Consider the following 56,402-nt stretch of genomic DNA (forward strand, 5'->3'; position numbering starts at 1 on the left):
GGTGTTGGGGGGGGGGGGGGGGGCGTGCGGGGGGGGCTGGCGCGCGGGGGTGGTTTGTGTGTGATTTCCGAGGAGCGAGCCCCCGGCCTGGGGGGGCGTGGCCCCCCCCCCGACCCTCCCCACAAGGGGGAGGGTGAAGACCCCACCATCTGCCTCGCCTTGTCGATCGCCATGTACTCGAGCTGACCGCCGCCGATCGTGCCAAAAATCGCCGCCTGCGATACGAGCATGAAGGCGCCCTTCTCGCGCGGAGTCGAGCCTTTGGTGCCGGCCACTTCGACCAGAGCAAGCCGGCCGGCGCTGGCGAGAAAAGCTCTGAGGCTTTGCACTTTCGACTTCATATTTCGCATTCCCGTACGGGAAATATAGGGTTTTTCAGTCTGAATTGCACGTTTTGCCAGAATCCAGGTCAGAGTCAGGCGCTATTCTTGGCTTCACCCTTCAGCCGTTCGATCGCCATCAGCACCCGTTCTGGTGTTGCAGGAGCGTCGAGACGCGGACAGACCTTATGATCGGCCACACTTGCCACCGCGTCCGACAGCGCATGCAGCACAGACATGCCGAGCGGGAAGGGCGGTTCGCCGACCGCCTTGGAACGGTGCACCGTCGGCTCGTTGGCCTCCGGCCAGTCGGCCAGCGTGACGTTGAATATCTTCGGCCGGTCGGACGCGAGCGGGATCTTATAGGTCGACGGCGCATGCGTGCGCAGCCGGCCCTTGTCGTCCCACCACAGCTCCTCCGTCGTCAGCCAGCCCATGCCCTGGATGAAGCCGCCCTCGATCTGGCCGAGATCGATGGCGCGGTTCAGCGAGCGGCCGGTTTCATGCAATATGTCGGTGCGCTCGACGACATATTCGCCGGTCAGCGTGTCGACCGAGACTTCCGAGCACGAGGCGCCATAGGCGAAATAATAGAACGGACGGCCCTCGCCCTTGTCACGGTTCCAGTGGATTTTCGGCGTCTTGTAAAAACCCGCCGCCGACAGTTGGATGCGGGCCATATAGGCCTGCTTGACAAGGTCGGTGAAGGCGATCTCCTGGTTGCCGATGCGCACCCGGTTGGGCAGGAAAAGCACCTGCTCGCGCGGCACCTGGTATTTTTCGGCGGCGAAGTCGGTCAGCCGTTCCTTGATCTGGCGGGCGCCGTTCTGCGCCGCCATGCCGTTGAGGTCGGTGCCGGACGACGCCGCGGTGGCCGAAGTGTTGGGCACCTTGCCGGTGGTCGTCGCGGTGATCTTGACCTGGTCGAGGTCGATCTGGAACTCTTCCGCCACCACCTGCGCCACCTTGACGTAGAGGCCTTGCCCCATCTCGGTGCCGCCGTGATTCAGATGCACCGAACCGTCGGTGTAGACATGCACCAGCGCGCCGGCCTGGTTGTAGTGGGTGGCTGTGAAAGAGATGCCGAATTTGACCGGCGTCAGCGCCAGGCCGCGCTTGATGAAGCGGCTGTTGGCGTTGAAGGCCTGGATGATGCGGCGGCGCCCCGCATAGTCGGCGCTCGCCTCCAGCTCGGCGACGATGCGGTGGATGATGTTGTCCTCGACCGTCTGGTGATAAGGGGTGACGTTGCGGCCCCCGTCTTTATCACCACTGGTGCCATAAAAATTCTGCTTGCGGATTTCGAGCGGGTCCTTGCCGACGGCAAAGGCAACCTCGTCGATGACGCGTTCGGCGCCGACCATGCCCTGCGGGCCGCCGAAGCCGCGAAACGCCGTGTTCGACACGGTGTTGGTGTAAAGCGGCGCCGATTGCGCATGCACCGCCGGCCAGAAATAGGTGTTGTCGCAATGGAACAGCGCGCGGTCGGTGACCGGGCCGGACAGGTCCGAGGAAAAGCCGCAACGCGCCGCGAACATGAAGTCGACGCCAAGAATGTTGCCGGCGTCGTCGAAACCTACTTCGTAGTCGACGAGGAAGTCATGGCGCTTGCCGGTGGCAATCATGTCGTCGTCACGGTCGGGCCGGATCTTGACCGCGCGATGGTGTTTCTTGGCGGCGATCGCAGCCAATGCCGCAAACTGGTTGCCTTGCGTCTCCTTCCCGCCGAAGCCGCCACCCATGCGGCGGATTTCCACTGTGATGGCGTTGCTCGGCACGCCCAGCGCATGGCTGACCATATGCTGGACTTCGCTCGGATGCTGGGTCGAGGAATAGATGGTGACGTCCTGGTCCTCGCCAGGAATGGCCACTGCGATATGGCCTTCGAGATAGAAATGCTCTTGGCCGCCGATGCGCATCTTGCCCTTCAGCCGGCGGGGCGCCGCCTTGATCGCGGCAGCGGCATCGCCACGCTTCAGCGTGAGCGGCGGCGTGACCAGCTTGTCCTTGCGGGGGTCGAGATCGCCAATGTCGGTGACGAAAGGCAATGGACTGTATTCGACCTTGGCCAGCCGGGTGGCGCGGCGCGCCTGTTCGCGCGTCTTGGCAATAACGCAGAAGATCGGCTGACCATAAAACTGCACCTTGTCGTCGGCCAGCACCGGCTCGTCGTGTCGACCGGTCGGCGAAATGTCATTTTCGCCCGGAACGTCCTTGGCCGTCAGCACATCGACGACGCCCGGCGCCGCGCGCACCGCCGACAGATCCATTTTGCTGATCGTCGCATGCGTCGCCGTGGACAGGCCGAGGCAGCCATGCAGCATGCCCGCCGGTTCCGGCATATCGTCGATATAGACCGCGCTGCCGCTGACATGCTTGTGCGCGGAATCGTGGCGCTGGTCGGCGGCGACGCCACCGGAAATCTTCTGCGCCTTGAGATCTGGAGAGGCGTGCTTGTTCATCAGGCCGCCTCGTTGCGTGACACCTGGAACGGCGCCTTGCTGCCGCTGGTTTCGGCAAAAAAGCGCAGCAGCAGGTTCCTGGCCGCCAGCGCCCGGTACTCGGCCGATGCCCGCATATCGGTCAGCGGGGTGAAATCGCCGGCATATTCAGCCATGGCCGCTTCCACCGTTGTCTCCGTCCACGGCTTGCCGAGCAGCGCTTTTTCGACACCGAAAGCCCGCTTCGGGGTGGCCGCCATGCCGCCATAGGCGATGCATATATCGGCCACGGTTCCGTCCTTGGCCAAGTCGAGGAAAAAGGCGCCAAGGGCTGCGGTGATGTCCTCGTCGCGGCGCTTGGTGATCTTGTAGACGGCAAACTTCGTGCCCTTGGCCGGCACGGGAACGTGCACGGCCTCGACGAATTCGCCTGGCTGCCGGTCCTGCTTGCCATAGGCGATGAAGAAATCCTCGAGCGCGATGGTGCGCCGCTTCTTGCCGCGGCGCAGCGTCAGTTGCGCACCAAGCGCGATCAGGGGCGGCGGCGTGTCGCCGATCGGCGAGCCATTGGCGATGTTGCCGCCAATGGTGCCCATGTTTCGTACCTGTTCGCCGCCGATGCGGTCGAACAATGGCCCGAGCGCGGGGATGCGCTTGGCCAGTGTCGCGAAGGCGTCGGTGTAGGTAACGCCGGCGCCGATGGTGATGACGTCATTGTCTTCGGAGATCGCGCACAGCCCCTCGAGATTGCCGATGAAGACTACCGGTGAGATGTCGCGCATGTGCTTGGTGACCCACAGGCCGACGTCGGTCGAGCCGGCGACAACAGTGGCGCCGGGCTCCTTGTCCAGTACAGCGGCGAAATCGTCGACGTCAGCCGGCACAACCAGCCGCTGCTTGCCGGCGCCGATTTCGACGCGGGCACCGTCATGCATAGCCTCGAGCCTGGCGGTGATCGCCTTGCGCTCGGCCGCCAGCGGATCCTTCGCCGCCTTGCCGTAGCTGGAGATGGCACGCGCGGCGCGCATGATTGCCTCATAGCCGGTGCAGCGGCAAAGATTGCCTTGCAAGGCCTTTTCGATCGCGGCATTCGACGGGTCCGGCGACTTCATCCACAGGCCGTAGAGCGACATGACGAAGCCCGGCGTGCAGAAGCCGCATTGCGAACCGTGGAAATCGACCATCGCCTGCTGCACCGGATGCAATTGGCCAGGCGCGCCGCGCAGATGCTCGACGGTGACGACATGGGTGCCGTCGAGCGAGCCCAGGAAGCGGATGCAGGCATTGACGCTTTCATAAACCAGCTTGCCGGCGGACAATTTTCCGACCAGCACCGTGCAGGCGCCGCAATCGCCCTCGGCGCAGCCTTCCTTGGTGCCGCGCAGCGAGCGGTCGAGCCGCAACCAGTCGAGCAAGGTCGCGTCGGGCGCCACCGACGACAGCGCGACATCCCTGCCATTGAGGATGAAGCGGATCTCGTTGCGTATGGTGATCTTGGCCATGCGTCAGCTCCCCCTGTAGGTCGAGTAGCCATAAGGAGAGATAAGCAACGGCACGTGATAATGCACGGATTCCGCCATGCCGAAGCGGATCGGCACACTGTCGAGGAAGGCCGGTTCCGGCAGTTTGGTGCCCTGGCCGCGTAGATAGTCACCGGCGGCGAACACCAGTTCGTATTCGCCGAGGCGGAATTCCGCTCCTGCCAGCAGCGGCGCTTCGCAGCGGCCGTCGGCATTGGTGACGACGGTCTTCAAATGTATCCGCGCGTCGCTCTCAAGATGATAAAGCGCGATCGACAGGCCCGCCGCCGGCTTGCCGGTCGCGGTGTCGAGCACATGCGTCGTCAGACGTCCGCCATCGGCTTTCGACGTTTCTGCCACTGGCGCCTCCCATTTCCGATACAGCCGAACAAAGCAGTGAATTGTGCGCCAATTAAAGGCGATGCATAAGTCCCGGTCGAGCGGAGTGGCACAAAAACACTTTCAAAAATTTCGGGGGAATGCGCGAGCAACCCTTTCGACTATCCTGATCATAACTTCCGGCAGCGTCCGGCGGGGAGGGGCAATGCGTTACTCTAGAGACATGCGCGGCTACGGAGCCAATCCGCCGGATCCGAAATGGCCGGGCGGTGCGCATGTGGCCGTCCAATTCGTCGTCAACTACGAGGAAGGCGGCGAGAACTGCGTGCTGCACGGCGACAAGGCCTCGGAAGCCTTCCTGTCGGAAATCGTCGGCGCCGCGCCCTGGGTCGGCCAGCGCCACTGGAACATGGAATCGATCTACGAATATGGCGCGCGGGCAGGCTTCTGGCGGCTGCTGCGCCTGTTCAGCGAGGCGCAAGTGCCGGTGACCTGCTACGGGGTCGCCACAGCACTGGCCCGGTCGCCCGACCAGGTGGCGGCGATGCAGGAGGCCGGCTGGGAAATGGCCTCGCACGGCCTGAAATGGATCGACTACCGCGACCACAGCGCCGAGGACGAGCGCCGCGACCTCGAAGCGGCGATCAAGCTGCACTACGAGGTGACGGGCCAACGGCCGACCGGCTGGTACACCGGCCGCACCTCGGTCAATACGGTGCGGTTGGTGGCCGAAGAGGGCGGCTTCGACTATGTGTCGGACACTTATGACGACGAACTGCCCTACTGGTTCGAGCACAGCGGCGGCGCGCAACTCGTCATCCCCTACACGCTCGATGCCAACGACATGCGTTTCGCCACGCCGCAGGGATTCAATTCCGGCGACCAGTTCTTCGCCTATTTGAAGGACAGTTTCGACACGCTCTATGCCGAGGGCAAAGCGGGCCGGCCGCGGATGATGAATATCGGCCTGCATTGCCGCCTCGTCGGACGTCCTGGTCGGGTGGCGGCGCTGAAGCGCTTCGTCGACTATGTCAGATCGCACGACAAGGTCTGGCTGGCGCGGCGCATCGATATCGCCAGGCACTGGCAGGAGAACCACCCCTACCAGCCGGCGGCGCTCAAGCCGTCGAAGATGGAGTTCGAAACCTTCGTAGACACTTTCGGCGGCGTGTTCGAACATTCGCCCTGGATCGCGGAACGTGCCTATGAACTCGAGCTTGGGCCGGCGCATGACAGCGCCGGCGGCCTGCACAATGCGCTCTGCCGCGTCTTCCGCGCCGCCAGCGAAACCGAGCGGATCGGCGTCCTCAACGCCCATCCCGATCTCGCTGGCAAACTGGCCGAAGCGAGACGCCTCACTGCGGAATCCACACGCGAGCAGGCCTCCGCCGGCCTCGACGCGCTGACCGACAAGGAGCGCGAGCTGTTTTCCAAGCTCAACGCCGCTTACGTCACCACCTTCGGCTTTCCCTTCATCATCGCGGTGCGGGGCAAGACCAAGGAGGAGATCCTCGCCGAGTTCGAGGCGCGCATCGGCAACAGCCGTGGCGTAGAACTCGATACCGCCTGCAAACAGGTCGAGCGCATCGCGCTGCTCCGCCTGAAAGACATGCTCCCGCTCTAATGAAATGACTGAGGGGTCAGGACCCAATGGATATGATCAAGACTGACCAGAAAACCTATTATGCACCGCATGGCGGCCATCCCGGCCAAAATGAGCTTTTGACCGGCCGCGCCGTCTTCACCGAGGCCTATGCCGTCATACCGAAGGGAGTGATGCAGGACATCGTCACCAGCCCACTGCCGTTCTGGGACGAGACCAGGGCCTGGATCATCGCCAGGCCGCTGTCGGGTTTCGCCGAGACATTTTCGCAGTACATCGTCGAGGTCCTGCCCGGCGGCGGCAGCGACCGGCCCGAGCCGGACGCCGGCGCCGAGGGCGTGCTGTTCGTGGTTGAGGGCGAGTTGACCGTTTCGCTGGCCGGCAAGAAGCACGTGCTGCAAGCCGGCGGTTTTGCCTTCCTGCCGCCGGACAGCGGCTGGACGGTGCGCAACGAAGGTCGCGACGCCGTACGCTTCCACTGGATCAGGAAGGCCTATGAGCCCGTCGACGGCATCGACGCGCCGGAAGCCCTGTTCAGCAGTGACCAGCAAGTGGCGCCGACGCCGATGCCCGGCACCGGGGGCCGCTGGGCGACGACCCGTTTCGTCGATCCGGCCGACATTCGCCACGACATGCATGTCACCATCGTCACACTCGAGCCTGGCGCCGTCATCCCGTTTGCCGAGACGCATGTCATGGAGCACGGGCTCTATGTCTTGGAAGGCAAGGCGGTCTACCGCCTCAACCAGGACTGGGTCGAGGTCGAGGCCGGCGACTTCATGTGGCTGCGCGCCTTCTGCCCGCAGGCCTGCTACGCGGGCGGCCCAGGCAAATTCCGCTATCTCCTTTACAAGGACGTCAACCGGCACGCCAAGCTCGGCGGGGCGGGCATTGGCGGTCGCGCGCGGTGACCCGCATCACAGCGCGGCCGCTGACCCGCGAAAGCTTTGCCGGCTTCGGCGATGTCATCGACATGGGCGGCGGCAATCACTACCCGATCAATGGCGGCAAGACCGAGCGCTACCACAATCTCGCCACCGCTGAAGCCGCGGGACCGAATGCCCGCGTGCTGATCTCGATGGCGCGCGGCACGCCTTATGACCTGCCGCTGAAGCTGAGCATGGTCGAGCGCCATCCCTTGGGCAGCCAGGCGTTCATCCCGCTGTCGCCGCGGCCTTTCCTGGTCGTCGTCTGCCATGACGGCAAGGACGGTCCGGGCGAGCCGCACGCCTTCATCACCGCACCCGGGCAAGGCGTCAACTATCCGCGCAATCTCTGGCACGGCGTGCTGACGCCGCTCGGCGAAGCGCAGGATTTCGTCATCGTCGACCGCGGCGGTGACGGCTCCAACCTCGAAGAGTTCCATTTCTCGCACCCCTACGAAATCCATCTCCCCAACGAGACCTGAGAAATGACCGACATATCGCTGATCGACCGCCTGCTCGATGTCATCGAGCACGACATCGTGCCGAAAACGGCAGAGGGCGTGGCCCATGGGAACAAGCTGTTCGGCGCCGCCATCCTGCGGAAGGGCGACCGCTCGCTGGTGCTGGCCGAAACCAACAACGAGATGGAAAATCCGCTCTGGCATGGCGAGGTGCACTGCCTGAAGCGTTTCTATGAAATGCCGAAAGCCGAGCGCGTCGACACCAAGGACGCCATCTTCATCGCCACGCATGAGCCCTGCTCGCTCTGCCTGTCGGCGATCACCTGGACCGGCTTCGACAATTTCTACTACCTCTTCAGCCACGAGGATTCACGCGACAGCTTTGCGATCCCGCACGATCTGAAAATCCTGAAAGAGGTCTTCACTCTTGATCCCGGCGGTTACAATGCCGAGAACGCTTATTGGAAGAGTTTTTCCATTCGCAGGCTGGTGCGGGCGCTGCCCGAGGCCGAGCGCGGCCGGCTTGAGGCAAGGATCGGCAATATTTCCACCCGCTACGACGCGCTTTCCGGCGTCTATCAGGACAGCAAGGCCGAAAACGAGATTCCGCTGAACTGAGGTCGTGAAGCAGGCTGCGGCCAGGTCGCATTTTTCACTGCTCCAGTCGCGAATGGCGATTGAAAGTCTTGGCATAGCGGGGCGTTATGAGCCCCGCATGAAAACCATCACCGAATTTCCCCGCAAGGTCGTCGAATTCCCCGATATGGGCATCGTCATGCCGGATGGTTGCCGGCTGTCGGCGCGGGTTTGGATGCCGGAGGACGCCAGCAGCGATCCGGTGCCGGCGATCCTCGAGCACCTGCCCTACCGCAAGCGCGACGGCACCATCTTTCGCGATCAGCTGACGCATCCCTATTTTGCCGGCCACGGCTACGCCTCGATCCGCGTCGACATGCGCGGCAATGGCGATTCCGAAGGTCTGATGGACGACGAATATTCCGAGCAGGAATTGCAGGACGCCTGCGATGTGATTGCCTGGGCGGCAGCACAGCCCTGGTGCAACGGCAGCGTCGGCATGATGGGCATTTCCTGGGGTGGCTTCAACTGCCTGCAGGTGGCGGCCAAGCAGCCGCCGGCGCTGAAGGCGGTGATCAGCCTGTGCTCGACCGTCGACCGCTACGCCGATGACATCCACTACAAGGGCGGCTGCCTTTTGACGGAAAATTTCGGCTGGGCCTCGACCATGTTGTCCTATTCGTCGCGACCGCCGGATCCGCTGATTGCGGGCGACAACCGCTGGCGCGACCTCTGGCTGACGCGGCTGGAGAACCAGTCTTTCCTTCTGCCGCTCTGGCTCAGCCATCAGCATCGCGACGCCTATTGGAAACGCGGTTCGATCTGCGAGGATTTCTCCGCGGTCAAAGCCGCCGTGCTGTCGATCGGCGGCTGGCATGACGGCTACCGCAACACGATTTCGCATCTGGTCACCAACATCCAGGCGCCGGTGAAGGGCATTGTCGGGCCATGGATCCACAAATACCCGCATTATGCCGAACCCAAACCCGCCATCGGCTTCCTGCAGGAGGCGTTGCGCTGGTGGGACAGCTGGTTGAAGGGCGTCGAGACCGGCGTGGAGGCCGACCCGGACTACCGCGCCTATGTCATGGACAGTGTGCGGCCGGCGCGCTGGCACCCGGAGCGGCCGGGCCGTTGGGTGGCCGAGCAGGAATGGCCGTCTCCCAACATCAAGGTCGGGGCGATCGAACTCATTGCTGACGGCGTCAGGCCGGCGATCGTGGCGACCCCCCAAAGCTGCGGGCTCGCCGGCGGCGAATATTTTCCCTTCACCTTTGGCCCGGAACTGCCGGGCGACCAGCGCCCGGACGATGCGCTGTCCGTCTGCTTCGATCAGCCTGAGCTTGCCGAGGCACTCGACATCGTCGGCGCGCCGGAGCTTCTCATCCGGGTGTCGTCCGATCGCCCGCAGGCGAACATCGCGGTGCGGCTGTGCGACGTGCACCCCGACGGCGCCTCGGAACTGATCTCCTACGGCGTGCTCAACCTGACGCATCGTTCTTCGCACGAACAGCCGCAAGCGCTGGTGCCGGGCGAAACGGTTTCGGCGCGCGTTATTCTCGACCAGTGCGCCTACCGCGTGCCGGCCGGACACCGCCTGCGCATCGCGGTTTCCAATGCTTACTGGCCGATGATCTGGCCGTCGCCGGAGCCGGTGCGGCTAGACCTTTCAGCGGCGACGCTGAGGCTGCCGCTGCGCCCGCTCGCAAAAGCCGACGAGACCTCGTTCCAGTCTCCCGAAGGCGCAACACCCTGGGCAACCGCGACAGTTCGTGCAGCGAATTCCGAGCGTCACGTCGATCGCGATGAGAAGACCGGCATCGTCACGCTGTCGATCACGGATGATTTCGGAGAAGTGCGCGATCTCGCGCATGGACTGGCCAATGGCAGCATTGCCCGCGAGAGCTGGACGATCCACCCCGACGAGCCGCTGTCTGCCTCGGGTCGCACGCACTGGACGCAGACCTTGTCGCGAAACGGATGGTCGGTTCGCACCGAGACGTCGGCTGAAATGCGCTGCGATGCGCAAAACTTCATCGTCAGCGCCAGAATCGAAGCCTATGAGGGCGAAACGCTGGTTTTCGAACGCGATTTCGAAGAGACGATCCCGCGCGACCTGCTCTGAGCGTCGACCCGACTGGTCCAGTTGCGACGCACGATTTACGCCACGGCATGTCGCATTCCGTCTTGCTTACGGCTTTGCCTTCCGGTCAATATCCCTTTGGTAACAACAAGCAAAAAACGACCATAAGGTCGAACCAACAGAGTGAGGAACTCAAATGTCCAACGAACTCGAATATCTGAGCCGGCGCGTTGCGTCCGGCAAGCTGAGCCGTCGTGATTTCCTCGGCCGCGCCGCCGCACTCGGCGTCACAGCGCCCTTCGCCAATATGCTGCTTTCCAGTGCGGCTCGTGCGGAAGGCCCGGTCAAGGGCGGCACGCTGAAGGCCGGCCTCGTCGGCGGCGAATCCACGAACAGCCTGGACCCGGCTTTGTTCATGACGCAAGTGCCGTTCGCCTTTGGCAAGATGTGGGGCGAACTGATCGTCGAGCTGTCTCCGGAAGGCAAGCTCGAGAACCGCATCGCCGAAGAGATCGGCTCGTCGGACGACGCCAAGGTGTGGACGCTGAAAATCCGAGACGGCGTCGAATTCCACAACGGCAAGACGGTGACCGCTGAGGATGTGGCGGCAACGCTCGAGCGCCATTCCGATGAAAAGTCGAAGTCCGGCGCGCTAGGCTACATGAAGGGCATCGACAGCATCAAGGCCAGTGGCAAGGAAGTCGTCCTGACGTTGAAGGAGGCCAACGCCGACCTTCCCTATCTCCTCAGCGACTACCACCTCATCGTCCAGCCCAACGGCGGCAAGGACAAGGCGGATGCCGGCATCTCGGCAGGACCCTACAAGGTCACCACCAACGAGCCCGGCGTGCGCCATGGCGGCGAGCGCTTCGCCAATTACTGGCAGGCCGACAAGATGGGCCATGCCGACCAGATCGAGATCATCGTCATCAACGACGCGACCGCGCGCACGGCGGCCCTGCAGGGCGGCCAGGTCAACATGATCAACCGCGTCGAGCCGAAGATCGTCGACCTGATCAAGCGTGTACCGGGCGTCACCATCCGCAACCATGCCGGCCCCGGCCACTATGTCTTCATCATGCATTGCAACACCGCGCCCTTCGACAACAGCGACCTGCGCATGGCGCTGAAGCTCGCGATCGACCGTGAGGAGATGCTGAACAAGGTGCTGCGCGGCTACGGCTCGCTCGGCAACGACTTCCCGATCAATTCGTCCTATCCGCTGTTTTCCGAGATCGAGCAGCGCAAATATGATCCCGACAAGGCCAAGTTCCACTACAAGAAGTCGGGCCATGACGGCACCGTGCTGCTGCGCACCTCCGACGTCGCCTTCCCGGGCGCGGTCGACGCCTCGCAGCTCTTCCAGCAGAGCGCGGCCAAGGCCGGCATCAAGATCGAGCTCAAGCGCGAGCCCGGCGACGGCTACTGGAACGAGGTCTGGAACAAGCAGCCCTTCTGCGCCTCCTATTGGGGCGGCCGCTCGACCCAGGACCAGATGTACTCGACCGCCTATCTGTCGACCGCCGACTGGAACGACACCCGTTTCAAGCGTCCGGACTTCGACAAGCTGGTGCTGGCTGCACGCGCCGAACTCGACGAGACCAAGCGCAAGCAGATGTACCACGACATGGCCGTGCTGGTGCGCGACGAGGGCGGCCTGATCCTGCCGATGTTCAATCAGTTCATCGATGCGACAGGCGCCAAGGTCGGCGGCTGGGTCGACGATCCGCATCAGGAGCTGATGAACGGCTACGCGCTGGCGAAGTGCTGGCTCGAAGCCTGAGCCCGGCTTTGCGGATATGTCCTCACCCGTCGTGAAACTTGTAGCCCAGCGCGTTGCGCTGGGCATCGTCCTCTTGCTGGCCGTTTCGGTCCTGATCTTCGCCGGCACCCAGATCCTGCCCGGCGACGTCGCGCAAGCCATTCTCGGACAGTCGGCGACGCCGGAATCGCTCGCCAATTTGCGCGAGCAGCTCGGCCTCAATCAGCCGGCTTACATCAGGTATTTCCATTGGCTCGGCGGTGCACTCACCGGCGACCTCGGCACGGCGATGTCGAGCGGCCAGGATATCGCGACCTCGATCAAGGGGCGGCTGTGGAACACGCTGTTTCTCGCCTTCTGGGCGGCGGTCGTGGCCGTGCCGCTGGCGATCATCCTCGGCCTGATCGCCGTGCGTTACCGCAACGGTTGGGTCGACAAGCTGATCTCCGGCCTGGCGCTCGCCTCGACCTCCTTCCCGGAATTCTTCATCGGCTATGTGCTCGTCTACTTCTTTGCCGTGAAGTATCAATGGTTCCCGGCCATTTCCACGGTCTATGACGGCATGCCGTTCGGCGAGCGTATGCAGGCGATCGCGTTGCCGGCCGCCGCGCTGACGCTGGTTGTGCTGGCGCATATGATGCGCATGACCCGCGCGGCCATCCTCAACGTCATGCAGTCGCCCTATGTCGAGACGGCTGAACTGAAAGGCCTGTCGGCCTTCAACGTCATCCGCAAGCATGCTTTCCCCAACGCCATCGCGCCGATCATCAATGTCGTCATGCTCAACCTCGCCTACCTCATCGTCGGCGTCGTCGTGGTCGAGGTGATCTTCGTCTATCCCGGCATGGGGCAATATCTGGTCGACCACGTCACCAAGCGCGACGTGCCGGTGGTGCAGGCCGTCGGCCTGATCTTTGCCGCTGTCTACATCACTCTCAACATCATCGCGGACATCGGGGCGATTGTCGCCAATCCGCGCCTCAGACATCCGAAATAGGCGGCGGGCATGCTCGATATCAAACGCATCCCCATTCCCGCGCTGATTGGCATCGTACTGACGACGATGTTCGTCGTGGCGGCTGTCTTCGCGCCATGGATCGCACCACACGGCAATGCCGAGATTGTCAGCGACGTTCCTTGGGAACCGATGTCCGCAGCGCATTGGCTGGGCACCGACAATCTCGGCCGTGATCTTCTGTCGCGCATGATCTACGGCGCTCGCATCACGCTGTTCATTGCGGTGCTGGCCACCGCGCTGTCATTCTCGCTCGGCGCCATCCTCGGCTTTTCGGCGGCGGTGTTCGGCGGCTGGTTCGACACGCTGCTGTCGCGCCTTGTCGATCTGCTGATGTCGATCCCGACCCTGATCATGGCGCTCGTCGTGCTTTCGGTGCTGCCGACCAACCTGGTGACGCTGATCTTGGTGATGGGCGTCCTCGACTCGACCCGCGTCTACCGGCTGTCGCGCGCGGTGGCCGTCGACATCAACGTCATGGATTATGTCGAGGCCGCCAAGCTGCGGGGCGAAGGCAGCGGCTGGATCATCTTCCGCGAGATCCTGCCCAACGCGCTGTCGCCGCTGGTCTCGGAACTTGGCCTGCGCTTCATCTACGCGGTGCTGTTCTTGTCGACGCTGTCCTTTCTCGGCCTCGGCGTGCAACCGCCGGATGCCGACTGGGGCGGCATGGTCAAGGAAAACAAGGACGGCATCGTCTTCGGTATCGGGGCGGCACTCATCCCCGCCGCGGCGATCGCAGCACTGGCGATTTCGGTCAATCTGGTCGCCGATTGGGTGCTCAACCGCACGACAAGCCTGAAGGGAGGACGCGGGTGATGGCTGACACAAAAGCAAAGCCCGGCCTGCTGCTCGATATCCGCAATCTGCGCATCGAGGCGACAGTGTTTCCGCCCGGCGAGGTGCCGAAGAACATCGTGCTGGTCCACGATGTCTCGCTGACGCTGGAAAAGGGCAAGGTGCTCGGCCTGATCGGCGAGTCCGGCGCCGGCAAGTCGACCATCGGCCTGTCGTCGATGGGCTATGGCCGTGGCGGCGTGCGCATCACCGGCGGAGAGGTGCTGCTCAACGGCCGCGATATCCTCAAGGGGGGCAAGGAAGGTTTCCGCAAATTGCGCGGCCGCGAGGTCTGCTATGTCGCGCAGTCGGCGGCCGCCGCCTTCAACCCGGCGCACAAGCTGATGGACCAGGTGGTGGAAGCAACGCTGCTGCACGGCACGGCGACACGCGCCGAGGCCGAGAAACGTGCCGTGGCGTTGTTCAAGAAGCTCAGCCTGCCAAACCCCGAAATCATCGGCGAACGGTTCCCGCACCAGGTCTCCGGCGGCCAGTTGCAGCGCGTGATGACGGCGATGGCGCTGTGTTCGGAACCCGACCTGATCGTCTTTGACGAGCCGACCACGGCGCTCGACGTGACGACGCAGATCGACGTGCTGGCGGCGATCAAGGACGCCATCCGCGACACCCATGTCGCGGCGCTCTACATTACCCACGATCTTGCCGTCGTCGCCCAGGTCTCGGACGAGATCATGGTGCTGCGCCATGGCAGGCTGGTCGAATGGGGCGGCACTCGCCAGATCATCAAGGAGCCGCGCCAGGAATACACCAATGCGCTGGTCTCGGTGCATGAGATCGAGCATGCCGAGCAGAAGCCCGGCGCCGCGCCGTTCCTGTCGGTCAAGAACGTCACCGCCGCTTACGGCGGCAGCCACGTCAAGGTGCTGAAGAACGTCTCGGTCGACATCTATCCGGGACAGACGCTGGCCGTCGTCGGTGAATCCGGCTCCGGCAAGTCGACGCTGGCGCGCGCCATCACCGGGCTGTTGCCGCCGGAAGAAGGCACCGTCACCTTCGACGGCAGGCCGCTCGCCAACAGGCTTGCCGACCGGCCGAAGGAGGATCTGCGGCAATTGCAGATGATCTACCAGATGGCCGACGTGGCGATGAACCCGCGCCAGACCGTCGGCACCATCATCGGCCGGCCCCTGGAATTCTACTTCGGCATACGCGGCCGCGAGCGCGACAAGCGCGTCGCCGAACTGCTCGACGAGATCGAGATGGGCAAGGGCTTTCTCGATCGTTATCCGGCCGAACTCTCCGGAGGCCAGAAACAGCGCGTCTGTATCGCCCGCTCGCTCGCCGCCAAGCCCAAGCTGATCATCTGCGACGAGGTGACATCGGCGCTCGACCCGCTGGTGGCGAACGGCATTCTCAAGCTGCTGCTCAACCTGCAGCAGCACGAGAAGGTCGCCTACCTCTTCATCACTCACGATCTGGCGACGGTGAAGTCGATCGCCGATTCGATCGCGGTGATGTACCGCGGCGAGGTGGTGCGCTACGGCGCCAAGAGCAAGGTGCTGACGCCGCCCTTCGACGCCTATACCGACCTGCTGCTGTCGTCCGTTCCCGAGATGGAGATCGGCTGGCTGGAAAAGGCGATCAAGGGACGGCGCATGGCGAGCGCGGGGAATTAGTAGGGAATTCGCGGCCTTTGTCGCGAAAACTTCTTTCAACGACAAAAGCTTTCCGGAGCCGCCCATGGCGCTCAAGACCAAACTGCTGCTCATCATTCTCGATGGCGTGCCCTACCGGAACTGGCGCCGGCTGATGGGCAATCTCGAGGGCTGGGTGCAGTCGGGCGAGGCGCAGGTGTGGAAGATGCGCTCGGTGCTGCCGTCTACTTCGGCCTGCTGCTATGCTTCGATTCATACCGGGGTTTCGCCTCAGGAGCACGGCATCCTGTCCAACGAAAACCGGTTTCTCGTCAACAAGCCGGATATTTTCTCCGAAGTCAGCAAGGCCGGCGGCAAGACCGGCGCGGTGACGCACTCCTACTGGTCCGAATTCTTCCGCTCCTATCCGTTCGACCTGATCGAGGACATGGAGTTCGACGAGCCCAACGGACCCATCACGCATGGCCGCTTCCACACCATGACCGGCTATAATGCCCGCAACCAGATGACGCCGAGCGATGTCGACCTGTTTGCGACGCTGACCATGCTGACCCGGCGCCATGATATCGACTACGGGATCCTGCACACCTGCACGCTGGATTCGATGGGTCATCGCTTCGGCCATGACTGCCACGAAATGGACCATGCCTGCTATGCGATGGACGGCATGCTGGCAGCCTTCCTGCCGGGCTGGCGGCAAGCCGGTTACGAGGTGATCGTAACCGCCGACCACGGCCAGACAGACCGCGGCCATCATGGCGGCCGCGACGATGAAATGCAGGATTTCGCGCTGTATTATTTCGGAGCCGGCAAAGGGCCGGATCCGGACACGCTGCTTGATCAGCTGCAACTGGCGCCGACGGTGCTGAAGCGGCTGGGTGTGCCGGTGCCGGAGACCATGAAGGCTAAGCCGTTTTTGGGGTGACGGAGGTCGTCGCTGAGCCGCCGTTCGCTACCCCCTCTCCCCGTCACTATACGGGGAGAGGGTAAGGGTGAGGGGCAGCGCTAACATCAAAATAAATACCCCAACGCCGGCGCCGCCCCTCATCCGCCTGCCGGCACCTTCTCCCGTATAGTGACGGGGAGAAGGGAGAGGCTCTGGCAACACTCCCTCTCTTCGGTTAGCTTCGCCAAAATTCCTTGGCGGAAGGATGAACCTTTTTGAACCTATCGGCGACAGAGCAGACAGGAGCCAGGCGGCTCGACCGGCCATGACGGCAGCGACCGAGACTGATCGCGCGCTTGTCGACCGGGTCGCGAAGGGCGACCGTGCCGCTGTTCGGCTGCTGTTCATGCGTCACCACGCGCGGGTCTACCGCTTCGTGGTGCGCCAGACGGGATCGGAAATGATGGCCGACGATATCGCAAACGAGGTCTTTCTCGAGCTGTGGCGCCAGGCGCCCGGTTTCGAAGGGCGCTCGGAAGTCTCGACATGGCTGCTCGGCATCGCCCGGTTCAAGGCGCTGTCGATGCTTCGCAAGAAAAAAGAAGACTGGATCGATGACGATGATGCGGCGCAGGTTCCCGACGGCGCCGACACGCCGGAAGTCGCCACCATGAAGGAAGACAAGGGCGCCGCCTTGCGGCGCTTCGTCGATGCCTTGCCGGAGGAACACCGCTCGGTGATCGACCTTGCCTATTACCATGGACAGTCGGTGACGGAGATCGGCGAGGTGCTCGGCATCCCGGTCGCCACCGTCAAGACCCGAATGTTCTACGCCCGCAAGAAACTCGGCGAAGCCCTCAAGGCCGCCGGTTACGACAGGGGGTGGCCATGAGCAATCCTGAAGACATGAGCGCCGCTGAAAATATGTCGCGCCGCGACGAAATGGAAACGCTGCTGCCGTTCTACCTGAACGGCTCGCTGGAAGGCTCGGACCTCGAAGCCGTCGAGGAATGGCTGGCGAGCGATCCGGCGGCGATGGCGGCGCTTGGCGAGGCTGAGGCGGAATTCTCCGGCGCCACCGCCGCCAACGAGGCGATCCGGCCACCGGCCGATGCGCTCAGCCGCTTTGCCAGGGCGCTCGACACCGAAGCCGGACCGGTCCGCGCTCCCGCGGGCCGTTCCTGGCTGCCGCAGGCACTCGGCCGTTTCATGGCGGTGCCGGTCGGTGTCGCCTGGGCGGCAGCGGCGGTGCTGCTGGCGTTGGTCGTGGTGCAGTCCTACGTGCAGACCGGCGGCAAGAGACATGATTTCGAGATTGCCGGCGCCGAGGATGATCTGGCGAAACTGCCGTTCGCGCTGGTCAAGTTCAAGCCGGATGCGAAGATGTCCGACATCGCTGTCTTCCTCGACCAGAACGCGCTGAAGATCGCCGGCGGGCCGGCCGCCTCGGGCGTCTTCCGCATTGCCATCCCGGTCAAGACCGGAGCAGACTACACCAGGCTCGTCGGCCTTATTGCCGCCCAGCCGTTCGCGGAGACTGTGATCGAGGGAAGGAAACCGGTTGATGGCAGCTAGGGCGGTCATTCGATTTGCGGCGATCCTGGTGGCGGCGACGACAATCGTCGCAGTGCCGGCGTCGGCGCAGACCAATGATCCCAATGCCGGCCGGGCCGACTGCACCGACGCGGCCGGAGCGGCGGCTGCCGACTGCCCGAAAGACGGCAATGAGGCCAACGTCGGCGGCGAACCAGGCGCAGTTACCCTTCCGGCCCTGATCGTCGACCTGTTTCCCAACCCACCGGCTCCCGAAGCGCCCGTGCCGACGCCACGGCCGTCAGCGCCGCCTGCCGACACGCAGGCCGGGCCACCCGCCGGCGGGGCGATCGTTTCGCCGACCGATCTTGTCGCGACCGCGCCGCGCCGTGCCATCGCCGGCGAGTTCGTGCCCGACGAGGTGCTGGTGACCGTCGACGGCGATGCCGGCGCCGTCCAGCAGATCGCCGCCTCCTTCGGCCTTGAAGTGCGCTCGCAGCGCCAGTCGCGGCTGCTCGGCACCACACTGGTGCGCTTCGGCATTCCCGACGGCCGCCCGGTCGGCGCCGTGCTGGCGCAGCTGGCCGCCGATGGCCGCACCCTGCGGCGCGAGCCAAACCATATCTATTCGCTGCAGCAGGCGGCCGGCATCGTCAACTATGCCTTCGAGCGCATTCAGCTCGACAACAAGCAAGCCAGTGGCGAAAACGTGCGCATCGCCGTCATCGACACCGGCATAGACGACACCAATCCGGCGCTGTCCGGCGTCATTGCCGACCAGTTCGACGCCATGCCCAACGTGCCGGTCGAAAAGCGTGACCACGGTACCTCGGTCGACGGGCTGATCGCCGGCGTCGGCGCGCTCGAAGGCATGGCGCCCGGCGCCAGGATCTATCACGCCCGCGCCTTCGAGGACGGCAGGTCGACCATGGATGTCATCCTGTCGGCGCTCGACTGGGCGGCGGACCAGAATGTCAGCATCATCAATATGAGTTTCGTCGGCCCCAAGAACGATCTGCTCGCCACCGCCTGCCGCAATGCGCGCGGGCTCGGCATCATCCAGGTCGCTGCTGCCGGCAACAACGGGCCGAAAGCGCCCTATGGTTACCCCGCCGCCTATGAAGGTGTCATCGCGGTCACCGCCACCGACGCCAAGGACGGGCTTATGCAGCAGGCCAATCGCGGCGCTTATGTCTTCATCTCGGCGCCCGGCGTCGAGATGGTGGCGCCGAGCGGCGCCGGCTCGGACGTCGTCACCGGCACTTCGTTTGCCGCCGCGATTGTCTCCGGCGCCATCGCCAACCTGATCCACGCCTCGCCCGAGCGCTCGGCTGACGACATCGAAAAGGCGCTTGCCGCCACCGCCAGGGATCTTGGCCCGAAAGGCCGCGACAAGGATTTCGGCTATGGCCTGCTGGATACGAAGGCGGCGGCTGCGGCCCAGAAGTGAGCCTGCGAATTCAGAGCGCCGGACCTAACCGGACAGGGCTGCCATCATGGAAGCGTGACAGGCGGAAGCGGCTGAGGTCGTGTCCGGTCTCGTTTCCCTGAATCATGTCCGCAACGACGCGGCCTATGCCAGGCCCGATGCCGAAGCCGTGACCGCTCATCCCCGTCGCGACGAAAAGGCCGCCGACTGCCTCTACCCGATCCACGACGGGGACGACGTCGGGCATGGCATCGATCATGCCACCCCAGCTTGCCTTCAGGCGAACCGTCTCGAACTGCGGAAAGAGGTGCTTGAACTTGCGTTCTATCGAACGCAGACGGGCCGGTTCCGGGGCCGGGTCGAGCACCCGCATTCTCTCGAAAGGGCTGTGCGAATCCGGCGCCCAATCGCGCGGCGTCGACCAGGCATCGGGGTAACCTGACGGCGCGAACGGAAAGTAGCGTGTCCCCAGCGGATTGTCCCTCAGCGCAGGAAGGTATTTGGAGGCGTGCCGGAATGCATCAGGTCCCAGGTAATGCAGATGGCTGCCGCCCGCGGCGAGCGTGTAGCCGCCATCCTGCCGGCGCCGGAAAGCGATGTGTTCGTCAGTCGCCGCGCCTGCATAGATTTCAGCCAAGGGGTCCGTTGCGGCTGCGGTTACCCTGACGCTGAGCTGGGGGATGGAGACGCCGTGTCTTCTCAGGAACAAGGATGACCAGGCACCTCCCGCGACCAGCACGCTGGAGGCCTCGATATACCCCGTCTCGGTCCACACGCCCTTGACCTTGCCGCCTGAGATTTCGAGGGTTCGCGCTGCGCAATTCTCGACGATTTTGACGCCTTTTCGCACGGCGAGCCGGGCAAGTGCGGGCACCGCCAGCCAAGGCTCCGCCCGCATGTCGGAGGGCGTCGTCATCGCGCCCTTGAATTTGCGCGACATGCCTTTGATGAGTGTCGCGGTTTCGTCTGCATCCAGGAGACGGGTGTCGAGCGCATGGATCGCGGCGATCTTCATGAAGGCTTCGAACCCGGCCATGTCCTTGTCGGTGTTCGCCAGGTAGGTCACACCTGTCTGGGTCAGGCCGATGTCCTCGCCGCATTCCTCAGCCAGTTGCCGCCACAGGCGAATGGCCTCGATGACGATGGGCAGTTCATCCGCGTCTCGTCCCTGCTTTCGGATCCAGCCCCAGTTTCGGGACGACTGTTCGGCCGCAATGCGTCCCTTTTCCAGCAGCGTCACCGGGATGTTCCGCTGTGCCAGGAAAAGCGCCGTCGCCACACCGATGATGCCGCCACCGACAATGACCACCTCCGACGTTTTCGGCGGTGGGCCAGGATGCCGGATTGGATCCGTTTCGGAGAACGGGAATATGGGCAAGTGGCGCACCCTGAGGACTGGTTGATGGCTCTGGCTTACTGGTTGCCACCCACTCGAAGCCAAATCAAGGACAGGTCCAGGCAGACCGTTGTCCCAACGAAGTCAATCTATCTGCGGGCAACATCCACATGGGTGAACTTGCCCAGCGGAGCAATTGGATTAATCCCTAAACCGGCGCGCCGGCGACCGAGCCTCTCACCACCAGGTCGACAGGCCAGACCTCGCCCCGCGCCCCTTCTTCCAAGCCGGAAATGCGCGCTGCCAGGCGTTCGGCGATGCGGGCGCCGGCGAGGCGGATCGACGAGCGCGTCGTCGACAGCGGCACGGAAAAATTCTCCGGCTTCAGCCATGGAAAGACGTCGTCATGGGCAATCAACGACAGGTCGCCGGGAATGGTCAGGCCAAGGTCGCGCACCGCGCGCACGACGCCGAGCGACATGATCAGGCTGGAGCAGGCGATCGCCGTCGGCCGCTCGCTCTGTTCGAGCAGGCGCCTGGCGGCGCGGTAGCCGTTCTCCTCGGTCATGGTGAGTGAACAGACATGGCGCTCGCCGAGCGTCAGGCCGCTCGCGGCCAGCGCCCTGCGCATGCCGCGCTCGCGGTGGATGGCGAAGGTCTCGCGGTCGTCGCCATTGATCAGCGCCAGCCGGCGGTGGCCGAGCTGAACCAGCAGCCGGGCGGCGTCGTGGAAGCCGCCCTCATTGTCGATGTCGGTGAAGGGGTAGTCGAAATCGAAGCCTTCGCTGCGGCCATGGACGATGAAGGGAATGCCGAGCGTGTTGACCAGCGCCACCCGCCGGTCGGCCGGGCGCGGCGAGGAGATGTAGACGGCGTCGACCTGGCGGTTGGCGACGATGCGGCGATAGGTGGTTTCCTGGTCGTCGGCATCGGCCGGCGACAGCACCAGGTCGAGCTCGTGCGAGCGGGCATAGTCGCCGAGACCCGACAGGAACTCGACGAAATGCGGGTCGATGTCGACGGAGGCGCCCGTCGGCAGCACATAGCCGATCATGCCCGTCTTGCCGGTCGCCAGCCGGCGCGCGCTCGGGTTGGGCCGGTAGCCGTGGCGCTTGGCGGCATCCACCACGCGCCGGCGGGTTTCCTCGTTGACCTCGGGATAGCCGTTGAGCGCACGGCTTACCGTTGTCTGCGACAGGGCCAGCATATGAGAGAGCTGCTTCAGGTTCACTGGGAGGCCTCCAAGCCTCAAAGCGCTTTTAATTTTTAATCTCTGTGGCCGCCAAGACGAGCGCAACGGAACTGGGCGACCATACGCACTGGTCCGGCCAGTTTGAAGCAAATTGTGCTGTTGCAGCGCGAAAATACTTTGCTGCAGCGCACTTTAGCAACGTCTCGCCACTAAAATTAAATCGATTAGCCCACCGCCCTCTTGACTTCCAGCCGATTCAATGGCGAGATCAAAAAGGCCAAAGCGCTTTGGAAGACTCTTCGAAAGGTTGCGGTTCCTTTCTGAACGAGTCACAGTCCTGCAGCGTCGGCGGGCGGAATGGAGGTTCCGCCCGGGTGTATGTGTCCACACTGGGAGGAATACCGATGAAGAAGATGCTTCTGCTTGGCGCAGCGTTTGCCACACTCGCCTTGTCCCTGCCGGCGCAAGCCGAACTGAAGTTCAAGCCCGGGGAAGACAAGCGCTTCAACTGGGCCAATTACGAAGAGCTGAAGAAGGTCGATCTCAAGGGCGAGACGCTGACCATCTTCGGGCCCTGGCGCGGCGAGGACGAAGGCCTCATCCGCACTGTTCTCGAATATTTTCAGGAAGCCACCGGCGCCGAGATCAAATACTCCTCGTCGGAAAATTACGAACAGCAGATCGTCATCGATACCCAGGCCGGCAGCCCGCCCAATATCGCCGTACTGCCGCAGCCGGGCCTGATCCAGGATCTGGCGTCCAAGGGCCTTTTGACGCCGCTGGGCGACGACACCGCCAAATGGATCAAGGACAATTACGGCGCCGGCCAGTCATGGGTCGATCTCGGCACCTTCAAGGACAAGGACGGCAAGCCGGGCTTCTTCGCCTTCCCCTACAAGGCCGACGTGAAATCGCTGGTCTGGTATTCGCCCGACAATTTCGAGGAAGCCGGCTACAAGGTTCCCAAGACCCAGGAAGAGCTCGCCGACCTCGAGAAGAAGATCATCGCCGACGGCGGCACGCCGTGGTGCATCGGCCTCGGCTCAGGCGGCGCTACCGGCTGGCCGGCGACCGACTGGGTCGAAGACATCATGCTGCGCACCCAGGCGCCCGACGTGTATGACAAGTGGGTAAAGAACGAGATCCCGTTCAACGATCCGGCGGTGGTCAACGCCATCGACATTTTCGGCAAGATCGCGACCGACGACAAGATGGTCGACGGTGGGGCCAAGGCGGTTGCCGCGACCGACTTCCGCGACAGCCCGAAGGGCCTCTTCTCGGTGCCGCCGAAATGCTACCTGCACCATCAGGCATCGTTCATCCCGACCTTCTTCCCGGAAGGCACAAAGGTTGGACAGGACGCCGACTTCTTCTACTTCCCGCCCTATGCCTCGAAGCCCGAGCTCGGCACGCCTGTGCTCGGCGCCGGCACGCTGGCCATGATCACCAAGGACTCGAAGGGTGCACGCGCGTTCATCGAATTCCTGAAAATGCCGCTGGCACATGAAATCTGGATGGCCCAGGGCGGCTTCGTCACGCCGCTCAAGTCGGTCAACAAGGATGCCTATGCCAGCGACGCGCTGAAGAAGCAGGGCGATATCCTCGCCAATGCCTCGACCTTCCGCTTCGACGGTTCGGACCTGATGCCGGGCAAGATCGGCGCCGGCGCCTTCTGGACCGGCATGATCGATCTGGTCGGCGGCAAGTCGGCGCAGGATGTCGCCACCGACATCCAGAAGAGCTGGGACGCTATCAAGTAGTCAGCTGGCAAGCAGTCAGCTGGCAAGTAATCACTGCCAAGTAATCAGCTGCTTTGGCGGCAAATTCAGGACTTCCTCCACAGACTGGATGCGGGCCGCTATGGCCCGGATCCGACCGGCGCCTTACGCCGGACCGATTTGCGTTCGTTCGTTTCAGAATAACTTAAATCGGCGCAGAGCCACATCGCCAGGGCTGTTCAAGGCCCGGCCGATCATGCGCAGGGAAGAGGGACCCATGGCTGCTCAGATCTTATCGGCCATTTTTGTCATCATCATCGGCGTCGGCGGCTGCGTCGCCTATTTCTGGGGCGCCAACAAGCTGGTCGACCTGATATTCCCGTCGCGCGGCGTGGCAGGGGCTGCGGCCATCGACAATCTGCGCCGGCAAGGACTGGTCCGTCCGTGGCTGTTCGTCGGCCCGGCGATGATCATCCTCACCGTCTACCTGATCTATCCGGTGGTGGCGACGCTCTGGCTGTCCTTCCTCGACCGCGGCGGCCAGCATTTTGTCGGCTTCGCCAACTATGAATGGGCGTTCGGCGACCGCGAGTTCCGCAACTCGATCCTGAATAATATCATCTGGCTGGCGGTGGTGCCCGCCGCCTGCACCTTTCTAGGGCTGATAATCGCCGTGCTCACTGACAAGATCTGGTGGGGCACGATCGCCAAGAGCCTGATTTTCCTGCCGCTGGCGATCTCCTTCGTCGGCGCCAGCGTGATCTGGAAATTCATCTACGAATATCGCGGCGAGGGCCAGACGCAGATCGGTCTGCTCAACGCCATCATCCAGTATTTCGGCGGTCAGCCGCAGGTCTGGATATCGCTGCCGTTCTGGAACAATTTCTTCCTGATGATCATCCTGATCTGGATCCAGACCGGCTTTGCCATGGTCATCCTGTCTTCGGCGTTGCGCGGCATCCCCGAAGAGACGCTTGAAGCCGCGGTCATCGACGGCGCCAATCCGTTCCAGATCTTCTGGAAGATCATGGTGCCGCAGATCTGGGGCACCATCGCCGTGGTCTGGACGACAATCACCATCCTGGTGCTGAAAGTGTTCGACATCGTGCTGACCATGACCAATGGCCAGTGGAACAGCCAGGTGCTGGCCAATCTGATGTTCGACTGGATGTTCCGCGGCGGCGGCGATTTCGGCCGCGGCGCCACCATCGCCATCATCATCATGATCGCGGTCATCCCGATCATGGTCTGGAACATCCGCCAGGCGAACAAAGAGACGGGAGGACATTGAGATGGCCGTCGCGACCGGGAAGTCCTTTGCCAGCCGCTTCGGCGTCCACATCGCCGTGCTCGTCTTCGTCGCCATCTGGACCGTGCCGACGCTCGGCATCCTGGTCTCGTCACTGCGCGACAAGGACCAGATCATCGCCTCGGGCTGGTGGAACTCGTTCTCCAGCTCCAGCCAGACCGAAGCCGGCCGCCTGCCGCCGGCCTCGGCGCAGGTCGAGAAGGACGGCAAGTTCGTGCTTGCCGGCAACATCTTCGGCGACGGTGCTGCGCGCAACATCAGCGCCTTCGGCGTCAAGTCGGCGGCACCGACGCAATATCCGGCCGGCACCACTGCCGATCTCGGCGACGGCGTGACCTTGCAGCTCAATGCCGACGGAACGTTCGTCATGAGTTCGCCCAAGGCTTTCGAAGGCGACCGTGGCCAGCGCGTCTATTACGCCTCGTCGGCGCCACCGAAATTCACCACCGACAATTACAAGACCGTGCTGTTTTCGGAGGGTATCGGCCGCTCGTTCATAAACTCGCTGACCGTCACCATCCCGGCGACGGTCATCCCGATCCTGATCGCCGCCTTCGCCGCCTATGCATTGGCGTGGATGCGTTTTCCCGGCCGCGCCTTGCTGATCGCAACAATCATCGGCCTGCTGGTCGTGCCGCTGCAGATGTCCTTGATCCCGCTTTTGAAGATCTACAACGGCGTCGGCATCTTCTTCGGTGTGCCGTCGAAAACCTATCTCGGCATCTGGCTGGCGCATACCGGCTTCGGCCTGCCCTTCGCCATCTATCTCCTGCGCAGCTATATTGCCGGCCTGCCGCGCGAGATCATGGAATCGGCGCGTATCGACGGCGCCAGCGATTTCGAAATCTTCGTCAAGATCGTGCTGCCGCTGTCCTTCCCGGTGCTGGCGTCCTTTGCGATCTTCCAGTTCCTGTGGGTGTGGAACGACTTATTGGTGGCAATGGTTTTCCTCGGTACCGAAGGGGATCAGATCGTGCTGACCGCGAAGCTCAACGCACTGCTCGGCTCGCGCGGCGGCGACTGGGAAATCCTGACGACATCGGCCTTCGTCACCATTATCGTGCCGCTGATCGTGTTCTTCTCGCTGCAGCGCTATTTCGTCCGCGGGCTGCTGGCCGGCTCGGTCAAAGGAGGTTGAGACTTATGCAAGCCGCTTTGAAGGCGACCTCGAAGCCCGATCTCGCCGTCGGTCGCGACTGGTGGCGGGGCGCGGTGATCTACCAGATCTATCCGCGCTCCTATCAGGACTCCAATGGCGACGGCATCGGCGACCTCAAGGGCATCATCCGCAGGCTGCCCTACATCGCCTCGCTCGGCGTCGACGCCATCTGGATTTCGCCCTTCTTCAAGTCGCCGATGAAGGATTTCGGCTACGACGTCTCGGACTATTGCGACGTCGACCCGATGTTCGGGACGCTCGCCGATTTCGACGCGCTGGTTGCGGAAGCCCATCACCTCGGCCTCAAGGTGATGATCGACGAGGTGCTGTCGCACACCGCCGACAACCATCCATGGTTCAAGGAGAGCCGCGCCAGCCGCGGCAATCCGAAGGCCGACTGGTATGTCTGGGCCGACGCCAGGCCGGACGGCACGCCGCCCAACAACTGGCTGTCGATCTTCGGCGGCTCGGCCTGGCAGTGGGACACCAGCCGCCAGCAATATTACCTGCATAACTTCCTGTCCGAGCAGCCCGATCTCAACTTCCACAATCTGGAAGTCCAGGACGCGCTGCTCGACGTCACCCGCTTCTGGCTGGAGCGCGGCGTTGACGGCTTCCGCCTCGACACCATCAATTTCTACTTCCACAGCCAGGGGCTGGAGAACAATCCGCCGCTGCCGCCCGAAGAGCGCAACGACCAGACAGCACCTGCGGTCAATCCCTACAACTACCAGGACCATATCTACGACAAGAGCCGGCCGGAAAACCTTGCCTTCCTCGAACGGTTCCGGGCGCTGCTCGACGAATATCCGGCGGCCGCCGCGGTCGGCGAAGTCGGCGATTCGCAGCGTGGGCTGGAAGTGGTCGCCGCCTACACCGCCGGCGGCAAACGCGTCCACATGTGCTATTCCTTCGATTTCCTGGCGCCGGAAAAGATCAGCGCCGCCAAGGTGCGCCAGGTGCTGGAAGCCTTCGGCAAGGTCGCCAGCGACGGCTGGTCGTGCTGGGCCTTTTCCAACCACGACGTGATGCGTCCGGCCTCGCGCTGGGCCGCCGACGAGGCCGACCCGGCCGCCTATCTGAAGGTTATCTCGGCGCTGCTGATGTCGCTGCGCGGTTCGGTCTGCCTCTATCAGGGAGAGGAGCTTGGGCTGGGCGAAGCCGAGTTGCAGTTCGAGGATCTGCAGGACCCCTACGGCATTCGCTTCTGGCCCGAATTCAAGGGCCGCGACGGCTGCCGCACGCCGATGGTGTGGGATGCAACCGCCAGCAATGCCGGCTTTTCGACGGCCAAGCCCTGGCTGCCGGTGCCGGGCAAGCACTTGTCGCAAGCGGTCAATGTTCAGCAGGGCGACGCGGCCTCGCTGCTCGAGCACTACCGGCGCTTTCTCGGTTTCCGCCGCCAGCATCCGGCCCTGGCCAAAGGCGACATCGAGTTCATCGAAAGCGAGGGCGACACCGTCGCCTTCACCCGCCGTGAGGGCAATGAGCAGATCGTCTGCGTCTTCAATCTGGCCAGCAAGCCGGCCGAGGTCGATCTCGGTGGTCAGGCGCTGCTGCCATTGGCCGGGCACGGTTTTTCGGGACAATCCGGCACAGGTTCCATCCGCCTCGGCGGCTACGGCGCCTGGTTCGGGCGCATCGACTGAGTTTTTGACGAAACTGGATTTTTTGAGGAAATCCAGGTTCTCTAGGGAAATCACTGGGAGGAAATTATGGCCGATGTCACGCTGAGACAGGTGAAGAAATCATACGGCAATCTGCACATTCTCCACGGCATCGACCTCGACATAAAGTCGGGCGAGTTCATCGTCTTCGTCGGCCCGTCGGGTTGCGGCAAGTCGACCTTGCTGCGGTCCATCGCCGGGCTTGAGGAGATCACCTCCGGCGAGCTGAAGATCGCCGGCGAGGTGGTGAACGACGTGCCGCCTTCCAAGCGCGGCATTGCCATGGTGTTCCAGTCCTATGCGCTCTATCCGCACATGACCGTCTACGACAACATGGCCTTCTCTATGAAGATCGGCAAGGAAAGCAAGGCCGAGATCGACAAGCGGGTGCGGCAGGCCGCCGAAATCCTGCAGCTGACCAAATATCTCGACCGCCTGCCCAAGGCGATGTCGGGCGGCCAGCGCCAGCGTGTCGCCATCGGTCGCGCCATCGTGCGCAATCCGAAAGTGTTCCTGTTCGACGAGCCGCTGTCGAATCTCGACGCGGCGCTGCGCGTCGCGACCCGCATCGAGATCGCCAAGCTCAAGGAATCGATGCCTGCCACGACCATGATCTACGTCACCCACGATCAGGTCGAAGCGATGACGCTCGCCGACCGCATCGTCGTGCTGAAGGATGGCCATATCGAGCAGGTCGGCACGCCGATGGACCTCTACAAGAAGCCCGGCAATCTGTTCGTTGCCCAGTTCATCGGCTCGCCGGCCATGAACATCCTGCCGGCGACAATCGACAGGACGGGCAACCCGACAATCGTCAGCCATGTCGGCGGCCGCAAGGCAACGGTGCCGATCGCAACGCCGGCGTCAGCAAAGGGTGCGGCAGTCAGCTTCGGCGTGCGGCCGGAGGATCTGTCGGCCGCCACCGGCGCGGAATATCTTTTCGAGGGCGTGGTGGACTATGTCGAGCAACTCGGCGAGGTGCAGCTTGTCTATGTCGATATCGGCCGCGCTGACCTGCCGTTGGTGACCAAGCTGCCCGGCAATGTCGAGGTCAAGCGCGGGGCAAAGCTGCGACTGACCGCGGATGCCGGGGACCTGCACATCTTCGACGCCGATGGGCACTCCTTCTCGCTCAAGCCGGTGGAAGTGAAGGCGGCTTGAGATAGCTGCGTCGTACAGGCATGAAAAAAGAGCGGCGGGCCAGGCCCGCCGCTCTTTTTTAAGCTTCGGCTGTTAGTTGTTGCCGAACCGATCCCTGTCGCTGCTCTGAGGAACGAACTTCTGTTGGTCGTTCGACGAGTTCAGCAGCTTGTAGACCGCCGACTTGGTGCCGGTCGACGAAGTGCGGGTGGTGTCGACGGCAGCGGCCGGCTGGTTGGCGCCATTGGAGCCATAATTGTCGCTGCCGGCAAAGGCAGCGCTCGAAACAGCCAGAACGGCTGCGGTGGCAAGAACGATCTTCTTCATTTTAGTCTCCTGAATTTTTCTGATGCCGCCAGCTGCAGCGGATAAGCCCGCCACGTGCTGGAAACCGGCTTTTAGCGGCCGAAAAGGTTACGGTCGGCACCGTGGGCAGGCGCCTGCTCGGCTGGAGCCGACTTCTCAACCGAAGCCGTATGGCCACTATCGGTCGACGTAATCGCAGGCTGGTTGGCGCCGTTCGAACCGTAGTTGTCGCTGCCGGCGAAAGCGCTGCCGGAGATGGCCAAAACGGCGGCGGCAGCAAGGATGATCTTTTTCATTTCAAATACTCCTGAATTTTTTGGGATCCCGAGAGCGACGGGTTAGCCGCCCTTCTTTGGTCGGGATCAGCGATTGCCGTAGAGGTCGCGGTCGGCGCCCTGAACGACAGGCTGCTTGTCAGCGTGCGCCGGCTTCTGAATGGAAGCCGTATACGAGCTGTCGACCGAGACGGCTGGCTGGTTCGCACCATTGGAACCGTAATTGTCGCTACCGGCGAAGGCGCTGCCGGTGATCGCCAAAACGGCTGCGGCAGTGAGGATGATCTTTTTCATTTTTAGTACTCCAGTTTGTCTGTCCGTCTAGCGGCGTGTCTTGGGAGGAATTCGCGTCGTTCGGACAGCCCCGATGTGGGAAAGCCATAGGCTGGTTTCCAATCACGAAGTTGTTCCGTGTGGACCACGGTCCTGCACCTTGAAATTGTGCCAGGAAGTTCCTCTATGGTCATTTATCGCATTGTTTTCAGTTGCTTATGTCGAACCGAGTGGTTCGCTCCGGTGTCGGTTTCCGGGCCGTCGTTCACACCATCCTGCACGCATTGTCAACAGAAACGAACCGTTCGGTTCGATTAGAGATTGCTAGTAACTTTTCGATACCGTTGAGCCCTTTTTGCCCCCGATCGGAACTGGATCCGCAGCGATTCGGCGATGATAGCGCCGCAAGACAGGATCTCAGCCCTTCGGTGGTCGGCGGGGCGTATGCCGCGCGTGTCGCGCCGCATGGATATGATGTCGCTTTCATGCCGACGTCGCGATCGCTGCCGTGATTAGATGATCGCATCTCAGGTGCCGCTTCGTGACGACGCAGCGGAGAATTGGGAAGCCGGTCAGAATCCGGCGCTGCCCCCGCAACGGTGGTGGAGTTGAAGTCGCAACGGGAGACCACTGGGCAGCAGCCTGGGAAGGTGTCGCGATGGTCCGCAAGGACAACTCCAGAGCCCGGAAACCAGCCCGAGATGCCTAGACTCGACTGATCGCGGTGGGCGGTCAAGAGGTGGATAGTGCATGTCCGGCGCCGCGCCGGCCTGCGTCCGATCCTTCCTCCATCACCACCAAGTTCAGTCCTTAAACCACGAGGACAGAACTATGGATACGCGCAACGACATGCTGAGGCTCCTGAACGGCCGCAAGCAAGGCTTTTCGCTGGAACAGCCCTTCTACACCGACCCGGACTATTTCAAGCTCGACATGGAGCTTATCTGGTATCGCGACTGGCTGTTCATCGGCCATGATTGCGAACTGCCGAAGCCCGGCAGCTATATCACCGTGCAGATCGGCGGTTATCCGGTGGTGCTGGTCCGCGACCAGAAGGGCAACATCAACGCCTTCCACAATTCCTGCCGCCATCGCGGCAGCCGTGTCTGCAACACTGAGAAGGGGATGGCGGCAAAGCTTGTCTGCCCTTATCACCAGTGGACCTACGAGCTTGACGGCCGGCTGCTGTTTGCCCGCCAGATGGCCGACGGTTTCGACAAGAGCCAGTTCGGCCTGAAGCCCGTCGCTTGCGAGAGCGTCGGCGGTTACATCTTCATCTGCCTGGCGAAAGAACCTGCCGACTTTGCGCCGATGCGCGCCATGATAGAGCCCTACCTCAAGCCGCACAGGCTGAATGAAGCCAAGGTCGCATTCGAGAGCACCATCATCGAGAAGGGCAACTGGAAGCTGGTCTGGGAAAACAACCGCGAATGCTATCACTGCGCCGGCAATCATCCGGAGCTGTGCAAGACATTCCCCGAAGCGCCGACGGTGACCGGCGTGCAGGGCGCCGACAGCGATCCGGAGATGCTGGCGCACTGGGCGAAATGTGAGGCGGCGGGCCTGCCGAGCAAGTTCCGCATCGATCCGGCCGGGCAATACCGCGCCACCCGCGCGCCGCTGCTGCGCGATGCCGTCAGCTACACGATGTCGGGAAAGCGCGCGGTGACGAAGAACCTGTCCGACACTGTTGCCGCCGACCGCATCGGCACCTTAATGCACTACCACTATCCGACGACCTGGAACCACATCCTGATCGACCATGCGGTCACCTTCCGGGTGCTGCCGATCAGCGCCACCGAAACCGCGGTGACGACCAAGTGGCTGGTGCACAAGGATGCGGTCGAGGGCGTCGACTACAACCTTGAAGAGCTCACCCACGTCTGGACCGAGACCAACGACCAGGACCGCCGCATCGTCGAGGAAAACGCCTTCGGCATCCTGTCGCCGGCCTATGAGCCCGGCCCCTATTCGGAGCTGCATGAGGGCGGCGTGATCCAGTTCGTCGAATGGTACGCGGCCTTCATCGGCCCGCGCCTTGCCGAAGGCGGCCGGCCGGCGCTGCGCAGCGTCGCGTGAGCTGGAGCAGGCGAGGAAGGACCGGAGGATGATGCGATGACGGATCTTGGGCTCTATCGCCATCTTGACCAGATGGCGCCGTGGAACGACAGGCTGCAGGTGCTGGAAGTGACCGGCGTCAGCGACGAGGCGCCCGACGTCAAGACCTTCACCTTCCGCTCCGACAACCAGACCTGGTTCCGCTACAAGCCGGGCCAGTTCTTGACGCTGGAACTGCCGACACCGGACGGGCCACTGATGCGCACCTATACGCTGTCGTCGTCGCCATCGCGGCCGTTTTCGATCGCGGTGACGGTCAAGGCGCAGGCCGGCAGCATCGGCACGCGCTGGATGTTCGACCATCTGGTGCCCGGTTCGCATGTCAAGGCCTACGGACCGGCCGGCGACTTCTCGTTGCACAGCCACCCGGCGGCCAAATACCTGTTCATTTCCGCCGGCTCCGGCGTGACGCCGATGATGTCGATGCTGCGCTGGCTGAACGACTGCGCGCCATGGACCGATGTCGGTTTCGTCAACTGCGCGCGGCGTGCCGAAGAGATCATCTTCCGCAAGGAACTCGAACTGCTCGGCGGCCATATGCCCGGCCTGTCGCTCGGCTTCATGATCGAGGAACGTTCCAGCCGCGAGGGCTGGTACGGTCATATGGGGCGCATCGACGCGATCCGGCTGCCCTTGCTGGCTCCGGATTTCCGCGAGCGCGAAATCTTCTGCTGCGGCCCCGATCCGTTCATGCGCGCCGTGCGCGGCATGCTGGATGCCGCCGGCTTCGACATGACGAAATACCATCAGGAGAGCTTTGCCGCGCCTGTGATGGAGGAAATTCCGGCGCCGTTTGCCTCCCCGGTCGAGGACGGCATCGCTGCACCTGTCGAAGCCGTGACGCCGATCCGCTTCTCGCTTTCGGAGGTCGATGCCGAATGCGTCGCCGGCCAGACCGTGCTGCAGACCGCGCGCAGCTCGGGCGTGCGGATTCCCGCCGCCTGCGAGTTCGGCCTGTGCGGCACCTGCAAGGTGAAGAAGGTCTGCGGCGAAGTCGAGATGAGCCACAATGGCGGCATCCTCGACCACGAGATCGATGACGGTTTCATCCTTGCCTGCTGCTCGAAACCGCTGTCGGCGCTCGAAATCGAGGCTTGAGCCGGTCGACTTCGCCGCAACGGTCGCCGACGCAGGCGTTGTGTTCGCGGGTCTTTGTCTTGCCAAGCATAGGCCGAGTGATTTAGACGCACTTAGGAAGGGCTGGGCAGACCGTGAAACCGGCGCATCCCTTCATGGGCGCATGGAACGGGGACAGAGCGATGCAACAGCGGGTCTACGCGGTCGCAAGCAAGGACATCGTTTTCGAATCATTCGATGGCGAAGCCGTCGTTCTCGATCTTTCGAACGGTAAGTATTTCGGCTTTTCCGATTCCGGCAGCCGGGTCTGGCAGGCTTTGTCGTCCGGCGTCGCCACTGAAGCGCTGGTCGGAGCTGCCGCGGGCGCCGCAAAAATAAGCCTGGCCGACCTCGAAAGCTTCGTTGCCCGACTGCTCGATTTCGGGTTGCTTGCGCCAGCCGAAACACCGGCACAACCGCTTTCGGGCGAGCTGTCGTCTGCGCTTGCTGCCAGCAATGAGCCGCTCAAGGTCGATGTCCACGACGACCTTGCCGATCTCATCATTGTCGACCCGATCCATGAGGTCGAGGAACCTCTCGGCTGGCCGGCGGTGAAACAGGCATAATCGTTTCCCTAAAGCGCGTCGCGTTTGACGGACTCAGGCGACGCGGTTTAGATCTTTGATTTTATGCATGTCGTCGTCTCAAAACCGGGGCCACCCCGAGCGACATGCATCAGGCGACCCGGCGCAATTCTGGACGCTGAACAACCAACACATGCCTTTGATCACGCTGCAAACCCTGCCGGATTATGCCCGCCATGTGCTGGCGGCCGCGGAAAGCGCCGCCGCCTTCTATCCCGTTACCGCCGGGGTGCGGTTGCCGGGACTGGACCTGAGTGTCCACCTCGACCATGGCACGCTGGCGGAAGCCATGAGCCATGCCTTCATACCGGCCCCGGAAAATCCGTCTGCATCTGACGGCTGCCGCATTTTCGTCGCCCACCCGGCCATCGATGGCGTCCCCGCCCCGGCTACCTGGGGCCGAGGCGATTACAACCATCATGCCTTTGCCAACCGGCTGGAAGAGGCCGGATTGCGCGGCAGCTACTATCATGACCTCGACTTCTGGCAGTTCCATGATCCGCAACGCCATGTCGGGGCGCAGCTGATGATGTCGGCCGACGCCTTTCCGCCATGGGAACAAGGGGCGCCGCTGCGCGCCTTCCTGCATTGGGAATATGCGGCGCGCGGCATGCGGCTCACCCATGCCGGCACGCTGGGCATCGATGGCAAGGGCGTCCTGCTGGCGGGCTCCGGCGGTGCCGGCAAATCGGGAACGGTCGTCGCCGGCCTGCTCAATGGGCTCGATAGCGTCGGCGACGACTATGTGCTGATCGACCGGACCGAGGGGGTGACGGCCTATCCGCTGTTTGCCACGCTCAAGCAGGATCCGGAGGGCTTCAGGCGGCTGAAGCTGGAGGGTCGGCTAAAGTCGTACCAACCGCTGAACTGGCAAGGCAAGCATGCCTTTCACATCGACGAGATCGCGCCTCGACCAACTCCTGCAAGTCTGGACATTATTGCTTTGATAGTGCCCCATATCAGGGGAGGTGCGAGAAGCTCGGTCATGCCCATATCGCGCAAGGATGCCATGATCGCCCTGGCGCCGTCAGGAATCGTGCAGATGCCGGGCGAGCGGGAAGCGGGCTTTCGCTTTTTCAGCGAGCTTACCCGCGATCTGCCATGCTACCGGCTGTCGCTGGGGACCGAGCCGCGCGAGATCGCCGGCACGATTGCGGATTTCGTCCTTCGGGGCGCTGCATGAAGTTGAGCGTCATCGTGCCGGTCTACAATCGGGAGATCTATGTCGTTTCGACGTTGCGGTCCCTGCTCAGGCAACGCGACGATGCCGATCTCGATATCATCGTTGTCGACGACGGGTCGACGGACAGCTCCGTTGAAGCCGTCCGCGCCATCATGCGGGAAGCATCGTGCATCCGCCTGTTCCAGCAGGCCAACCAGGGCGTGGCCAACGCGCGCAACACAGGGCTGAAGCAGTTGCTGCCGCAAACCGAACTGGTGTCGTTCCTGGATTCGGACGACGTCTCGCCGGCTGGACGATTCAAGGCTGGCCTACCCCTGTTCGCGGCCGACCCTGCGCTCGAGCTGACCTACTCGCTGATGACGCGCGTCGATCTCATGGACGACGAAACCCTGCAGCCGGCACGGGGCGGCGCAGGTCCCACCGTGCGCGGCGTCAGCCTTAGCGCCGGGATATTCCGCAGGGCACTCATCGACCGTACAGGTGCTTTCGACGAGGAGTTCCGGCAGGGCGAAGACGCCGACTATCTGCTGCGCATTTTCGAAACCAGCCCAAAGCACATTTTTCCCGACACCGTCGCGGTATACTACCGGCGCCACCCCGGCAATTTGACCAAGCAAAGGGATGTGGCGGTGCGCGAATATCTGCGTGTGATTCAGAAATCCTTGCGGCGGCGCAAGGCCGATCCGTCGCGGCGCCCGGTCGAGGGGCTTTTCGAGATCAAGCGCCCGGCAGAGTGGTGAAAGAATGAACAGATCACAGCCTGGAATGCGTGCGTGAAGCTGAGCGTGATCATGCCGGTCTACAACCGCGAACGCCATGTCGGCTCGGCGCTGCGCTCGCTGCTGAGGCAGCGCGACGCCGCCGATCTCGACATCATCGTTATCGATGACGGTTCGACCGACAGTTCGGCGGCGGTCGTGCGCTCGCTGATCGCGGAGGAGCCGTGCATTCGCCTTTTCCAGCAGGAGAATGCCGGGGTGACGCGGGCGCGCAACGCGGGCTTGCGGCAATTGCTGCCGCAGACCGGGCTGGTATCGTTTCTCGATTCGGACGACATTTCCCCGCCCGGCCGCTTCAAGGCGGATCTGGCCTGTTTCGACGCAGACCCCACCCTCGAGCTGACCTATTCGCGCATGACGTTGGTCGACGACATAGATGACGATACGCTGGAGCCGACAGCCGACAGCCACTCGGTGACGGTTCGCGGCATTCACCTGTCTCCCGCTATCTTCGTCCGGCGGTTGGTCGAACGCATCGGCAGCTTCGACGAGGATTTCCACCAGGCCGAGGACACCGACTATCTGCTGCGCACTTTCGAAAGCGGGCCGAAATTCACGATGCCCGACACTGTTGCGCTCTATTACCGGCGCCATCCCGGCAACATGACCAGGCAGGCCGATGTTCCTTTTCGCGAATTCATGCGCGCCGTCTACAAGTCGATGAAACGGCGCGAGGCCGACCGCTCCTTGCACCCTGTCGACGGCATCTTCGATTTCAAGGAACTTGCGAATTGGCGTTTCCTGTGATGGCCAGCTACGGCGTCGTCATTCCGGCCTTCAACGCGACCGCCACCATCGCCGAGACGCTGCGATCGGTCGCGGCCCAGACGGTCCAGCCCGACGCCATAATCGTCGTCGATGACGGCTCGACCGACGATACGGTCGCGGTGGTCAATGCGCTGGGCATGCCGGTGCGGGTGTTGCGCCAGGACAATGCCGGACCAGGCAGCGCCACCACCAGGGGCATCGCCGCGCTGGCGACGCCCTTCGTCGCCACGCTCGATGCAGACGATCTGTGGCTGCCGACCAAGATCGAAAGGCAGCTGGAGCATTTCGAGCGGTTTCCCGCGACGGCAGCAGTCTTTGCCCACTGGCGGACGTTTCGCGATGATAAGCCCGATGTGCAACAGGACGTGGCCGTGGCGGGCTGGTCGCGCACGACGATGATGATCCGCCGGGAGGTAGCCGAGGCCGTCGGTCCGATCATCGACCCGCAAGGCGGTCGCGGCGACATGGTCGACTGGATCGCCCGTGCCCGCGAGGCGGGCTTTGCGCTTGCCATGCTCGACGATGTCCTGACCTTGCGCCGCATCCGGCCCGACAGCATGTCCTATGGACGCGACCCCGTGCGCGATCGCGGTTATCTCGAAGTCGTAAGGCTGGCCATGCAAAGGCGAGCAGCGAAAAAGGCGAGCGCCGACTGATGGCCAATGCCATGCGCCGTATCGGCCGCCGCTTTCCGGACTATGGCTGGTCGTGGCCTACCGGCGGCCTCGACCAGTTGCTGAAGGCCGCATTGCTCCCCGATGAAGAGGCGGCCGGGGGCTATGCGGCGCGCTGGCTCGACGAGAACGATATCGACCATGCTGCTTTCCGCGAGCATCGGCTGCTGGCCGCGATCTCCGACAGGTTCGGCCGCAAGCTCGCTGGGCATCCGGCCTATCCACGTCTTGTCGGCCTGCAAAAGATGCTGTGGACCAAATCGCGACTGGCTGCGCGCGAGGCCGAGCCGGCGCTACAGGCCATGATCGACGCCGGCTGCGCGGTGATGCTTATCAAAGGCGCCAGCCGCATCGCCGTCAACGCGTCGGCGCAGCGCGGCCGGGTGGCGCATGACATCGACATACTGGTGCGCCCGCAGGACATGATTGCCGCCTTCGATGTGCTTAGCGAACGCGACTGGCAGATCGCCACCGGCGTCAGTCCGCAATATCTGCGCACCAGGCTGGCGTCCTTGCGTTCGATGAATTTCTTCAAGGGCAGTTTCGGCGACATCGACCTGCACCAGCTCGCTTATGACGGGTCGCAGCAAAGCGCGGAAGATGATCTGGCGATCTGGCAGCGGGCGCTGTCAGCCGACTTCAATGGCGTCCGCGTGCTTGTTCCCTCTCCGGCCGACCGCATGGCGCTTGCCATCGCCCATGGCGGCCTCGATGCCCACACCCACAGCGACTGGCTGGTCGACTGTGCGGTCGCCATCGAGAGTGGCGCAGTCGACTGGGGCGTGTTCGCCGACATCATCGCCAAGCGGGGTCTCGCCGTCGCCGCGGCGGTGGCGCTCTCCTATCTCTGCCTGGAGATCGGCATTGCGGTGCCGGAGGCCGAACTTGCAAAGACGATTGAGTTGGCCGACCGCGCCTGCCTGTCGCGCTGGTCCTCGGTGCTGCAGGCCAAGCCGCGCACCGATTTCGGCGGCCTCGTTTGGCTGTCGCGCGGCTTTGCCAAGCAGTTGCGCCTGAAACGCAAGAAGGGCCGCCTGCAGCAGCCGACGCCCGCCGTCTGGCGCGGCAGGCCGACATTGCGCAAGGCAAGAGCAACGTCGGCGCCGTTTGCACTTTCCCAGCCCCTGCCGCGTCCGGACAGGACTGGAGAGATGGTGCTGGACGTCACCGTCAGGATCGTCGTTCCACCAATCCGGCGCCGCATTGAGATGGAAATCAATGCCGGCGGCGGCCATGTCGCCCGCCTGCGTTCCATGGTGATCAGCCGCGCCGGCGGCGGACGTGTGCTGCGCTTTCGCGGCAAGGTAACGGTGGACGACACCGGCCGGCCTCTGGTGATCGAAGCACGGCCATCGCGCCAGTTCCGCAACTGGGACAATGAGGCCGAAGTCGCCGCCTATGGCGCGCTGCCGTTCCAATTGCTGTCGGCAAGGTTTTCACCCGCCTGAGAGCGGGTCGCTGTTTCCATGAAACATTGAACCACTGTGGCCCTCTCAGACGCCATAGCGCTCGGTGCGGATGATTTCCGCTGATATGCCGGCGTCGATCAGCGCCCGGGCAGCCGCCGAGACGAAGGCGTTCGACCCGCAGACGAAGGCGAGCGCCGGCGGCCGCGGCAGCCGCGTGAGCGCCTGCATGACCATTGCCGTGTCGATGCGCCTCGAATAGTCGGACGGGCGCCGTACGGCCTCGCGCGTCAGCGTCAGCACCAGCTCGAACCCGTCGCGGCGGTCACCGAGACCGATCAGCTCGTCGCGGAAGATCACCTCGTCCCAGACCCGCACCGAAAACATCAGCGCCACCGGCACCGCCGATTTGCGCAAGGTTCTATGCCGCACCATCGCCATCAGCGGCACCACGCCGGAGCCGCCGCCGACCAGAAGCAGCGGCCCGCCATCCCCATCGGACCAGACGAAATGGCCGCCGAGCGGCCCGCGCAGTTCGATCTCGTCACCGACAGCGGCGATGTCGTGGAAGAAGGGCGAGACTTCACCATCGTCGAGCTTCTCGATAGCCAGCTCGATCGTGGCGCCGCTCTCCGGCGCCGAAGCGATGGAATAGGAGCGGCGCGCCTGGTAGCCGTCAGGCGCCGTCAGCCTGACGTCGACATGCTGGCCGGCGCGATAGGCGAATGGCCGTGACAGCGCGAAGAAGAAACTGGCAACGCGTGGCGTCCGCTTTTCGATTCGGGTGATTTTCGCCGTCTGCCAGGGAGATTGCGGCGCTTCGCTCATGGATCGCCGCTATAGCGCTGCTCGCGCCACGGGTCGCCATAGATGTGATAGCCGCGCAATTCCCAGAAGCCCGGCTCGTCGCGCTCGGTGAACTGCAGTCCGTTCAGCCATTTGGCCGATTTCCAGAAATAGAGATGCGGCACCAAGAGCCGCGCCGGGCCGCCATGGTCGGCAGTGATCGGCTTGCCTTCATAAAGCAGCGCCACAATCGCCTTCCCCGCGGTGAGATCCTTGGCCGGCACGTTGGTGGTGTAGCCGTCATAGCCATGCGCCAGCAGGAAGCTGGTCGGCGCTTCGATACCGGCATCGGCAAGGATGTCGTCGACCAGCACGCCTTGCCAGGCGGTATCGAACTTGGTCCAGGCGGTAACGCAATGGATGTCGCGCGTCATCTTGGTCAAGGGCAGCGCGTTGAACTCGGCCCAGTTCCACTTCTTGATCGGGCGTGGCCCGTGCTTGAGCGTGAACGACCAGTCCTCGGTGCGCACGCGCGGCGTCGGCCCCGCCGACAGCACCGGAAAGCCCTGTTCGAGATACTGACCGGGCGGAATGCGCGCATCGGTCTCCGTCGGAGGCTTTCGACCGGAGGAAAAACCGCGAGTGACCATTTGACTGTCCGTTTTTAGCAGGCCATTGCCGGCCTGCCGTAATGTTCTCGAAGATGTCGCGGCGGGCAATAGGAATTTCGGCGGCCGTGCGGCAGGCCTGTCGGTGGTCCGGCGAGCCTGCCATGATGTCTCAACCGGCGGCGAAGGATACGGCGACGAAGATTTGCGCGTCGCCGCGATCGATCAAAAGCAGCACCGACTTCCGGCCCGATCTGCCGGCCTCGGCGATCGCCTGGTTGGCTTGCCGCGCATTCCGCACCGGCGACTGGTCGACGGCGACGATGACGTCGCCCGGCTGCAGGCCCGCATTGGCGGCTGCCGTGTCCGGATTGACGCGCTCGACCACGGCGCCACGCTGGTTCCGATCACAATGTCGTCAGCGGCCTTCGGTGCGCCTGAGATAGGTTGTGGCGATCTCGCGCATCCGGTTGCCGTCGAAGCTCGGCCCATGGCCGCCATGGCCGAGGCGGACAGGCAGGTCGAGGAGCCGCTGCATGGTACGGCGATAATCAGGCCGGGAGGAATCCGGCAGGTCGTCGATCAGCATGGAATCGTAGATGGCGTCGCCGGCAAAGAACAACCCGTCCGTCTCTTCGAACAAAGCGATCGAATCCGGCGAATGTCCGGGCAGATGCAGGACGCGGAACTGCCGGTCGCCGAGGTCGACGATGTCGCCCTCGTCCAGCGTGCGCGTCAGCGGCGCCGGCGGGATCTTGTAATCGGCCGCCGTCCAGCCCGGCGTCGGCAATTTCGAAACGGCGCCGTCGAGATTACAAAACATGTAGGCGTAGGTCACTGCCTCGTTCATGGTCTCGAAATGCTCGGCACTGTGCCGCGGCCCGGCGCGCAGCGGAAACTCGTGCAGCGAGCCGACATGGTCGAGATGGATGTGGGTGGCGACAACAATGAGCGGCTTGCCCTCGGGCGTGTCGATCTCAGGCGCCAGCGGGCAGATGCCCATGCCGGTGTCGACCAGCAGGTCGGCGTCGCGTCCGCTGAAATGCCAGATGTTGGCGCGCACGAAATCATGCACGAACGGCTCGGTCAGCATCGTCGTGCGGTCGTCGATGATCGTCTTGCCGAACCAGTCGCCGACAACGCGCTCGCCACCAAAACGGACGCCGCCAAAACGGCCGCCCATCAGACGAAGGGCTTTCCCACCTTGTATTTTTCCGGCACCAGCCGCTTCAGGTAAGCCATGCCCGCTTCCGAAAGCTGGTTGACATCGGGCTTCATGAAATCGTCGGGCATATGGCGCGTCTTGCCGGCGACGTTCTTCAGCGGCACCTTCTTCAGCACGGTTTTCGTGCCGTCATATTGCAGCGCCACCGAGCCACCGCCTTCGCCGGCAACGGCAACCGCGAAGGCGCCGGCGTCGAAAGCCTCCTGCGCGTCGACGGCACTGATCGCGCCGACATAGCCGCGCGGCATGTAGCCAAGCGCATCGACGCGGGCGCGCTTGCCCGGCAGGCCTTCGGCGAGCGCACGTTCCAGAGCTGACGGCAGGTCGCTGCCCGACAGTTTGACGTTGCCATGCGCGTCGCGCTCGAGCTTGTCCGGCGGCACCAGGCTTTCGACCAGCGCCTTGCCGTCGGCGGTGCTGACACCTTCGGAGACGGCGACGATGCAGCGCTTGTGGCGGTCGAGCGTGGAGCGCACGTCGTCGATGAAACCGGCGGCGGAGAATGGCCGTTCCGGCACGTAGACCAGATGCGGGCCGCTGTCGGGATCGAGCTGCCAGGCTGCAGCCGCCGCGGTGAGGAAGCCGGCATGCCGGCCCATGACGATGCCGACATAGATGCCGGGCAATGCGCGGAAATCGAGATCGACGGACAGGAAGGCGCCGGCGACGAATTCGGCCGCCGAGATGAAGCCCGGCGTGTGGTCGTTTTCCTCGAGGTCGTTGTCGATGGTTTTTGGCGCATGGACGAAAGCGATGCTGCCGCCGGCTGCGTCGGTCAGGATCTGCTGCGTGCCCGACGTGTCGTTGCCACCGATGTAGATGAAAGCGTCGGCGCCGGCCTTCTTCAACCCGTTGAGGATGACTTCGCAATAGGCAGCGTCGGGCTTGTCGCGTGTCGAGCCGAGCGCGGCACTCGGCGTGCCGGCGATCAGCCGCAGCCGGTCCTCTGGGATGGCGGAGAGGTCGACATAGTTGCCGTCACGAATGCCGCGCACGCCGTGGAGCGAGCCCAGCACCTTGGCGCCGGGATGGCGCTTGCGGACTTCCAGCGTGGCCCCGACAACCGTCTGGTTGATGACGGCGGTCGGGCCGCCGCCCTGTGCGATGACAAACGTTCCAGCCATGCTCGATCTCTCCCGGCGCTGTGGTTTTCAAGGCACCTTGGCCTAGCTTGCCGCATCGCGCAACGGGAGTTTCCACCGGCGCCAAACCGCCGCACAGGATCAGACGACGACGACCGGGTTCTTCTTGGAAACGCGACTGTAGAGGTCGATGATATCCTGGTTGATCAGGCGCACGCAGCCCGACGACATCGCCTGGCCGATGCTCGCCCATTCCGGCGAACCGTGTATGCGGTAGCCGGTGTCCTTGCCGTCCTGGTAGATGTAAAGAGCGCGTGCGCCGAGCGGGTTGGTGAGGCCACCGGGCTGGCCGTTTTGCCACTTCACCAGTTCCGGCTTGCGCTGGATCATCTCCGGCGGCGGCGTCCAGGTCGGCCATTCCTTGCCGTACTGGATGTTGGCGCGGCCGGACCAGCGGAAGCCGTCCTTGCCGATGCCGACGCCGTAGCGAATGGCGTCGCCGCCCTCCTGCACCAGATAGAGCTTTCGCTCCTGCAGATGGACGACAATGGTGCCGGGCGCCTCGCCGGTCTCGTTGACGACGATCTGGCGGCGGAACTCCGGCTTGACCTTCTGATAGGGCACCGCCGGCACTTCGAAGCCGCCATCGTTGAGCGAAGCGTACATGACATCGGGGCCGGTGACGTTCTTGTCGACGCTGATCGCCGGACGGATCGGCCGCACCGAGCCGGTGACCGTGTCATCCAGCTGGAATTGCGGCAGCTCGAGCGTCGAAGTGCTGCAGCCGGCCATGCCGAGCAGCGTCATGGCGCCGGCCCCTGACAGGACGAAGCGGCGGGAATAGAGATGTTCGGTCTCGTTTGCGTCGCCATTTGCTGGCGGCGTCACATTCTGCGGCAACTCACGCATGCACCCAAACCCTACGCTGTCGGCGGGAAACACGGTCCGGCCGGATAGCAGGCAGTTTCGCCAAACATGGTTGAAAAAGGGTGAAGGCCCCAACGACCGGTCTTAAGCCTGTGCCGCCAATAGCGCAGCGGTCGAGCGGAATAGTCCGCCGCGCATTTTTGGGAGAGGGCTCTTTACATTCCCCCGCACACGAGGATTTATCCTTTTCTTTGCGCTCAAGGAGACAAAGATGTCGTTCGAAAACTGGGCCGCCTTCGCCGCCGCCTCCACCGTCCTGCTCATCATTCCCGGCCCGACCATTCTTCTGGTCGTGTCCTATGCGCTGGGCCAGGGCTGGCGCACCGCCTTGCCGATGGCCGTCGGCGTGGCGCTGGGCGACTTCACCGCCATGACCCTGTCGATGCTGGGCATCGGCGCGCTGCTGGCCGCGTCGGCGACCGTGTTCACCATTCTGAAGCTGATCGGCGCCTGCTATCTGGTCTATCTCGGGGTAAAACTGTTTCGCGCCGGCGGCGCGCTCAAAGCTGAACCGCGCACAGATGCCGTCTCGGCCGCCAAGATGATGGCGCACGCCTGGCTGGTCACCGCACTCAACCCGAAGAGCATCACCTTCTTCGTCGCCTTCCTGCCGCAGTTCCTCAATCGGGAAGCCGATTTCTGGACACAGATGCTGATCTTCGAAGCGACCTTCCTGGCGCTCGCCTTCGCCAATGCCTTCGGCTACGCGCTGATTGCGGCGCGCGCCCGCAACGTCGTACGCAACCCCAAGGCGATCCGCATCTTCAACCGCACCGGCGGCACGCTGCTGGTCGGCGCCGGGATCGCCACGGTGGCGATGCGCTCGGGCAAATAGGAACTGCGGAGCATCAGGGCCGATATGGCAGTAAGAGATCCATTCGGCCTAATGTTTTCGGGCGCGACCGAGGCCGGGTTTTCACCCTACAGCCAGGCCGTTCATGAATTGCAATGCTTCGTCGGCGACCCGGTCGGCTCCGTTGACCGCGCCATATCGGCGGATCCCGGTTTCGTCATGGCGCATGTCTTCAAGGGGTATCTGTTCGGCCTCGCCACCGAACGCGAGGCAATGGCGGTCGCCCAGGCATGCCATGCTGCGGCACTGCCGCTTGCCGCGACGTCGCGCGAACAGGCGCATGTCGCGGCCCTTGGCCATCTTGCCGAGGGACGCTGGCATGACGCCGCGCGCCTGCTCGAAGATATCGCCATCGACAACCCGCTCGACGCGGTGGCGTTGCAGGTCGGCCACCAGATCGACTTCTTCACCGGCAATGCCCGCATGCTGCGCGACCGTATCAGCCGCGCGCTGCCGTCCTGGCAGAGCGGCATGCCAGGTTACCACGCCATTCTCGGTATGCAGGCCTTCGGTCTCGAGGAGATGGGCGACTATATCAGAGCCGAAAGTTTAGGCCGACAGGCGATCGAGATCGAGCCGCGAGACGGCTGGGCGCAGCATGCGGTCGCCCATGTCATGGAGATGCAGAGCCGGCAACGCGACGGCATCGCCTGGATGCGCGCCAACCCCGAGGCGTGGACCAAAGAAAGCTTCCTGCAGGTGCATAATTGGTGGCATCTGGCGCTGTTCCACTACGATCTCGGCGAGATCGACGAGGTGCTCAAGCTCTATGACGGGCCGATCTATGGCGAGCGTTCGACGCTGGCGCTGAACATGGTCGACGCCTCTGCGATCCTGTGGCGGCTTTATCTCGGCGGTGTCGATGTCGGCGACCGCTGGGCAGCGCTCGCTGCCAACTGGGCGCCCAAGGCTGGAGCCGGCAATTACGCCTTCAACGATGCGCATGCGATGATGGCATTCGTCGGCGCCGGTCTCGAAGCGCCGGTCAAGATCTTGCTCGAAGCCCAGCACGAGGCGATGCGCGGCAGCGACGACAACGCCGCCTTCACCCGGGATGTCGGCCAGCCACTGACGGAAGGCATCAAGGCATTCGGCGAGGGCAATTACAGCGAAGCGGTGCGCCTGATTCGACCGATCCGCGCCATTGCCCATCGCTTTGGCGGCAGCCACGCCCAGCGCGATGTGATTGATCTCTCGTTGATCGAGGCGGCGTTGCGCGCCGGCGACACAGCGCTTGCCCGGGCGTTGACGGCCGAGCGCGCACTGGCCCGGCCGGACAGTCCGCTGTCGGCGCTGCTTTCGCAACGGGCCGCCAATTTGTCAGAGAATTGACCCGCGGCGGATCTTGTTTTAAAAACTGGCAAGCCAGATTTTTTCGAGACCCGAAAAAATTAATGGCAATGGGAGGAATGCATGTATCTCGGCCTCGATCTCGGCACGTCGGGCGTCAAGGCGCTGTTGATCGATGCCGGGCAGAAGATCATCGGCTCCGGCCATGCTTCGCTTGACGTATCGCGGCCGCATCCCGGCTGGTCCGAACAAAACCCCACGGACTGGATCCGCGCCTGCGAGACGGCCATTGCCGAGCTGAAAGCCTCGCACCCGAAAGAGCTTGCCGCGGTCAAGGGCATCGGCCTTTCCGGCCATATGCATGGCGCCACCTTGCTCGATGCCGGCGACCAGGTGCTGCGCCCCTGCATTCTGTGGAATGATACGCGCAGCCACGCTGAGGCCGCGGCGCTCGATGCCGACCCGCGCTTTCGCCAACTCACCGGGAATATCGTCTTCCCCGGCTTCACGGCGCCGAAACTCGCCTGGGTGAAGAACAATGAGCCCTCGGTCTTCGCCAAAGTGGCGAAGGTGCTTTTGCCGAAGGATTTCCTGCGGCTGTGGCTGACCGGCGAGCATATCTCAGAAATGTCCGACTCGGCCGGCACCTCCTGGCTCGATGTCGGCAAACGGCGCTGGTCCCCCGAGTTGCTTGCGGCGACATCGCTCGACGAAAGGCAGATGCCGTCGCTGGTCGAAGGCACGGAGAAGGCCGGCGCCTTGCGCGCCGAACTGGCCGCCAGCTGGGGCATAGCATCGGGCACCCCGGTTGCCGGCGGCGCCGGCGACAATGCTGCTTCGGCCTGCGGCATGGGCACGGTCGGCGCCGGCCACGCTTTTGTGTCGCTGGGCACATCTGGCGTGCTGTTTGCCGCCAACGCGTCCTATCTGCCCAATCCGGCCAGCGCGGTGCACACCTTCTGCCATGCCCTGCCCAACACCTGGCACCAGATGGGGGTCATCCTGTCTGCGACCGATTCGCTGAACTGGCTGTCGGAGATTTCAGGCAAGAAGGCCGGCGAATTGACCGCCGAACTTGGCGAGACGCTGAAAGCGCCGAGCGGTGTGTCGTTCCTGCCCTACCTCTCGGGCGAGCGTACGCCACACAATGATTCCGTCATTCGTGGGTCCTTCACCGGACTGGCGCATGAATCCGGCCGCGCAGTGCTGACGCAGGCCGTGCTAGAAGGCGTCGCCTTCGCCTTCCGCGACAGTCTCGAAGCCTTGAAGACGGCGGGCACGATCTTGACGCGGGTGACGGCGATCGGCGGCGGCTCGCGCTCGCGCTACTGGCTGAAGGCGATCGCTACGGCGCTGCAGGTGCCGGTGGACATTCCGGCCGACGGCGATTTCGGTGCTGCCTTTGGCGCGGCGAGGCTTGGTCTGATCGCGGCGACAGGGGCTGATCCGCGGGCGGTGTGCACGGCGCCGAGGACGGATGCGACGATCGAGCCGGATGCTGCGCTTGGCGGGGCGTATGCCGATGCGTACCAGCGCTACCGGGCGCTATACCCGGCGATCAAAGGCGCCATGGCGTGAGTGAGCGCGAGGCACCCCCCTCTGCCCTGCCGGGCATCTCCCCCGCAAGGGGGGAGATCGGCAGCGTCGGCGGGTATGCCAGTCTTGTAAGGTGGGTGATTAGCGAAGGCGTGGATGCCAGCCAATCTCCCCCCTTGCGGGGGAGATGCCCGGCAGGGCAGAGGGGGGTGTCTCGCGCCACCCTTAATCGATCACTGCGCCGGCACCTTGTCGAGAAACCCGGTGACGCTCTTCAGGCGCCCATTTTCGATAACACCGATATCGGTGCCTTCGATAACCGACGGCACGCCTTCCGGCCCAAGATTCCACGAGAAGCGGATGCGGTCGCCAAACCCGTCCGGCTGGCCCCTCAGCGAGAACCGGAAGCCGGCGAAGCGCTGCTGTACGCCGTCGATCAGCCCAGCAACGCCGGCGTGGCCGTCGCCCTGCATGAGCGGATCGCGGTAGCTGACGTCTTCGGTGAAGGTGGCCTTGAGCAGTTCGGCACGGCGATCCGCATCGGCCTCGTTCCAGGCGGTGATGTAGTTCTGGGCGATCGTGTTGAGATCGGTCATGGTCTGTCTCCTTCGTTGAGTGGCTTTGACACGAGGCTTTTCACCCCAAGCGAGAGCGAAACCAATTACGCCTGAGGTAATCAGGGTGAACTATTCGAGAGAGGACAGAAATCATGAGCAGCGGATTTTTCGGCGACATCAAAGCGATCAAGTATGAGGGGCCGGATTCGACCAATCCGCTGGCCTACCGCTTCTACAATCCCGACGAGGTGGTGGCCGGCAAACGGCTGCAAGACCATCTGCGCTTCGCCGTCGCCTACTGGCATTCTTTCGCCTGGCCGGGCGGCGATCCCTTTGGCGGCCAGACCTTCGACCGGCCCTGGTTTCCCAAGGCTGGCGGCGTCGACACGATGGAACTGGCCAGGCTGAAAGCCGACGTCGCCTTCGAGATGTTCTCGCTGCTCGGCGCGCCCTATTTCTGCTTCCACGACGCCGACGTGCGGCCGGAAGGCAAGGATTTCTCCGAAAGTGCCGCGCGGCTCGACGAGATCGCCGACTATTTTGCCGCCAAGATGAAGAAGACCGGCGTCAAACTGCTCTGGGGCACGGCCAACCTGTTCTCCAACCGCCGCTTCATGTCGGGCGCCGCCACCAATCCCGATCCGGATGTCTTCGCCTATGCGGCGGCGACGGTGAAAAGCTGCATCGACGTCACGAAGCGGCTGAAGGGCGAGAATTATGTACTGTGGGGCGGGCGCGAGGGCTATGAAACGCTGCTCAACACCGATCTTGCCCGCGAGCAGGAGCAGGCTGGGCGCTTCCTCAGTCTCGTCGTCGACTACAAGCACAAGATTGGCTTCAAAGGCACGATCCTGATCGAGCCGAAGCCGCAGGAGCCGACCAAGCATCAGTACGACTACGACGTTGCCACGGTCTACGGCTTCCTCAAGCGCTTCGGGCTGGAGAAGGAAGTGAAGCTGAACATCGAGCAGGGCCACGCGATTCTTGCCGGCCATTCCTTCGAGCACGAGCTGGCGCTGGCCAATGCGCTCGGCGTCTTCGGCTCGATCGACATGAACCGCAACGACTACCAGTCGGGCTGGGACACCGACCAGTTCCCCAACAATGTGCCCGAGATGGCGCTGGCCTATTACCAGGTGTTGCAGGCCGGCGGCTTCAAGACCGGCGGCACCAATTTCGACGCCAAGCTGCGCCGCCAGTCGCTCGACCCGCAGGACCTGCTGATCGGCCATATCGGCGGCATGGATTCCTGCGCACGAGGCCTCAAGGCAGCCGCCAAGATGGTCGAGGACAAGGCGCTGTCGGGTCCGCTGGCCGAGCGCTATGCCGGTTGGAACACGGCCGAGGGGAAGGCGATGCTGTCGGGCAAGCGCTCGCTGGAAGACATCGCCGAGCGCGTGGTGAAGAAGAAGATCGAGCCGCAGCCACGCTCCGGCCGCCAGGAGTTGCTGGAAAACATCGTCAACCGCTACGTCTGAGGGCGGAAAGCCGATTCGTTGTGCTCAAGGGTGGCTGGATAACATTCCGGCCGCCCCGGAATGGGGTTTGCGCAAGACCTTATCCGACGACAAGGGTTTGCCCTTTGGCGCCCCTCAATGACCTCGCTCTTGCCTTCAAACTGCCGTCACGTATCTCGTATAAGGATGCGGTTGTGGCGGGTGAAAAGGAAGGAGGCGAACCGATATGCAGCACGAACGCGAAATCGACGCCCTGCTCTCATCCGGCGAGACCGGATCGATCATCGACCGGCTGATGGCGCTGCCGCGGCCGACCGACAGCGTGAAAAACGAATGGGATCGGGCTGTCAGCAGCCGATTTGAACTCCGTCTGGCGAGGCAGATCCGCTCGCAGATGGACGCCGGCGGCGAACGACAGAACGCAGCCTGATCTCCCTTTGTCTGTGCATGTCGTTATCCCAAAACCGCGACACACTTTTGGGCGACATGCATCAACCTCGGCGCAGCCTGACCGGGGCTTCGCCGAACGCTCTTGAAAACGCTCTGGAAAATGCCGCGGCGGACGAGAACCCCGTCCGCCCGGCAATATCCGCCATGGCGATCCGCGTGTCGACCACCAGCCGCCGCGCCGCGCCCAGCCGCAGCCTGAGATAATATGCGCCCGGCGTCTCGCCGATCGACTTGCGAAAAATGCTCTCCAATGTCCGCGCCGTCACCCCGGCGCGTTTTGCCACCGCGTCGATGGTCAGCGGCTGGTCGACATGCGATTCCATCAGCCGGATAGCCTGCGCCAGACGCGGGTCGTAGCCGTCGAGCCGGCCGAGCGAGACCAGCGGCTGCGCGTCGGTCGCGGCGCGCGCCTGGTCGTAGATGAAGACGCTGGCGACATCGAGCGCGACGGCCATGCCGAGCCGGGTGCGGATCAGATGCAGCATCAGGTCGAAGGTCGGCGACGCCCCGCCCGAGGTGAACACCGGTCCGTCGATGACGTAGCGGTCCGGACGCACGTCGACGCCGGGAAAGGCGGAGGAAAAATCCTCCATGTCTTCCCAATGGGTGGTGGCGCTGCGGCCTTCGAGGAGGCCGGCGCGCGCCACCAGCCATGTGCCGGCCTCGACGCCCCCGCAGGCGCGAGCCGCGCGGGCCGCTCGCCGTAATCCGGAAAGCAGAGCCGATGTCGCGTAATTCTGGGTGCCGAAGCCGGCGACGACGACAAGCACGTCGGTCGGCTCGGCCGCATCGAAGCGGCCCCTGACCGCCACCGGCAGGCCACATGTGGTGACCGGCGCCTCTCCGGTGACCGAGACCAGTTTGAAATCGAACAGCGTCTCGCCGGAGATGCGGTTGGCGGCGCGCAGCGGGTCGACGGCCGACGCCACGCACATGATTGACGAGCCTGAAAACACCAGCAGCATCACCTTGAGCGGCGATCGCTCAGCGCGAAAGATGGTCGGTTTTTCGCTTTTGATCACGAGAGCTTCGTAAATTGCAAAACAGTTTCCGGCAAGTCGGTCATTGTTAGGGTCTGTTTCTATGGGAGGAGATGTCCATGCCGCTCGCGATGAACCGTGAGGTTTTCATTACCTGTGCCGTGACCGGGTCCGGCGGCTCGCAGGACCGCTCTCCGCATGTGCCACGCTCGCCCAAGCAGATCGCCGATTCGGCGATCGATGCGGCCAAGGCCGGTGCCGCCATCGTCCACTGCCATGTCCGCGACCCCGAGACCGGCAAGCCGCGCCGCGATATCCATCTCTACCGCGAAGTGACGGACCGCATCCGCGCGGCAGAAGTCGACGTGATCCTGAACCTGACCGCCGGTATGGGCGGCGACATGGTGTTCGGCTCACCGGAAGCGCCGCTGCCGCTCAATGAAAAAGGCACCGACATGGGCGGCGCCACCAACCGCATGGAACATGTGCGCCAGTGCCTGCCGGAAATCTGCACGCTGGATTGCGGCACCATGAACTTCGCCGAGGCCGATTATGTCATGACCAACACGCCCGGCATGCTGCGCGCCATGGGCGGCATGATGACGGCGCTCGGCGTCAAGCCGGAGATCGAAGCTTTTGATACCGGCCACCTCTGGTTCGCCAAGCAGCTGGTCGAAGAAAAGGTCTTGAATCCCGACGCGCTGGTGCAGCTCTGCATGGGTGTGCCGTGGGGGGCGCCGGACGACCTCAACACCTTCATGGCCATGGTTAACAACGTGCCGTCGACCTGGAACTGGTCGGCCTTCGCCATCGGCCGCAACCAGATGGCCTATGCAGCCGCTGCAGTGCTCGCCGGCGGCAATGTCCGCGTCGGTCTCGAAGACAATCTCTGGCTCGACAAGGGCGTGCTGGCCACCAATGCGCAGCTGGTCGAGCGCGCCGCCAGCATCGTCACCAATCTCGGCGCCAGGATTTTGGGGCCGGAGGAAGTGCGCAGGAAGCTCAACCTCACCAAGCGGGCGCCGATCGCAGCGGCTGCTTAAGACGGGAGCGGATCATGGCTACCGTCAAATTCACTGCGATGAAGGATGGCGACAGGCAAGACTATGAGTTCCTGACCGCCCATGAGATCGACTATGCCGCCAAGACCGGCGAGCGGCTGCTCGACGCTTTGGTGCAGCTCGACGAAGGCCTGTCCGGCTACAAGATCACCCGGCTCGGCCATTCGCTGCAGGCGGCGACTCGTGCCTGGCGCGACGGCGCCGACACCGACTGGATCACCTGCGCGCTGCTGCACGACATCGGCGACATCTACGCTCCCTACAATCACGACGAGTACGCCGCTTCGATCCTGAAACCTTTCGTGCGCGAGCAATGCACCTGGGTGGTGGAAAAGCATGGCGACTTCCAGCGGCTCTATTACGCGCATCATCTCGGCGGCAACCGCCACGCTCGCGACCGCTTCGCCGGCCATGCCTATTTCGACGATTGCGACCAGTTTTGCGAACGCTGGGACCAGTCGAGCTTCGACCCGGACTACGACACGCTGCCGATCGAATTCTTCTGGCCCTTCGTGCTCGAAGTCTTCACCCGCAAGGCCTACGACCCCTTCGTGATCCGCTCCGGCGAGCGCGTGCCTCTCATCGACCCCGAAACCGCCAAGACAAGAACCGGAGCCTGACCATGAGCATCATCAACAAGGCAGCCGCCATTGGCGGCGGTGTCATTGGCGCCGGCTGGGTGGCGCGGCTGCTGCTCAACGGCATCGACGTGTCGATCTTCGATCCCGATCCGGAGGCATCGCGCAAGGTCTCGGAAGTGATGAAGGGCGCGCGCCGCGCCTACAAGCAGATGGTTCCAGGCGGCCTGCCCAGGGAAGGCAGACTGACCTTTGCCAAGACCATCGCCGAGGCGGTGGCCGACGCCGATTTCATCCAGGAGAGCGTGCCGGAGCGGCTCGACCTCAAACACCGCGTGCTGGCCGAGATCGACCTTTATGCGCCGGCGAACGCCATAGTCGGCTCGTCTACCTCCGGCATCAAGCCGACCGACATGCAGGTCGCGATGAAGAAGCATCCGGAGCGTCTGGTTGTCGGACATCCCTTCAACCCGGTCTACCTGCTGCCGCTGGTCGAGATCGTCGGCGGCGAGCAGACGTTCCCCGAAGCGATCGAGGTTGCCAAGGAAATCTATGCCTCGATCGGCATGAAGCCGGTGGTGATCCGCAAGGAAATCGAGGCCTTTGTCGGCGACCGCCTGCTCGAAGCGGCCTGGCGCGAGGCGCTGTGGCTGATCAAGGACGGTATCTGCACGGTCGAGGAACTCGACGACATCATGCGCTATGGCTTCGGCCTGCGCTGGGCGCAGATGGGCATGTTCCAGGTCTATCGCGTCGCCGGCGGCGAGGCAGGCATGCGCCACTTCATGGCGCAGTTCGGGCCGTGCCTGAAATGGCCGTGGACCAAGCTTATGGATGTGCCGGAGTTCAACGACGAGCTGGTCGATCTTATCGCCTCCCAGTCGGACGACCAGGCGCACGGCCTGTCGATCCGCGAGCTGGAAAAGATCCGCGACGACAATCTGGTCGCGATCATGGATGCTCTGTCGAAACAGAACAAAGGCAAGGGCTGGGGCGCCGGTGCCTTGCACAAGGACTATACCAGGCAGCTGGCCAAGCTGGCAGCGAAGAAGCCGGCCGCATCCAGGGCCGCCGAAAAGGCCAAGGCATCCAAGCCGGTGAAGAAGGCGGAAAAGCCGAAGAAAAAGAAGAAGGGCTGAGGACCATGGATTTCGGTCTCTCGGAGGAACAGAAGCTCATCGTCGAGACGACGCGCGCGTTCGTCGAGAATGAGCTTTACCCGCATGAACGCGAGGTCGAGCGCACCGGCGTGCTGCGCCGCGAGTTGATCGAGGAGATCAAGGTCAAGGCAATCGAAGCTGGGCTCTATGCGGCCAACATGCCGGCCGATGTCGGTGGCGCCGGCCTCGATACGGTGACTTGGCTGCTCTACGAGAAGGAACTCGGCCGCGCCAACTATGCGCTGCACTGGACCTGCGTCGCGCGCCCCTCCAACATCCTGCTCGCCGGCACGCCCGAGCAGCGCGAAAAGTACCTGTTCCCGTGCATCCGCGGCGAGAAGTGGGACTGCCTGGCGATGACCGAGCCCGGCGCCGGCTCCGACCTGCGAGGCATGAAGGCGACCGCGGTGCAGGACGGCCACGACTGGGTCCTTAACGGCACCAAGCATTTCATCTCCCATGCCGATCTTGCCGATTTCGCGATTTGTTTCATGGCTTCGGGCGAGGAAGAAACGCCGCGCGGCAAGCGCAAGAAGATCACCGCCTTCTTCGTCGACAAGGGCACCAAGGGGTTCACCGTGCGCGACGGCTACCGCAACGTCTCGCATCGCGGCTACACCAACGCCATCCTCGAATTCGACGATTGCCGCCTGCCGGCAAGCCAGGTGCTGGGTGAGGTCCACAAGGGCTTCGACGTCGCCAATTCCTGGCTCGGCGCCACGCGCCTGCAGGTCGGCGCCACCTGTCTCGGCCGCGCCGAGCGGGCGCTCGGTCATGCCATCGAATATTCCGCGCAGCGCCAGCAGTTCGGCCAGCAGATCGGCAAGTTCCAGGGCGTGTCGTTCAAACTCGCCGACATGGCGACCGAATTGAAGGCGGCGGACCTGATGGTGTTCGAAGCCGGCTGGAAGTACGATCAGGGCACCGTCACCGATCAGGACATGGCCATGGCGAAGCTGAAGGCTACCGAAATGCTCGCCTTCGTTGCCGACGAAGCCATCCAGATCCATGGTGGCATGGGGCTGATGGACGACCTGCCGTTGGAACGCATCTGGCGCGACGCCCGCGTCGAGCGCATCTGGGAAGGGACGTCGGAAATCCAGCGCCACATCATTTCGCGGGCGCTGCTGCGCCCGTTCGGGGCTTAAAAAGAAGAGACGGGGAATATGCACAAGCTTGAACGTCTCCTGCGCCCAAAATCCATCGCCGTGTTCGGCGGGGCGCAGGCCGCTGCCGTCGTCGAGCAATCGATCAAGATGGGCTTTGTCGGCGAAATCTGGCCGGTGCATCCGAACAAGGACGAGGTCGCCGGCCGCAAGGCCTATCGCTCGGTCGCCGAATTGCCCGGGGCGCCCGACGCCGCCTTTGTCGGCGTCAACCGGCATCTCACCATCGAGGTGATCAAGGCGCTGGCTGAGCGCGGCGCCGGCGGCGCCGTCTGTTTTGCCGCGGGCTTTCTTGAGACCGAGGCCTATGACGATGACGGCGAGCGGCTGCAGGCCGAACTGGTGGCTGTCGCGGGCCAGATGCCGATCATCGGCCCGAACTGTTATGGCCTGATCAACTATGCCGATGGCGCGCTGCTATGGCCCGACCAGCATGGCGGCATCAGGCTGCCCGAAGGCGCCAAGGGCGTCGCCATCATCACCCAGTCCTCCAACATCGCCATCAACATGACGATGCAGAAGCGCGGCCTGCCGATCGCCTTTCTGATGACCGCCGGCAACCAGGCGCAGACCGGCCTGTCGGAAATGGCGCTCGGCCTGATCGAGGATGAGCGCGTCACCTCGCTCGGCCTGCACATCGAAGCCTTCGATTCGGTAGCCGGCTTCGAGAAGCTGGCGGCGCGCGCGCGCGAATTGAAGAAGCCGATCATCGCCATGAAGGTCGGTCGCTCCGAACAGGCGCGGCAGGCGACGGTCTCGCACACGGCATCGCTGGCCGGTTCGGACGCTGCCTCGGGCGCCTTCCTGCGGCGGCTCGGCATTGCGCGCGTCGATTCTATCCCCGCCTTCATCGAGGCGTTGAAGCTTCTACATGTCACCGGGCCGCTGCCCGGCTACCGCCTGTCCTCGATGAGCTGCTCCGGCGGCGAAGCCTCCGTCATGGCCGACAGCGCCGAAGGGCGCTGGGTCAATTTCCCGGAGCTCACCAGCAAGCACCGCGCCCATGTCAAATCGACGCTCGGGCCGCTGGTCGCCGTCGCCAACCCGTTGGACTATCACACCTTCATCTGGAACAACGAGCCGGCGATGACCGCCACCTTCACCGCCATGGTGTCGGGTGGTTTCGACCTCAACATGCTGGTGCTCGACTTTCCACGCCCCGACCGCTGCTCGGTCACCGACTGGTGGGCGACGCTGCGCGCCTTCGAATCGGCGCTGAAGACCAACAAGGCGCATGGCGCGATTGTCTCGTCGCTGCCGGAGAACCTGCCGGAGGAATACACCGCCGAACTGATGGCGCGCGGCATGGTGCCGCTGTTCGGCATCTCCGAGGCCATGGATGCCGCAGGTGCGGCAGCCTTCATCGGCTGGGCCTGGGCCGAGCCGCAGGCGCAGCCTATCGACACGTCGGCTGCAGGTGCTGCCGGCGGCGATCATGTCACCCCTGACGAGGCCGAAGCCAAGGCGCGGCTGATCAAGGCCGGCTTGCCGGTGCCGAAGGCAGAACGTGCCGCTAACGCCGTAGAGGCGGTGATTTCGTCGATGGCGCTCGGCTTCCCGGTGGCGCTGAAGGCGCTCGGCGTCACCCATAAGTCGGAAGTCGGCGCGGTGCGGCTCAATCTGAAAGACGCCGAATCGGTCAGCACGGCCGCGCATGATCTGCTGCCGCTCGGCACCGGCCTCTATGTCGAGCGCATGGTGCGCGACGGCGTTGCCGAGTTGATCGTCGGCTTCACCCGCGATCCGATGTTCGGCGCGGTCATGACGCTGGGCACCGGAGGCGTGCTGGTCGAGCTGTTGCGCGACAGCGTCACGCTGATGCTGCCGGCAACGCGCGACGACATCGAGGCCGCCCTGCGTGGCCTCAAACTGTTTCCGCTGCTCGACGGCTATCGTGGCCGGCCCAAGGCCGATATCGGCGCTGCCATCGACGCCATCGCGGGCATTGCCGGCTTCGTGCAGACGAATGCCGGAGAGATCGAGGAACTCGACATCAATCCGCTGATCGTCTGCGCCGAGGGCAAGGGCGCCTGGATCGCCGACTCGCTGCTGGTGCTGGGAGAGAAGAAGAATGTCTGACGTCATTTCCACCCGCCGCGAGGGCACCATTCTCGAGGTCACGCTCGACCGGCCCAAGGCCAACGCCATCGACCTCAAGACCTCGCGGCTGATGGGCGAGACCTTCAAGGCGTTCCGCGACGATCCCAGATTGCGCGTCGCCATCGTCAAGACCGCCGGCGACAAGTTCTTCTGCGCCGGCTGGGATTTGAAGGCAGCCGCCGGTGGCGACGCGGTCGACGGCGACTATGGCGTCGGCGGTTTTGCCGGCCTGCAGG

53 protein-coding genes, 1 pseudogene and 1 riboswitch (1 of these 55 running past the window's edge) are annotated in these 56,402 nt (G+C 63.6%); of the genes and pseudogenes, 37 read left to right on the plus strand and 17 right to left on the minus strand.

Annotated features, from left to right (window positions below; translation table 11 throughout):
- From NKJ77_RS32405 to uraH, 4 genes are all read right to left on the minus strand, one after another.
- Window positions 1-341 (minus strand): XdhC family protein (locus tag NKJ77_RS32405; protein ID WP_502904430.1); only part of this gene is annotated, 341 nt, incomplete at its 3' end.
- A gap of 74 nt (window positions 342-415) precedes the next feature.
- Window positions 416-2,782: a xanthine dehydrogenase molybdopterin binding subunit gene (xdhB, locus tag NKJ77_RS16345; protein WP_023671377.1), complete on the minus strand. Its 2,367-nt coding sequence runs from the start codon at window positions 2,780-2,782 to the stop codon at window positions 416-418.
- Entirely contained in the window at window positions 2,782-4,263 is a 1,482-nt protein-coding gene (gene xdhA, locus NKJ77_RS16350) for a xanthine dehydrogenase small subunit (protein ID WP_023819670.1), read from the minus strand. The genes xdhB and xdhA overlap by 1 nt, the downstream gene beginning before the upstream one ends.
- Window positions 4,264-4,266: 3 nt before the next feature.
- Window positions 4,267-4,641 (minus strand): hydroxyisourate hydrolase, encoded by a 375-nt coding sequence (gene uraH / locus NKJ77_RS16355; protein ID WP_352535460.1) that lies wholly within the window; start codon window positions 4,639-4,641, stop codon window positions 4,267-4,269.
- 184 nt (window positions 4,642-4,825) lie between these two features.
- Here uraH and puuE point away from each other — a divergent pair, with 184 nt between their 5' ends.
- From puuE to NKJ77_RS16420, 13 genes are all read left to right on the plus strand, one after another.
- The gene (puuE, locus tag NKJ77_RS16360; RefSeq protein ID WP_352535461.1) at window positions 4,826-6,244 is read left to right on the plus strand and encodes an allantoinase PuuE; all 1,419 of its coding nucleotides are present in this window, start codon (window positions 4,826-4,828) and stop codon (window positions 6,242-6,244) included.
- Window positions 6,245-6,276: 32 nt separating this feature from the next.
- Window positions 6,277-7,134 (plus strand): bifunctional allantoicase/(S)-ureidoglycine aminohydrolase, encoded by an 858-nt coding sequence (locus tag NKJ77_RS16365; RefSeq protein WP_502902107.1) that lies wholly within the window; start codon window positions 6,277-6,279, stop codon window positions 7,132-7,134.
- Window positions 7,131-7,631 (plus strand): ureidoglycolate lyase, encoded by a 501-nt coding sequence (locus NKJ77_RS16370; protein WP_023695961.1) that lies wholly within the window; start codon window positions 7,131-7,133, stop codon window positions 7,629-7,631. The genes NKJ77_RS16365 and NKJ77_RS16370 overlap by 4 nt, the downstream gene beginning before the upstream one ends.
- Window positions 7,632-7,634: 3 nt before the next feature.
- Window positions 7,635-8,228 (plus strand): nucleoside deaminase, encoded by a 594-nt coding sequence (locus tag NKJ77_RS16375; protein WP_023714579.1) that lies wholly within the window; start codon window positions 7,635-7,637, stop codon window positions 8,226-8,228.
- A gap of 97 nt (window positions 8,229-8,325) precedes the next feature.
- Window positions 8,326-10,311, plus strand: a complete 1,986-nt coding sequence (locus tag NKJ77_RS16380) for a CocE/NonD family hydrolase (RefSeq protein WP_352535463.1) — start codon at window positions 8,326-8,328, stop codon at window positions 10,309-10,311.
- Window positions 10,312-10,465: 154 nt separating this feature from the next.
- A complete protein-coding gene (locus NKJ77_RS16385; RefSeq protein WP_023671387.1) occupies window positions 10,466-12,052 on the plus strand; it encodes an ABC transporter substrate-binding protein in 1,587 nt (528 codons plus the stop codon).
- 16 nt (window positions 12,053-12,068) lie between these two features.
- Complete coding sequence (locus tag NKJ77_RS16390; protein WP_352535464.1) at window positions 12,069-13,028, plus strand: ABC transporter permease; 960 nt, start codon at window positions 12,069-12,071, stop codon at window positions 13,026-13,028.
- 9 nt (window positions 13,029-13,037) lie between these two features.
- Window positions 13,038-13,865 (plus strand): ABC transporter permease, encoded by an 828-nt coding sequence (locus NKJ77_RS16395; protein WP_023703637.1) that lies wholly within the window; start codon window positions 13,038-13,040, stop codon window positions 13,863-13,865.
- Window positions 13,865-15,520, plus strand: a complete 1,656-nt coding sequence (locus NKJ77_RS16400; protein WP_352535465.1) for an ABC transporter ATP-binding protein — start codon at window positions 13,865-13,867, stop codon at window positions 15,518-15,520. Before NKJ77_RS16395 ends, NKJ77_RS16400 begins: the two co-directional genes overlap by 1 nt.
- A 64-nt stretch (window positions 15,521-15,584) precedes the next feature.
- Window positions 15,585-16,424 carry an alkaline phosphatase family protein gene (locus tag NKJ77_RS16405; protein ID WP_023671391.1) on the plus strand — a complete coding sequence of 280 codons (840 nt, stop codon included), beginning with the start codon at window positions 15,585-15,587 and terminating at the stop codon, window positions 16,422-16,424.
- Between the two features lie 286 nt (window positions 16,425-16,710).
- Window positions 16,711-17,277 (plus strand): sigma-70 family RNA polymerase sigma factor, encoded by a 567-nt coding sequence (locus NKJ77_RS16410; RefSeq protein WP_023683483.1) that lies wholly within the window; start codon window positions 16,711-16,713, stop codon window positions 17,275-17,277.
- 14 nt (window positions 17,278-17,291) lie between these two features.
- Window positions 17,292-17,960 (plus strand): anti-sigma factor, encoded by a 669-nt coding sequence (locus tag NKJ77_RS16415; protein ID WP_352535514.1) that lies wholly within the window; start codon window positions 17,292-17,294, stop codon window positions 17,958-17,960.
- Window positions 17,950-19,368, plus strand: coding sequence for a S8 family serine peptidase (locus NKJ77_RS16420; protein WP_352535466.1), 1,419 nt, complete (start codon window positions 17,950-17,952; stop codon window positions 19,366-19,368). Before NKJ77_RS16415 ends, NKJ77_RS16420 begins: the two co-directional genes overlap by 11 nt.
- A 10-nt stretch (window positions 19,369-19,378) precedes the next feature.
- Here NKJ77_RS16420 and NKJ77_RS16425 read toward each other — a convergent pair whose 3' ends face one another.
- On the minus strand, window positions 19,379-20,725 hold the full coding sequence (locus NKJ77_RS16425; RefSeq protein ID WP_023831256.1) for an NAD(P)/FAD-dependent oxidoreductase: 1,347 nt from the start codon (window positions 20,723-20,725) through the stop codon (window positions 19,379-19,381).
- A gap of 166 nt (window positions 20,726-20,891) precedes the next feature.
- Entirely contained in the window at window positions 20,892-21,914 is a 1,023-nt protein-coding gene (locus NKJ77_RS16430; RefSeq protein ID WP_023684299.1) for a substrate-binding domain-containing protein, read from the minus strand.
- Window positions 21,915-22,279: 365 nt separating this feature from the next.
- On the opposite strand from NKJ77_RS16430, the gene NKJ77_RS16435 reads away from it, so the two are divergent.
- From NKJ77_RS16435 to NKJ77_RS16455, 5 genes are all read left to right on the plus strand, one after another.
- Window positions 22,280-23,635 (plus strand): ABC transporter substrate-binding protein, encoded by a 1,356-nt coding sequence (locus NKJ77_RS16435; protein WP_023668892.1) that lies wholly within the window; start codon window positions 22,280-22,282, stop codon window positions 23,633-23,635.
- 235 nt (window positions 23,636-23,870) lie between these two features.
- Window positions 23,871-24,884 carry a carbohydrate ABC transporter permease gene (locus NKJ77_RS16440; protein ID WP_023668891.1) on the plus strand — a complete coding sequence of 338 codons (1,014 nt, stop codon included), beginning with the start codon at window positions 23,871-23,873 and terminating at the stop codon, window positions 24,882-24,884.
- Window position 24,885: 1 nt separating this feature from the next.
- Complete coding sequence (locus NKJ77_RS16445; RefSeq protein WP_023715517.1) at window positions 24,886-26,040, plus strand: carbohydrate ABC transporter permease; 1,155 nt, start codon at window positions 24,886-24,888, stop codon at window positions 26,038-26,040.
- 5 nt (window positions 26,041-26,045) lie between these two features.
- The gene (gene bglA, locus NKJ77_RS16450; RefSeq protein WP_031195265.1) at window positions 26,046-27,710 is read left to right on the plus strand and encodes a beta-galactosidase BglA; all 1,665 of its coding nucleotides are present in this window, start codon (window positions 26,046-26,048) and stop codon (window positions 27,708-27,710) included.
- 66 nt (window positions 27,711-27,776) lie between these two features.
- A complete protein-coding gene (locus tag NKJ77_RS16455; RefSeq protein WP_023668888.1) occupies window positions 27,777-28,889 on the plus strand; it encodes an ABC transporter ATP-binding protein in 1,113 nt (370 codons plus the stop codon).
- Between the two features lie 72 nt (window positions 28,890-28,961).
- Here NKJ77_RS16455 and NKJ77_RS16460 read toward each other — a convergent pair whose 3' ends face one another.
- The 3 genes from NKJ77_RS16460 to NKJ77_RS16470 form a co-directional block, all read right to left on the minus strand.
- Window positions 28,962-29,195, minus strand: coding sequence for a DUF680 domain-containing protein (locus NKJ77_RS16460; protein ID WP_023831253.1), 234 nt, complete (start codon window positions 29,193-29,195; stop codon window positions 28,962-28,964).
- A gap of 71 nt (window positions 29,196-29,266) precedes the next feature.
- Window positions 29,267-29,470 carry a DUF680 domain-containing protein gene (locus NKJ77_RS16465; RefSeq protein ID WP_023668886.1) on the minus strand — a complete coding sequence of 68 codons (204 nt, stop codon included), beginning with the start codon at window positions 29,468-29,470 and terminating at the stop codon, window positions 29,267-29,269.
- 66 nt (window positions 29,471-29,536) lie between these two features.
- On the minus strand, window positions 29,537-29,743 hold the full coding sequence (locus tag NKJ77_RS16470; RefSeq protein ID WP_023668885.1) for a DUF680 domain-containing protein: 207 nt from the start codon (window positions 29,741-29,743) through the stop codon (window positions 29,537-29,539).
- Between the two features lie 491 nt (window positions 29,744-30,234).
- A riboswitch (cobalamin riboswitch) is annotated at window positions 30,235-30,436 on the plus strand.
- Between the two features lie 117 nt (window positions 30,437-30,553).
- Here NKJ77_RS16470 and NKJ77_RS16475 point away from each other — a divergent pair.
- The 8 genes from NKJ77_RS16475 to NKJ77_RS16510 all read left to right on the plus strand — a co-directional run bounded on the left by NKJ77_RS16475 (window position 30,554) and on the right by NKJ77_RS16510 (window position 38,392).
- The gene (locus NKJ77_RS16475; protein ID WP_023725911.1) at window positions 30,554-31,801 is read left to right on the plus strand and encodes an aromatic ring-hydroxylating oxygenase subunit alpha; all 1,248 of its coding nucleotides are present in this window, start codon (window positions 30,554-30,556) and stop codon (window positions 31,799-31,801) included.
- 36 nt (window positions 31,802-31,837) lie between these two features.
- Window positions 31,838-32,938, plus strand: a complete 1,101-nt coding sequence (locus NKJ77_RS16480; protein WP_023831251.1) for an FAD-binding oxidoreductase — start codon at window positions 31,838-31,840, stop codon at window positions 32,936-32,938.
- A gap of 161 nt (window positions 32,939-33,099) precedes the next feature.
- On the plus strand, window positions 33,100-33,522 hold the full coding sequence (locus NKJ77_RS16485; protein ID WP_023696905.1) for a PqqD family protein: 423 nt from the start codon (window positions 33,100-33,102) through the stop codon (window positions 33,520-33,522).
- Between the two features lie 151 nt (window positions 33,523-33,673).
- Window positions 33,674-34,723, plus strand: coding sequence for a hypothetical protein (locus NKJ77_RS16490; protein WP_023831250.1), 1,050 nt, complete (start codon window positions 33,674-33,676; stop codon window positions 34,721-34,723).
- On the plus strand, window positions 34,720-35,463 hold the full coding sequence (locus NKJ77_RS16495) for a glycosyltransferase family 2 protein (protein WP_023831249.1): 744 nt from the start codon (window positions 34,720-34,722) through the stop codon (window positions 35,461-35,463). The genes NKJ77_RS16490 and NKJ77_RS16495 overlap by 4 nt, the downstream gene beginning before the upstream one ends.
- A 33-nt stretch (window positions 35,464-35,496) precedes the next feature.
- Window positions 35,497-36,249, plus strand: a complete 753-nt coding sequence (locus NKJ77_RS16500; protein ID WP_352535467.1) for a glycosyltransferase family 2 protein — start codon at window positions 35,497-35,499, stop codon at window positions 36,247-36,249.
- Window positions 36,234-36,926: a glycosyltransferase family 2 protein gene (locus NKJ77_RS16505; protein WP_245266112.1), complete on the plus strand. Its 693-nt coding sequence runs from the start codon at window positions 36,234-36,236 to the stop codon at window positions 36,924-36,926. Before NKJ77_RS16500 ends, NKJ77_RS16505 begins: the two co-directional genes overlap by 16 nt.
- Window positions 36,926-38,392 (plus strand): nucleotidyltransferase family protein, encoded by a 1,467-nt coding sequence (locus NKJ77_RS16510; protein ID WP_023831246.1) that lies wholly within the window; start codon window positions 36,926-36,928, stop codon window positions 38,390-38,392. The genes NKJ77_RS16505 and NKJ77_RS16510 overlap by 1 nt, the downstream gene beginning before the upstream one ends.
- Before the next feature lie 45 nt (window positions 38,393-38,437).
- Here the strand turns inward: NKJ77_RS16510 and NKJ77_RS16515 are convergent, their stop codons facing one another.
- The 6 genes and pseudogenes from NKJ77_RS16515 to NKJ77_RS16540 form a co-directional block, all read right to left on the minus strand.
- Window positions 38,438-39,178: an FAD-binding oxidoreductase gene (locus NKJ77_RS16515; RefSeq protein WP_023831245.1), complete on the minus strand. Its 741-nt coding sequence runs from the start codon at window positions 39,176-39,178 to the stop codon at window positions 38,438-38,440.
- Window positions 39,175-39,786 carry a sulfite oxidase-like oxidoreductase gene (locus NKJ77_RS16520; RefSeq protein ID WP_023831244.1) on the minus strand — a complete coding sequence of 204 codons (612 nt, stop codon included), beginning with the start codon at window positions 39,784-39,786 and terminating at the stop codon, window positions 39,175-39,177. The genes NKJ77_RS16515 and NKJ77_RS16520 overlap by 4 nt, the downstream gene beginning before the upstream one ends.
- Before the next feature lie 130 nt (window positions 39,787-39,916).
- Window positions 39,917-40,135: pseudogene (locus tag NKJ77_RS16525) on the minus strand (PDZ domain-containing protein); the annotation flags it as partial.
- 27 nt (window positions 40,136-40,162) lie between these two features.
- Complete coding sequence (locus NKJ77_RS16530) at window positions 40,163-40,927, minus strand: MBL fold metallo-hydrolase (RefSeq protein WP_050591992.1); 765 nt, start codon at window positions 40,925-40,927, stop codon at window positions 40,163-40,165.
- Window positions 40,927-42,093 (minus strand): diphosphate--fructose-6-phosphate 1-phosphotransferase, encoded by a 1,167-nt coding sequence (locus NKJ77_RS16535; protein ID WP_023831241.1) that lies wholly within the window; start codon window positions 42,091-42,093, stop codon window positions 40,927-40,929. Before NKJ77_RS16535 ends, NKJ77_RS16530 begins: the two co-directional genes overlap by 1 nt.
- A gap of 99 nt (window positions 42,094-42,192) precedes the next feature.
- A complete protein-coding gene (locus tag NKJ77_RS16540) occupies window positions 42,193-42,960 on the minus strand; it encodes a L,D-transpeptidase (protein ID WP_023668871.1) in 768 nt (255 codons plus the stop codon).
- Window positions 42,961-43,189: 229 nt separating this feature from the next.
- Between NKJ77_RS16540 and NKJ77_RS16545 the strand changes: the two genes are divergently transcribed.
- The 3 genes from NKJ77_RS16545 (at window position 43,190) to xylB (ending at window position 46,699) form a co-directional block, all read left to right on the plus strand.
- Window positions 43,190-43,813, plus strand: coding sequence for a LysE family translocator (locus NKJ77_RS16545; RefSeq protein WP_023831240.1), 624 nt, complete (start codon window positions 43,190-43,192; stop codon window positions 43,811-43,813).
- A 24-nt stretch (window positions 43,814-43,837) separates the two neighbouring features.
- Window positions 43,838-45,163 (plus strand): tetratricopeptide repeat protein, encoded by a 1,326-nt coding sequence (locus NKJ77_RS16550; RefSeq protein WP_023831239.1) that lies wholly within the window; start codon window positions 43,838-43,840, stop codon window positions 45,161-45,163.
- A gap of 81 nt (window positions 45,164-45,244) precedes the next feature.
- A complete protein-coding gene (gene xylB, locus NKJ77_RS16555; protein ID WP_023831238.1) occupies window positions 45,245-46,699 on the plus strand; it encodes a xylulokinase in 1,455 nt (484 codons plus the stop codon).
- Window positions 46,700-46,890: 191 nt separating this feature from the next.
- On the opposite strand, the gene NKJ77_RS16560 is transcribed toward xylB, so the two are convergent.
- Window positions 46,891-47,253, minus strand: a complete 363-nt coding sequence (locus NKJ77_RS16560; protein ID WP_023806199.1) for a nuclear transport factor 2 family protein — start codon at window positions 47,251-47,253, stop codon at window positions 46,891-46,893.
- 113 nt (window positions 47,254-47,366) lie between these two features.
- On the opposite strand from NKJ77_RS16560, the gene xylA reads away from it, so the two are divergent.
- Together xylA and NKJ77_RS16570 are read left to right on the plus strand one after the other, a co-directional pair.
- Complete coding sequence (gene xylA / locus NKJ77_RS16565; RefSeq protein ID WP_023831237.1) at window positions 47,367-48,692, plus strand: xylose isomerase; 1,326 nt, start codon at window positions 47,367-47,369, stop codon at window positions 48,690-48,692.
- Between the two features lie 205 nt (window positions 48,693-48,897).
- Entirely contained in the window at window positions 48,898-49,101 is a 204-nt protein-coding gene (locus tag NKJ77_RS16570; protein WP_023831236.1) for a hypothetical protein, read from the plus strand.
- Between the two features lie 61 nt (window positions 49,102-49,162).
- Here NKJ77_RS16570 and NKJ77_RS16575 read toward each other — a convergent pair whose 3' ends face one another.
- On the minus strand, window positions 49,163-50,143 hold the full coding sequence (locus NKJ77_RS16575) for a GlxA family transcriptional regulator (RefSeq protein WP_023831235.1): 981 nt from the start codon (window positions 50,141-50,143) through the stop codon (window positions 49,163-49,165).
- A 77-nt stretch (window positions 50,144-50,220) separates the two neighbouring features.
- Here NKJ77_RS16575 and bcoG point away from each other — a divergent pair, with 77 nt between their 5' ends.
- The 6 genes in view from bcoG to NKJ77_RS16605 are tightly spaced (at most 18 nt apart) and all read left to right on the plus strand, a layout consistent with a single transcriptional unit that may run on beyond the window.
- Window positions 50,221-51,144 (plus strand): 3-dehydrocarnitine:acetyl-CoA trimethylamine transferase BcoG, encoded by a 924-nt coding sequence (bcoG, locus tag NKJ77_RS16580; RefSeq protein ID WP_023831234.1) that lies wholly within the window; start codon window positions 50,221-50,223, stop codon window positions 51,142-51,144.
- Between the two features lie 14 nt (window positions 51,145-51,158).
- Window positions 51,159-51,782: an HD domain-containing protein gene (locus tag NKJ77_RS16585; RefSeq protein WP_352535468.1), complete on the plus strand. Its 624-nt coding sequence runs from the start codon at window positions 51,159-51,161 to the stop codon at window positions 51,780-51,782.
- A 2-nt stretch (window positions 51,783-51,784) separates the two neighbouring features.
- The gene (locus NKJ77_RS16590) at window positions 51,785-52,879 is read left to right on the plus strand and encodes a carnitine 3-dehydrogenase (protein ID WP_023831232.1); all 1,095 of its coding nucleotides are present in this window, start codon (window positions 51,785-51,787) and stop codon (window positions 52,877-52,879) included.
- A gap of 5 nt (window positions 52,880-52,884) precedes the next feature.
- On the plus strand, window positions 52,885-54,048 hold the full coding sequence (locus tag NKJ77_RS16595) for an acyl-CoA dehydrogenase family protein (protein WP_023694246.1): 1,164 nt from the start codon (window positions 52,885-52,887) through the stop codon (window positions 54,046-54,048).
- An 18-nt stretch (window positions 54,049-54,066) separates the two neighbouring features.
- The gene (locus NKJ77_RS16600; protein WP_023831231.1) at window positions 54,067-56,145 is read left to right on the plus strand and encodes an acetate--CoA ligase family protein; all 2,079 of its coding nucleotides are present in this window, start codon (window positions 54,067-54,069) and stop codon (window positions 56,143-56,145) included.
- Window positions 56,138-56,402 carry the beginning of a carnitinyl-CoA dehydratase gene (locus NKJ77_RS16605; RefSeq protein ID WP_023831230.1) on the plus strand. 518 nt of this gene lie beyond the right edge of the window, so only the first 265 of its 783 coding nucleotides appear in the window; the start codon lies at window positions 56,138-56,140; the stop codon falls past the right edge of the window. The genes NKJ77_RS16600 and NKJ77_RS16605 overlap by 8 nt, the downstream gene beginning before the upstream one ends.

Origin of the sequence: Mesorhizobium sp. M0052 (assembly GCF_040323255.1) — a bacterium.
Lineage (GTDB): Bacteria > Pseudomonadota > Alphaproteobacteria > Rhizobiales > Rhizobiaceae > Mesorhizobium.

Excerpts from the sequence above, each read along its gene's own strand:
- xdhB (WP_023671377.1), bottom strand. The coding sequence starts at position 2,782 with ATGAACAAGCACGCCTCTCCAGATCTCAAGGCGCAGAAGATTTCCGGT.
- xdhA (WP_023819670.1), bottom strand. The coding sequence starts at position 4,263 with ATGGCCAAGATCACCATACGCAACGAGATCCGCTTCATCCTCAATGGC.
- puuE (WP_352535461.1), top strand. The coding sequence starts at position 4,826 with ATGCGTTACTCTAGAGACATGCGCGGCTACGGAGCCAATCCGCCGGAT.
- NKJ77_RS16365 (WP_502902107.1), top strand. The coding sequence starts at position 6,277 with ATGATCAAGACTGACCAGAAAACCTATTATGCACCGCATGGCGGCCAT.
- NKJ77_RS16375 (WP_023714579.1), top strand. The coding sequence starts at position 7,635 with ATGACCGACATATCGCTGATCGACCGCCTGCTCGATGTCATCGAGCAC.
- NKJ77_RS16380 (WP_352535463.1), top strand. The coding sequence starts at position 8,326 with ATGAAAACCATCACCGAATTTCCCCGCAAGGTCGTCGAATTCCCCGAT.
- NKJ77_RS16385 (WP_023671387.1), top strand. The coding sequence starts at position 10,466 with ATGTCCAACGAACTCGAATATCTGAGCCGGCGCGTTGCGTCCGGCAAG.
- NKJ77_RS16390 (WP_352535464.1), top strand. The coding sequence starts at position 12,069 with ATGTCCTCACCCGTCGTGAAACTTGTAGCCCAGCGCGTTGCGCTGGGC.
- NKJ77_RS16395 (WP_023703637.1), top strand. The coding sequence starts at position 13,038 with ATGCTCGATATCAAACGCATCCCCATTCCCGCGCTGATTGGCATCGTA.
- NKJ77_RS16400 (WP_352535465.1), top strand. The coding sequence starts at position 13,865 with ATGGCTGACACAAAAGCAAAGCCCGGCCTGCTGCTCGATATCCGCAAT.
- NKJ77_RS16405 (WP_023671391.1), top strand. The coding sequence starts at position 15,585 with ATGGCGCTCAAGACCAAACTGCTGCTCATCATTCTCGATGGCGTGCCC.
- NKJ77_RS16410 (WP_023683483.1), top strand. The coding sequence starts at position 16,711 with ATGACGGCAGCGACCGAGACTGATCGCGCGCTTGTCGACCGGGTCGCG.
- NKJ77_RS16415 (WP_352535514.1), top strand. The coding sequence starts at position 17,292 with ATGAGCGCCGCTGAAAATATGTCGCGCCGCGACGAAATGGAAACGCTG.
- NKJ77_RS16420 (WP_352535466.1), top strand. The coding sequence starts at position 17,950 with ATGGCAGCTAGGGCGGTCATTCGATTTGCGGCGATCCTGGTGGCGGCG.
- NKJ77_RS16435 (WP_023668892.1), top strand. The coding sequence starts at position 22,280 with ATGAAGAAGATGCTTCTGCTTGGCGCAGCGTTTGCCACACTCGCCTTG.
- NKJ77_RS16440 (WP_023668891.1), top strand. The coding sequence starts at position 23,871 with ATGGCTGCTCAGATCTTATCGGCCATTTTTGTCATCATCATCGGCGTC.
- NKJ77_RS16445 (WP_023715517.1), top strand. The coding sequence starts at position 24,886 with ATGGCCGTCGCGACCGGGAAGTCCTTTGCCAGCCGCTTCGGCGTCCAC.
- bglA (WP_031195265.1), top strand. The coding sequence starts at position 26,046 with ATGCAAGCCGCTTTGAAGGCGACCTCGAAGCCCGATCTCGCCGTCGGT.
- NKJ77_RS16455 (WP_023668888.1), top strand. The coding sequence starts at position 27,777 with ATGGCCGATGTCACGCTGAGACAGGTGAAGAAATCATACGGCAATCTG.
- NKJ77_RS16460 (WP_023831253.1), bottom strand. The coding sequence starts at position 29,195 with ATGAAGAAGATCGTTCTTGCCACCGCAGCCGTTCTGGCTGTTTCGAGC.
- NKJ77_RS16465 (WP_023668886.1), bottom strand. The coding sequence starts at position 29,470 with ATGAAAAAGATCATCCTTGCTGCCGCCGCCGTTTTGGCCATCTCCGGC.
- NKJ77_RS16470 (WP_023668885.1), bottom strand. The coding sequence starts at position 29,743 with ATGAAAAAGATCATCCTCACTGCCGCAGCCGTTTTGGCGATCACCGGC.
- NKJ77_RS16475 (WP_023725911.1), top strand. The coding sequence starts at position 30,554 with ATGGATACGCGCAACGACATGCTGAGGCTCCTGAACGGCCGCAAGCAA.
- NKJ77_RS16480 (WP_023831251.1), top strand. The coding sequence starts at position 31,838 with ATGACGGATCTTGGGCTCTATCGCCATCTTGACCAGATGGCGCCGTGG.
- NKJ77_RS16485 (WP_023696905.1), top strand. The coding sequence starts at position 33,100 with ATGCAACAGCGGGTCTACGCGGTCGCAAGCAAGGACATCGTTTTCGAA.
- NKJ77_RS16490 (WP_023831250.1), top strand. The coding sequence starts at position 33,674 with ATGCCTTTGATCACGCTGCAAACCCTGCCGGATTATGCCCGCCATGTG.
- NKJ77_RS16495 (WP_023831249.1), top strand. The coding sequence starts at position 34,720 with ATGAAGTTGAGCGTCATCGTGCCGGTCTACAATCGGGAGATCTATGTC.
- NKJ77_RS16510 (WP_023831246.1), top strand. The coding sequence starts at position 36,926 with ATGGCCAATGCCATGCGCCGTATCGGCCGCCGCTTTCCGGACTATGGC.
- NKJ77_RS16515 (WP_023831245.1), bottom strand. The coding sequence starts at position 39,178 with ATGAGCGAAGCGCCGCAATCTCCCTGGCAGACGGCGAAAATCACCCGA.
- NKJ77_RS16520 (WP_023831244.1), bottom strand. The coding sequence starts at position 39,786 with ATGGTCACTCGCGGTTTTTCCTCCGGTCGAAAGCCTCCGACGGAGACC.
- NKJ77_RS16530 (WP_050591992.1), bottom strand. The coding sequence starts at position 40,927 with ATGGGCGGCCGTTTTGGCGGCGTCCGTTTTGGTGGCGAGCGCGTTGTC.
- NKJ77_RS16535 (WP_023831241.1), bottom strand. The coding sequence starts at position 42,093 with ATGGCTGGAACGTTTGTCATCGCACAGGGCGGCGGCCCGACCGCCGTC.
- NKJ77_RS16540 (WP_023668871.1), bottom strand. The coding sequence starts at position 42,960 with ATGCGTGAGTTGCCGCAGAATGTGACGCCGCCAGCAAATGGCGACGCA.
- NKJ77_RS16545 (WP_023831240.1), top strand. The coding sequence starts at position 43,190 with ATGTCGTTCGAAAACTGGGCCGCCTTCGCCGCCGCCTCCACCGTCCTG.
- NKJ77_RS16550 (WP_023831239.1), top strand. The coding sequence starts at position 43,838 with ATGGCAGTAAGAGATCCATTCGGCCTAATGTTTTCGGGCGCGACCGAG.
- xylB (WP_023831238.1), top strand. The coding sequence starts at position 45,245 with ATGTATCTCGGCCTCGATCTCGGCACGTCGGGCGTCAAGGCGCTGTTG.
- NKJ77_RS16560 (WP_023806199.1), bottom strand. The coding sequence starts at position 47,253 with ATGACCGATCTCAACACGATCGCCCAGAACTACATCACCGCCTGGAAC.
- xylA (WP_023831237.1), top strand. The coding sequence starts at position 47,367 with ATGAGCAGCGGATTTTTCGGCGACATCAAAGCGATCAAGTATGAGGGG.
- NKJ77_RS16570 (WP_023831236.1), top strand. The coding sequence starts at position 48,898 with ATGCAGCACGAACGCGAAATCGACGCCCTGCTCTCATCCGGCGAGACC.
- bcoG (WP_023831234.1), top strand. The coding sequence starts at position 50,221 with ATGCCGCTCGCGATGAACCGTGAGGTTTTCATTACCTGTGCCGTGACC.
- NKJ77_RS16585 (WP_352535468.1), top strand. The coding sequence starts at position 51,159 with ATGGCTACCGTCAAATTCACTGCGATGAAGGATGGCGACAGGCAAGAC.
- NKJ77_RS16590 (WP_023831232.1), top strand. The coding sequence starts at position 51,785 with ATGAGCATCATCAACAAGGCAGCCGCCATTGGCGGCGGTGTCATTGGC.
- NKJ77_RS16595 (WP_023694246.1), top strand. The coding sequence starts at position 52,885 with ATGGATTTCGGTCTCTCGGAGGAACAGAAGCTCATCGTCGAGACGACG.
- NKJ77_RS16600 (WP_023831231.1), top strand. The coding sequence starts at position 54,067 with ATGCACAAGCTTGAACGTCTCCTGCGCCCAAAATCCATCGCCGTGTTC.